Annotated in this window: 55 protein-coding genes and 1 tRNA gene (1 of these 56 cut by a window edge); 23 read left to right on the top strand and 33 right to left on the bottom strand. The window is 59.9% G+C overall.

Features of this window, described 5'->3' with window-relative positions; all coding sequences use genetic code 11:
• The 6 genes in view from QP908_RS01560 to QP908_RS01535 are tightly spaced (at most 54 nt apart) and all read right to left on the bottom strand, a layout consistent with a single transcriptional unit that may run on beyond the window.
• Positions 1-758, bottom strand: partial view of a pseudouridine synthase gene (locus tag QP908_RS01560; protein ID WP_239267986.1) — the 5' portion only. The gene continues 31 nt to the left of window position 1, outside the view; only the first 758 of its 789 coding nucleotides appear in the window; its start codon is at positions 756-758; its stop codon lies beyond the left edge, outside the window.
• A gap of 52 nt (positions 759-810) precedes the next feature.
• Positions 811-1,899, bottom strand: a complete 1,089-nt coding sequence (gene dapC, locus QP908_RS01555) for a succinyldiaminopimelate transaminase (RefSeq protein ID WP_239275754.1) — start codon at positions 1,897-1,899, stop codon at positions 811-813.
• Positions 1,900-1,902: 3 nt separating this feature from the next.
• Positions 1,903-2,226 (bottom strand): ferredoxin, encoded by a 324-nt coding sequence (gene fdxA / locus QP908_RS01550; protein WP_023017724.1) that lies wholly within the window; start codon positions 2,224-2,226, stop codon positions 1,903-1,905.
• Between the two features lie 54 nt (positions 2,227-2,280).
• Complete coding sequence (locus tag QP908_RS01545) at positions 2,281-2,658, bottom strand: hypothetical protein (RefSeq protein WP_239267902.1); 378 nt, start codon at positions 2,656-2,658, stop codon at positions 2,281-2,283.
• Entirely contained in the window at positions 2,658-3,527 is an 870-nt protein-coding gene (locus QP908_RS01540) for a PIG-L family deacetylase (RefSeq protein WP_239267904.1), read from the bottom strand. The genes QP908_RS01545 and QP908_RS01540 overlap by 1 nt, the downstream gene beginning before the upstream one ends.
• Positions 3,517-5,136 (bottom strand): ABC transporter family substrate-binding protein, encoded by a 1,620-nt coding sequence (locus QP908_RS01535; protein WP_239267906.1) that lies wholly within the window; start codon positions 5,134-5,136, stop codon positions 3,517-3,519. Before QP908_RS01535 ends, QP908_RS01540 begins: the two co-directional genes overlap by 11 nt.
• A gap of 89 nt (positions 5,137-5,225) precedes the next feature.
• Here QP908_RS01535 and QP908_RS01530 point away from each other — a divergent pair, with 89 nt between their 5' ends.
• Positions 5,226-5,882 carry a GPP34 family phosphoprotein gene (locus QP908_RS01530; protein WP_239267908.1) on the top strand — a complete coding sequence of 219 codons (657 nt, stop codon included), beginning with the start codon at positions 5,226-5,228 and terminating at the stop codon, positions 5,880-5,882.
• A gap of 12 nt (positions 5,883-5,894) precedes the next feature.
• On the opposite strand, the gene typA is transcribed toward QP908_RS01530, so the two are convergent.
• The gene (typA, locus tag QP908_RS01525) at positions 5,895-7,805 is read right to left on the bottom strand and encodes a translational GTPase TypA (protein WP_005280085.1); all 1,911 of its coding nucleotides are present in this window, start codon (positions 7,803-7,805) and stop codon (positions 5,895-5,897) included.
• Positions 7,806-8,028: 223 nt separating this feature from the next.
• On the opposite strand from typA, the gene QP908_RS01520 reads away from it, so the two are divergent.
• From QP908_RS01520 to QP908_RS01510, 3 genes are read left to right on the top strand one after another with little or no spacing between them, the layout of a single operon-like run.
• Positions 8,029-8,805: an Rv1157c family protein gene (locus QP908_RS01520; RefSeq protein ID WP_284624249.1), complete on the top strand. Its 777-nt coding sequence runs from the start codon at positions 8,029-8,031 to the stop codon at positions 8,803-8,805.
• Positions 8,805-9,341 (top strand): ribonuclease FAU-1 family protein, encoded by a 537-nt coding sequence (locus QP908_RS01515; protein WP_284637766.1) that lies wholly within the window; start codon positions 8,805-8,807, stop codon positions 9,339-9,341. Before QP908_RS01520 ends, QP908_RS01515 begins: the two co-directional genes overlap by 1 nt.
• A gap of 3 nt (positions 9,342-9,344) precedes the next feature.
• The gene (locus QP908_RS01510; protein WP_284771516.1) at positions 9,345-10,286 is read left to right on the top strand and encodes a DUF808 domain-containing protein; all 942 of its coding nucleotides are present in this window, start codon (positions 9,345-9,347) and stop codon (positions 10,284-10,286) included.
• Between the two features lie 3 nt (positions 10,287-10,289).
• Here QP908_RS01510 and zupT read toward each other — a convergent pair whose 3' ends face one another.
• Both zupT and QP908_RS01500 read right to left on the bottom strand, forming a co-directional pair.
• A complete protein-coding gene (zupT, locus tag QP908_RS01505; protein WP_284771515.1) occupies positions 10,290-11,087 on the bottom strand; it encodes a zinc transporter ZupT in 798 nt (265 codons plus the stop codon).
• A 35-nt stretch (positions 11,088-11,122) separates the two neighbouring features.
• The gene (locus QP908_RS01500; protein WP_502868857.1) at positions 11,123-13,039 is read right to left on the bottom strand and encodes a BCCT family transporter; all 1,917 of its coding nucleotides are present in this window, start codon (positions 13,037-13,039) and stop codon (positions 11,123-11,125) included.
• Between the two features lie 250 nt (positions 13,040-13,289).
• On the opposite strand from QP908_RS01500, the gene QP908_RS01495 reads away from it, so the two are divergent.
• Positions 13,290-14,396, top strand: a complete 1,107-nt coding sequence (locus QP908_RS01495; RefSeq protein WP_239267919.1) for a hypothetical protein — start codon at positions 13,290-13,292, stop codon at positions 14,394-14,396.
• Between the two features lie 15 nt (positions 14,397-14,411).
• Here the strand turns inward: QP908_RS01495 and selB are convergent, their stop codons facing one another.
• The 3 genes from selB to QP908_RS01480 all read right to left on the bottom strand — a co-directional run bounded on the left by selB (position 14,412) and on the right by QP908_RS01480 (position 17,643).
• Positions 14,412-16,196 carry a selenocysteine-specific translation elongation factor gene (gene selB, locus QP908_RS01490; protein WP_284771514.1) on the bottom strand — a complete coding sequence of 595 codons (1,785 nt, stop codon included), beginning with the start codon at positions 16,194-16,196 and terminating at the stop codon, positions 14,412-14,414.
• Positions 16,197-17,525, bottom strand: coding sequence for an L-seryl-tRNA(Sec) selenium transferase (gene selA, locus QP908_RS01485; RefSeq protein ID WP_284771513.1), 1,329 nt, complete (start codon positions 17,523-17,525; stop codon positions 16,197-16,199).
• 23 nt (positions 17,526-17,548) lie between these two features.
• Positions 17,549-17,643, bottom strand: a tRNA-Sec gene (locus QP908_RS01480).
• A gap of 76 nt (positions 17,644-17,719) precedes the next feature.
• On the opposite strand from QP908_RS01480, the gene selD reads away from it, so the two are divergent.
• Together selD and QP908_RS01470 are read left to right on the top strand one after the other, a co-directional pair.
• On the top strand, positions 17,720-18,709 hold the full coding sequence (gene selD / locus QP908_RS01475) for a selenide, water dikinase SelD (RefSeq protein ID WP_284771512.1): 990 nt from the start codon (positions 17,720-17,722) through the stop codon (positions 18,707-18,709).
• 1 nt (position 18,710) lies between these two features.
• The gene (locus QP908_RS01470; protein WP_284771511.1) at positions 18,711-19,292 is read left to right on the top strand and encodes a hypothetical protein; all 582 of its coding nucleotides are present in this window, start codon (positions 18,711-18,713) and stop codon (positions 19,290-19,292) included.
• Positions 19,293-19,308: 16 nt separating this feature from the next.
• On the opposite strand, the gene nrfD is transcribed toward QP908_RS01470, so the two are convergent.
• The 4 genes from nrfD to pcp are packed head-to-tail and all read right to left on the bottom strand — an operon-like array spanning position 19,309 to position 25,399.
• Complete coding sequence (gene nrfD / locus QP908_RS01465; protein WP_284771510.1) at positions 19,309-20,424, bottom strand: NrfD/PsrC family molybdoenzyme membrane anchor subunit; 1,116 nt, start codon at positions 20,422-20,424, stop codon at positions 19,309-19,311.
• Complete coding sequence (locus tag QP908_RS01460) at positions 20,421-21,479, bottom strand: 4Fe-4S dicluster domain-containing protein (protein ID WP_284771509.1); 1,059 nt, start codon at positions 21,477-21,479, stop codon at positions 20,421-20,423. Before QP908_RS01460 ends, nrfD begins: the two co-directional genes overlap by 4 nt.
• Entirely contained in the window at positions 21,480-24,755 is a 3,276-nt protein-coding gene (fdnG, locus tag QP908_RS01455) for a formate dehydrogenase-N subunit alpha (protein WP_284771508.1), read from the bottom strand. It lies immediately after the preceding gene.
• Between the two features lie 47 nt (positions 24,756-24,802).
• The gene (gene pcp, locus QP908_RS01450) at positions 24,803-25,399 is read right to left on the bottom strand and encodes a pyroglutamyl-peptidase I (protein WP_284771507.1); all 597 of its coding nucleotides are present in this window, start codon (positions 25,397-25,399) and stop codon (positions 24,803-24,805) included.
• Positions 25,400-25,904: 505 nt separating this feature from the next.
• Here pcp and QP908_RS01445 point away from each other — a divergent pair.
• Positions 25,905-27,266, top strand: a complete 1,362-nt coding sequence (locus QP908_RS01445) for a dicarboxylate/amino acid:cation symporter (protein WP_284771506.1) — start codon at positions 25,905-25,907, stop codon at positions 27,264-27,266.
• A 45-nt stretch (positions 27,267-27,311) separates the two neighbouring features.
• Here QP908_RS01445 and QP908_RS01440 read toward each other — a convergent pair whose 3' ends face one another.
• The 3 genes from QP908_RS01440 to ychF form a co-directional block, all read right to left on the bottom strand.
• Positions 27,312-28,226 (bottom strand): cation diffusion facilitator family transporter, encoded by a 915-nt coding sequence (locus QP908_RS01440; RefSeq protein ID WP_474897287.1) that lies wholly within the window; start codon positions 28,224-28,226, stop codon positions 27,312-27,314.
• Between the two features lie 310 nt (positions 28,227-28,536).
• Positions 28,537-29,070: a type 1 glutamine amidotransferase domain-containing protein gene (locus QP908_RS01435; RefSeq protein WP_005282146.1), complete on the bottom strand. Its 534-nt coding sequence runs from the start codon at positions 29,068-29,070 to the stop codon at positions 28,537-28,539.
• Positions 29,071-29,168: 98 nt separating this feature from the next.
• A complete protein-coding gene (gene ychF / locus QP908_RS01430) occupies positions 29,169-30,254 on the bottom strand; it encodes a redox-regulated ATPase YchF (RefSeq protein WP_284771505.1) in 1,086 nt (361 codons plus the stop codon).
• A gap of 29 nt (positions 30,255-30,283) precedes the next feature.
• Between ychF and QP908_RS01425 the strand changes: the two genes are divergently transcribed.
• The 3 genes from QP908_RS01425 to QP908_RS01415 all read left to right on the top strand — a co-directional run bounded on the left by QP908_RS01425 (position 30,284) and on the right by QP908_RS01415 (position 33,753).
• Positions 30,284-31,771 carry an AI-2E family transporter gene (locus QP908_RS01425; protein ID WP_284771504.1) on the top strand — a complete coding sequence of 496 codons (1,488 nt, stop codon included), beginning with the start codon at positions 30,284-30,286 and terminating at the stop codon, positions 31,769-31,771.
• Positions 31,772-31,807: 36 nt separating this feature from the next.
• Complete coding sequence (locus QP908_RS01420) at positions 31,808-32,878, top strand: DNA recombination protein RmuC (protein ID WP_284771503.1); 1,071 nt, start codon at positions 31,808-31,810, stop codon at positions 32,876-32,878.
• Positions 32,879-32,943: 65 nt separating this feature from the next.
• Complete coding sequence (locus tag QP908_RS01415) at positions 32,944-33,753, top strand: DUF6542 domain-containing protein (protein WP_239267939.1); 810 nt, start codon at positions 32,944-32,946, stop codon at positions 33,751-33,753.
• A gap of 74 nt (positions 33,754-33,827) precedes the next feature.
• On the opposite strand, the gene QP908_RS01410 is transcribed toward QP908_RS01415, so the two are convergent.
• Complete coding sequence (locus tag QP908_RS01410; protein WP_284771502.1) at positions 33,828-34,778, bottom strand: 4-hydroxy-3-methylbut-2-enyl diphosphate reductase; 951 nt, start codon at positions 34,776-34,778, stop codon at positions 33,828-33,830.
• Between the two features lie 153 nt (positions 34,779-34,931).
• Here QP908_RS01410 and xseA point away from each other — a divergent pair, with 153 nt between their 5' ends.
• Genes xseA through QP908_RS01395 form a run of 3 tightly spaced genes read left to right on the top strand, consistent with a single transcriptional unit; the run spans position 34,932 to position 36,855 of the window.
• Positions 34,932-36,173, top strand: a complete 1,242-nt coding sequence (gene xseA / locus QP908_RS01405) for an exodeoxyribonuclease VII large subunit (RefSeq protein ID WP_239267942.1) — start codon at positions 34,932-34,934, stop codon at positions 36,171-36,173.
• A 23-nt stretch (positions 36,174-36,196) separates the two neighbouring features.
• Entirely contained in the window at positions 36,197-36,475 is a 279-nt protein-coding gene (locus QP908_RS01400) for an exodeoxyribonuclease VII small subunit (RefSeq protein ID WP_023026190.1), read from the top strand.
• Positions 36,475-36,855: a hypothetical protein gene (locus QP908_RS01395; protein WP_239267944.1), complete on the top strand. Its 381-nt coding sequence runs from the start codon at positions 36,475-36,477 to the stop codon at positions 36,853-36,855. The genes QP908_RS01400 and QP908_RS01395 overlap by 1 nt, the downstream gene beginning before the upstream one ends.
• Here the strand turns inward: QP908_RS01395 and QP908_RS01390 are convergent.
• Entirely contained in the window at positions 36,839-37,408 is a 570-nt protein-coding gene (locus tag QP908_RS01390) for a DUF4245 domain-containing protein (protein ID WP_239267945.1), read from the bottom strand. The two genes, QP908_RS01395 and QP908_RS01390, sit on opposite strands and share 17 nt — an antisense overlap.
• A 217-nt stretch (positions 37,409-37,625) precedes the next feature.
• Here QP908_RS01390 and glpX point away from each other — a divergent pair, with 217 nt between their 5' ends.
• The 4 genes from glpX (at position 37,626) to QP908_RS01370 (ending at position 42,551) form a co-directional block, all read left to right on the top strand.
• On the top strand, positions 37,626-38,639 hold the full coding sequence (gene glpX, locus QP908_RS01385; protein ID WP_239267947.1) for a class II fructose-bisphosphatase: 1,014 nt from the start codon (positions 37,626-37,628) through the stop codon (positions 38,637-38,639).
• A gap of 108 nt (positions 38,640-38,747) precedes the next feature.
• Positions 38,748-40,148 (top strand): class II fumarate hydratase, encoded by a 1,401-nt coding sequence (locus QP908_RS01380; RefSeq protein ID WP_239267949.1) that lies wholly within the window; start codon positions 38,748-38,750, stop codon positions 40,146-40,148.
• 217 nt (positions 40,149-40,365) lie between these two features.
• The gene (locus tag QP908_RS01375) at positions 40,366-40,989 is read left to right on the top strand and encodes a TetR/AcrR family transcriptional regulator (RefSeq protein ID WP_239267951.1); all 624 of its coding nucleotides are present in this window, start codon (positions 40,366-40,368) and stop codon (positions 40,987-40,989) included.
• Complete coding sequence (locus tag QP908_RS01370; RefSeq protein ID WP_239267953.1) at positions 40,983-42,551, top strand: MDR family MFS transporter; 1,569 nt, start codon at positions 40,983-40,985, stop codon at positions 42,549-42,551. Before QP908_RS01375 ends, QP908_RS01370 begins: the two co-directional genes overlap by 7 nt.
• Here QP908_RS01370 and QP908_RS01365 read toward each other — a convergent pair.
• The 5 genes from QP908_RS01365 to QP908_RS01345 all read right to left on the bottom strand — a co-directional run bounded on the left by QP908_RS01365 (position 42,548) and on the right by QP908_RS01345 (position 46,413).
• A complete protein-coding gene (locus tag QP908_RS01365) occupies positions 42,548-42,691 on the bottom strand; it encodes a hypothetical protein (RefSeq protein WP_239267955.1) in 144 nt (47 codons plus the stop codon). The genes QP908_RS01370 and QP908_RS01365 overlap by 4 nt on opposite strands.
• Positions 42,692-42,726: 35 nt before the next feature.
• Positions 42,727-43,305, bottom strand: a complete 579-nt coding sequence (locus QP908_RS01360) for a GNAT family N-acetyltransferase (RefSeq protein WP_005280037.1) — start codon at positions 43,303-43,305, stop codon at positions 42,727-42,729.
• Positions 43,306-43,382: 77 nt separating this feature from the next.
• Complete coding sequence (gene phoH2, locus QP908_RS01355) at positions 43,383-44,747, bottom strand: RNA 5'-3' helicase PhoH2 (RefSeq protein WP_239267957.1); 1,365 nt, start codon at positions 44,745-44,747, stop codon at positions 43,383-43,385.
• A gap of 236 nt (positions 44,748-44,983) precedes the next feature.
• Entirely contained in the window at positions 44,984-45,592 is a 609-nt protein-coding gene (locus QP908_RS01350; RefSeq protein ID WP_239267958.1) for an LGFP repeat-containing protein, read from the bottom strand.
• Positions 45,593-45,738: 146 nt separating this feature from the next.
• Positions 45,739-46,413: a LysR family transcriptional regulator substrate-binding protein gene (locus QP908_RS01345; RefSeq protein ID WP_239275742.1), complete on the bottom strand. Its 675-nt coding sequence runs from the start codon at positions 46,411-46,413 to the stop codon at positions 45,739-45,741.
• Between the two features lie 35 nt (positions 46,414-46,448).
• Here QP908_RS01345 and QP908_RS01340 point away from each other — a divergent pair, with 35 nt between their 5' ends.
• Positions 46,449-46,853 carry a DUF5997 family protein gene (locus QP908_RS01340; RefSeq protein ID WP_438802133.1) on the top strand — a complete coding sequence of 135 codons (405 nt, stop codon included), beginning with the start codon at positions 46,449-46,451 and terminating at the stop codon, positions 46,851-46,853.
• Here QP908_RS01340 and glyA read toward each other — a convergent pair.
• Positions 46,850-48,133 carry a serine hydroxymethyltransferase gene (gene glyA, locus QP908_RS01335; RefSeq protein ID WP_005282107.1) on the bottom strand — a complete coding sequence of 428 codons (1,284 nt, stop codon included), beginning with the start codon at positions 48,131-48,133 and terminating at the stop codon, positions 46,850-46,852. The two genes, QP908_RS01340 and glyA, sit on opposite strands and share 4 nt — an antisense overlap.
• Positions 48,134-48,252: 119 nt before the next feature.
• Here glyA and coaA point away from each other — a divergent pair, with 119 nt between their 5' ends.
• The gene (gene coaA, locus QP908_RS01330; RefSeq protein ID WP_239267962.1) at positions 48,253-49,179 is read left to right on the top strand and encodes a type I pantothenate kinase; all 927 of its coding nucleotides are present in this window, start codon (positions 48,253-48,255) and stop codon (positions 49,177-49,179) included.
• A gap of 3 nt (positions 49,180-49,182) precedes the next feature.
• On the opposite strand, the gene QP908_RS01325 is transcribed toward coaA, so the two are convergent.
• From QP908_RS01325 to mca, 3 genes are read right to left on the bottom strand one after another with little or no spacing between them, the layout of a single operon-like run.
• The gene (locus QP908_RS01325; protein ID WP_284771501.1) at positions 49,183-49,953 is read right to left on the bottom strand and encodes an isoprenyl transferase; all 771 of its coding nucleotides are present in this window, start codon (positions 49,951-49,953) and stop codon (positions 49,183-49,185) included.
• 18 nt (positions 49,954-49,971) lie between these two features.
• Positions 49,972-50,283 (bottom strand): hypothetical protein, encoded by a 312-nt coding sequence (locus tag QP908_RS01320; RefSeq protein ID WP_239267964.1) that lies wholly within the window; start codon positions 50,281-50,283, stop codon positions 49,972-49,974.
• A 3-nt stretch (positions 50,284-50,286) separates the two neighbouring features.
• Positions 50,287-51,177 (bottom strand): mycothiol conjugate amidase Mca, encoded by an 891-nt coding sequence (gene mca / locus QP908_RS01315; RefSeq protein WP_239267966.1) that lies wholly within the window; start codon positions 51,175-51,177, stop codon positions 50,287-50,289.
• Between the two features lie 92 nt (positions 51,178-51,269).
• Here mca and QP908_RS01310 point away from each other — a divergent pair, with 92 nt between their 5' ends.
• The 3 genes from QP908_RS01310 to QP908_RS01300 all read left to right on the top strand — a co-directional run bounded on the left by QP908_RS01310 (position 51,270) and on the right by QP908_RS01300 (position 52,711).
• On the top strand, positions 51,270-51,740 hold the full coding sequence (locus QP908_RS01310; RefSeq protein ID WP_239267968.1) for a DUF4307 domain-containing protein: 471 nt from the start codon (positions 51,270-51,272) through the stop codon (positions 51,738-51,740).
• A 120-nt stretch (positions 51,741-51,860) separates the two neighbouring features.
• Entirely contained in the window at positions 51,861-52,382 is a 522-nt protein-coding gene (greA, locus tag QP908_RS01305) for a transcription elongation factor GreA (protein ID WP_005280026.1), read from the top strand.
• A gap of 56 nt (positions 52,383-52,438) precedes the next feature.
• Entirely contained in the window at positions 52,439-52,711 is a 273-nt protein-coding gene (locus QP908_RS01300) for a thiamine biosynthesis protein X (protein WP_239267970.1), read from the top strand.
• Positions 52,712-52,768: 57 nt separating this feature from the next.
• Here the strand turns inward: QP908_RS01300 and QP908_RS01295 are convergent, their stop codons facing one another.
• From QP908_RS01295 to QP908_RS01285, 3 genes are all read right to left on the bottom strand, one after another.
• Positions 52,769-54,433, bottom strand: a complete 1,665-nt coding sequence (locus QP908_RS01295) for a hypothetical protein (protein WP_239267972.1) — start codon at positions 54,431-54,433, stop codon at positions 52,769-52,771.
• Positions 54,434-54,739: 306 nt separating this feature from the next.
• On the bottom strand, positions 54,740-55,465 hold the full coding sequence (locus QP908_RS01290; RefSeq protein WP_284771500.1) for a DUF3558 family protein: 726 nt from the start codon (positions 55,463-55,465) through the stop codon (positions 54,740-54,742).
• 369 nt (positions 55,466-55,834) lie between these two features.
• Positions 55,835-56,581: a Bax inhibitor-1/YccA family protein gene (locus QP908_RS01285; protein ID WP_255716968.1), complete on the bottom strand. Its 747-nt coding sequence runs from the start codon at positions 56,579-56,581 to the stop codon at positions 55,835-55,837.
• Positions 56,582-56,809 lie beyond the last annotated feature (228 nt).

Raw genomic sequence — 56,809 nt, 5'->3', positions numbered from 1 at the left:
CTGAAAAACTGACGCTCCGAATGTGATAAAGGATCTCTAAAAGATATAGTTTCGTGCAGCAAGGAAAGCGGGCGCGAGAAATCGTAGAGGCTGAGCGGACGCGGCGTGGGATAGGTGTCATCGCCGATGAGCGGGCGCCCAAGATGGTTCAGTAGCACCCGCAGCTGGTGCGTATGCCCCGTCCGCGGCCACATGGTCACCTCCCGCCCCGCAGCGCGCACATACGTCGAGGTCGGCGTGCCATTATCAGCCACGAGCACCTGCCTGCTGCCCCGCGGCTTGTGCATAGGCAGCCTGATTTCCTCATCGCAGAAAAGCGGCTGCTTGACGATGCCCCTATACCTCTTCACCGCCCTCCCCTCCAGGAAGATGCGCTGGTAGGGCGCGCGGGTCGCGGGATTGCGCGAGCAGATGACAAGGCCTGCGGTGAGGCGGTCAAGGCGGTGGAGCGGCACGATTTCGTCTTCGCCGAAGTCCACGCGCAGGCGAGTTTGCAGGGTTTCGCGCTGCAAACGGCCATTCGTGGTGGTGGGAAGAAAGTGCGGTTTATCGGCAACAATGATGTTTTCATCCGCGTGGACGACGGTGTAGACATAGGGGATCGGTTCCTCCGGCGGGACGAAGGGGTGATACCACGCGGGAATGGGCCGCGAAAGTACCGTGTCCGCGGGAAGGAGGGTTCCCTCCGGAAAGGGTGAGTCCCCGGCACGGGCGGCCCAGTACTCGCCTTCTAAAGGAACGCGATCGCGCAAGACCACCTTGCGGGGAGAAATCCCCTCCCGCGCAGGCGGGCGAAACGCGCGAGGCGAGTTAGGCACTGGCGAGGCGTTCGACAGCGGCGCGCACCCGCTCGTCGGTACCGTTTAAGCCGATGCGCACGTGTTGCGCACCCGAGGGGCCGTAAAAGTCGCCAGGTGCAGCGAGGATGCCCAAGGAAGCCAACCAGTCGATGGTCTCGCGGCAGCCTTCGCCGCGGGTGGCCCAGAGATACAGGCCGGCATCCGAGTGGTCGATGGTAAAGCCCGCTTTGATAAGCGCCTGCATCAATTCGGCGCGGCGCGCGGCGTAGCGCTGGCGCTGGAGGGCTTCGGTGGGGTCATCGTCAAGCGCGGCAACCATGGCCGCCTGAATCGGGCCTGGCACGATGAGGCCGGCGTGCTTGCGCAGCTCCAAGAGCTCCGCGATGAGGTCGTTATCGCCGGCGAAGAATCCGGCGCGGTAGGAGGCCATATTCGCGGACTTGGACAGCGAATGCATGGAGATAAGGCCGGTGTTATCGCCGTCGGTCACGCGCGGATCCAAGATGGATACCGGCGGGTTGTCATCGTTCCAGCCCAAGCCCATGTAGCACTCGTCGGAGGCGATGATGGCGCCCGTCGAGCGGGCCCAAGCCACGATGCAGCGCAGCTCCTCTACCCCAGCGACGCGGCCGGTAGGATTGGACGGGGAGTTGATAAATACCAGGGAGGCGTCCTGGAAGTCGTCGTCGGCTCGCAGCGGAGTGGCCCCAGCGAGGAGGGCGCCGACCTCGTAGGTGGGATAGGCCACCGAGGGGAAGGCGACGGTCTCGCCGCGCATGCCCAACAGGGTGGGCAGCCACGCGATGGCCTCCTTCGTGCCCACCACGGGCAGGACGCGGTCCACGTCCATGTGATAGCGGCGGCGGAGAGCGGAGGCGATGGCTTCGCGCAGCTCGGGCGTGCCCTGCGTTTGCGGATAACCGGGGGTCTCGGCGGCAGAGGACAGCGCCAGCTGCACGCCAGGGGCGACCGGATCTACGGGGTTGCCTACCGAAAGGTCAACGATTCCATCTGGATGCGCCTGGGCCTTCTTCTTGGCGCCAGCCAGCGAGTCCCAGGGGAAATCTGGAAGCGATTGTCCTAGCGGTGTGCGGGCCATGAATTACTCCTGATTCTGTGGGGGCAGCGCGGCTACCATTGACGCATCGAAATCTTGCGGGCCGAGGGCTGCCGCTCCACCGGGTGAGCCCAAGTCATCGAAGAATGCTGCGTTGGCATCGTTGTAATCGATCCACTCATCGGGAACGTCGTCCTCGTAGAAGATGGCCTCTACCGGGCATGCGGGCTCGCAGGCGCCGCAGTCCACGCATTCATCTGGGTGGATGTAGAGCATGCGCTTGCCTTCGTAAATGCAATCGACGGGGCATTCCTCAACACAGCCGCGGTCCATTACATCAACGCAAGGTTGAGCGATTGTATAAGTCATGGAGAATCCTTGAATCTTCCTGATTTCATGGGTTTGGGGATGAAATATAGTATGTCACTTCTGCTTTAGGAAAGGCCAAACGCCGCCGCCGATTCCGGCCAAAAGCAGGAGCAAGCTGAGAATATTATTGCCGACGATGACATCACCGGTAATCGGAACCAGCAGCATAAGCGCGAAAAATCCCAGGCCCCACACTATGAGCGGGATGGCCACGATATAAGTTCGATCACTCCACAGCCGCGCCGTACGGGTTAGCACCACGTTAAAGGCGGCGGCGATGACGATGGTGATGGGAAACGCGATGCTCGCGCCATCAGCCAGGGGAATCCGGGCGGTAAGGTAAATGACCTCTAGGAACAGCGATAGCAGGGCGCCGAGGGAGAGCCAGATGAGGCCGGTGACCTGCTCACCGCGGCTAAAATCAGTGCGCATTACAGCTCCCCTAGGAGGTCGGTTGCGGGCTCGCCCCGGCCGAGTTGAAAGTATTCGGCGCGCAGCAACGGCATCAGTAATCTATTGGACAGGCAGTAGGCCCCTGGCACAGCGGCTGGGTCGTGCACGGCGGCCACGGCGGCCTCGGGGTTGGTGGCGGTGGTGGTGCCATCGGCCAGCCAGATTTGCGTGGCGTGGGCGCGCATGGCGGCGCGTTTGGCGTTTAGGGCAGCATCGTCAAGCGCGAAGGCCAGATCCGCGCCGGCGGTGGTGAAGTTATCCAGGTACGCGGCATCGGGCTTGCGCCAACCCGCGGGCGCGTCGAGCGTGTCCAGGCCGGCGTAATTGGCGGCGCGGTCAAAGATCGCCCACCAGATGCGCGTGCTTGCCGATGCCGCCTTCTCCACCACCCTATGCACCGCCACGTGGTCCGGGTGGTTATAGCCACCGTCTGGCCCATAGGTCAGGATGGCGTGCGGCTGGAGAACATCTAATTCCGCGCGGAGCAGGTCTACGGCCTCATCCAGGCGATTGACCAGCGCGCGGGGGTTGTCATGAGAAGGAGAACCCACCATGCCGGAATCGTGGAAGTGGCCGAATCCGCCCAGCTGTATGCCTTCTACTCCTAGAGCGGAGAGGGCACAGGCCAATTCGCGGGCACGGAAGCCACCGAGCTGGTGGTGCTCGGCCAGGCCTTGATAGGGCGCACCGATGACCTCGCCGTCCTCGCCAAGGGTAAGGGTGATGACCGTGACCTGCGCACCGCGCGCGGCCAGGGTGGCAAGGGTGCCGCCGGTAAAAAGCGTCTCATCATCAGGGTGCGCGTGCACCGCAACAACGCGGTAGCCCGCCAAGTCCTTAGTCCTCATCTTTCCTCCAAACCGGCGCTGTGACCAGCCCTTTATCCCAATCATCAATACTTTGGCCGGGGCCTACAATACCCTCCCCTAGCGCGTGCACACGCGTTTCATCTAAGAGCGGGACGTACAACACGTCCTGGGCATTGATCTCGCGGATTCGGCCCAGCGCGGTTGAGGGGCTGATTTTTCCGGAGAGAATGTCCATGCGCGTCTCGGCGGCGTTGTCGGGGCAGAATCCGGAGAGGTCCCCGGCGAGCGGCTGGTCTTCGGCGCAATTGAAGATACTCGCCGCAGAGAGCGAAGTTAGGGTGATATCCTCCCAGGTCACCACCGCATCCACCTTGCCTTCAGGAAGCAGCTTAGAGGTAATTGTGGTAAGCCTATCGGTGGTGACCTCAGCGGGGATGCCGTGGGCCTCGAGGACATCGTAAAGCGTATTTGCCGCAGCCAAAGCCGTGGGGCTGGTCGGATCGACGGCGAAGCGGATGGGCTTCTTGCTGGCGCGCTCGCGCAGCGCCGTCAGGTTTGCTTCCCCGGAGACCGGATTATGCCCGGCCTTCAGGTTAGAGGCGCGGCCGGTGGCCAGCCGGGCAACCTGCCCGGTATCGATAAGCGAGGCCAGACCGCGCCGCGCAGCCGCATCCTCTAACGCACCCTGCTCGGTGGACATGTGCAAGCGCAGCTGGCGCGGGCGGGTGACCGTCTTATCGCTTACGTGGCCCAGCAGTCCGAGCGCTTCCTGCGAGGTTTGGTCCGGGGTAAAGTCCGCGAACCCAATTTGACCGGAACGCAGCATATTCAGCGCCTGGGTGCTATCGCGTACCTCGCGCAGCTGGACGACATCGATGTGGGCGGGGTCAGCGCCCCAAAAGCGATCATTGCGGTTGAGCGTGATGACCCCGCGGCTGCGGTCCACGCTATCGACCGCGAAGCGGCCGGCGGAGGCAGGGATGTCATTGGCCAGCACCGAATCAAAATCGGCATTTTGCAGCAGGTGCGAGGGAAGGAGCTGGTTGAATAGCTGCTTCCAATCCTTAACCCGCTCGGCAAAATCCACCGTGACCACGCGGCCGCCATCGGATGTGGTCACCGCGGAAATGGCGCGGTAGCCCGCCGGGTCCTTGACGCCTGCGGTCGTGGTCATCTTCTTCCACAAGTAGTTGAAATCCGCACCGGAAATCGGGGTGCCGTCAGACCACTGCGCGGGAGAGGCAATAACGTAGCGCACCCGTTGGGCCACGCCCTCCGGCGCGGTGACCTCCGTGGCAGATTCCAGAACGTCTGTGTCCATGCGGCCCCAGTGGAATGTCGAGGGCAAGACCAGCTCCGCGATTTGATCCACGAGCTCGGAGTTATTGGCCACCAAGTGTGGGTTAAGGCCAGCGCGCAGTGGATCGACGCCGATGGAAATGGTGGGCCGCGAATCGTCTTCCTCCGCGCGCGGCGGACCATCGTCCGTCGCGGCCGTGGTTGATTCCGTTTCTTGGACGGTAGATTCCTGGTCGTCCGAATCTTCTACCACCGGCGGTGGGCCAGGATTGGCCGAACACCCGCTGACAAACGCGAGGCCGATGGCGGCAGTGGCAGCAAGTGCACGAGCCTTGAGACTATTTTTCATCGCGGACTACTTTAGTACCTACTTCCCGCCACACGAAGATTCTGCGCGCTAAACTCGGACAAAATCACTGTTGAAGGGATTACCCCACCATGCTTATCTGCCAAGAAATGTTCCTCCTGCTGACCAAGGACAACGGTAAAAAGGAGGCAGTGACCAACAACGAGACCGCCTTGAGCGCCGGCCTTTTTAGCGATTTACTCATGCATGACGCGGTTGGCATAAGTGCAAAGAATAAGGTGCACGCCACGGATAAAAAGCCAGAGCACCCAGTGCTTGCCTGGGCGTGGGATGGCCTGCACGAGCGCCGGACCAGCTCGGTCAAGACGCTACTGCAGGCGAGGTGGTTCTCCCCGCGCGAGAAGATTGCCCAGGATTTTAGGGACCACGGCCAATTGGAGATTGAGGATGCCGCGTGGTGGCAGCTGGGTGGCGACCGCTACATCATGACGGACACGGCGCTAGAAGATGAGGTGCGCGAGAGGCTCGCTGCGGTGCTTGATGGCACCCAAAACCCAAGCGTCAAAGACATGATTATCTTGGATATTCTCCGCGAGGTTAAAGGGGCCTATCCCCTGCTCAAGGAGGACGCGCCCGAAATGAAACGCCGAGAGATGCGCAACCGCATCAAAGAATTAAAACAACAGGTGGATTACGACGATGCCGCCGCCTCTGCGGTAAAAACCATACTGCAGGAGACGACGGCGATTATCACGGCGGTTGCGGCATCAACCGCAGCCACGACTTAGACCGAGGGCAGATTACTTCTTCATCTGCTTAGCGCGGGAGGCGGCGCGCTTGCGGTCGGTGGCGGAAAGCTCCAGCTTGCGCACGCGCAGCACGTCTGGGGCGACCTCGACGCACTCGTCGTTGCCACAGAATTCCAGCGCCTCTTCCAGCGAGAGCGTGTGGGCCTTGGCCAGGGTGACCGTGGCGTCTGCGGTGGCAGAGCGCATATTGGTCAGCTTCTTTTCCTTGGTGATGTTGATGTCAATATCCTCATCGCGGTTATTGGCACCTACCACCATGCCTTCGTAGGCCTCGGCGCCTGGCTCGACGAAGAAGTTGCCGCGGTCAGCCAGCTGCATCAGTGCGTACTGGGTGATCTGGCCGGTGCGGTCAGCCACGAGGGAGCCGGTGGCGCGGGACTTGATTTCGCCGGCCCACACATCGAGGCCATCGGAAATGGAGTTGGCGATGCCGGCACCGCGGGTCTCGGTCATGAACTGGGTGCGGAAACCGATGAGTCCGCGGGCGGGAACGCGGAAGATCATGCGCACCCAGTCACCCTCGCGCACGTCCATGGACTGCATCTGGCCCTTGCGGGAGGCCAGCAGCTGGGTGATCGCACCCTGGTGCTCCGACGGGGAATCGATGGTGAGGATCTCATAAGGCTCGTAGGTCTTGCCATCGATTTGCTGGGTCACAACCTGCGGCTTACCGATGGTCAGCTCGAAGCCCTCGCGACGCATGGACTCGATGAGCACGGACAGAGCCATCTCGCCGCGGCCCTGAACCTCCCAGGTATCGGGGCGCTCGGTGGGCAGCACGCGCAGGGAGACGTTACCGATAAGCTCCTGCTCCAAGCGGGCCTTGACCATGCGGGCGGTCAGCTTGGTGCCACCGCCGCGGCCTGCCATCGGCGAGGTGTTGACGCCGATGGTCATGGAGATGGCCGGCTCATCAACGGTGATGCGCGGCAGGGCCTCGGGGTTTTCTGGATCGGCGATGGTGTCACCAATCATGACATCGGAGATACCAGAGATGGCGACGATATCGCCGGCGATGGCCTCTTCGGCCGGCTGGCGCTCGAAGCCGACGGTGCGCAGCAGCTCGGCGACCTTGACGGTCTTGGTGTGCTGGTTGCCCTCATCGTCGTAGTGGATCCAAGCCACCTGCTGGCCCTTCTTGATGCGGCCGGCGTAGATACGCAGCAGCGCGATACGGCCGAGGAAGTCGGAGGCGTCCAGGTTGGTCACGTGCGCCTGCAGCGGGGCATCGACGGTAGCGGAAGGCTCGGGCAGGACGTTGTAGATGACATCGAAAAGCGCCTGCAGGTCCTCGCTATCGGGAACGTTGCCATCGCCCGGGTTCTCGGTGGAGGCAACGCCGGCGCGGCCAGAGGCGTACAGGACCGGGAGATCGAGCAGCTCTTCAGCGGCGGCTGCGGCTTCCTCATCCTCGAGGCCGGCGGCGATTTCCAGCAGCAGGTCCTGAGACTCGGTAACAACCTCGTCGATGCGGGCATCGGGGCGGTCGGTCTTGTTCACGCAGACGATAACCGGCAGCTTGGCCTCGAGCGCCTTGGTCAGGACGAAGCGGGTCTGTGGGAGGGGGCCCTCAGAGGCATCGACAAGCAGCACAACGCCGTCCACCATGGAAATGCCGCGCTCGACCTCGCCGCCGAAGTCGGCGTGGCCCGGGGTGTCGATGACGTTGATGATGAGGTCTGCGCCGTCCTTGCCCAGACCCTGGCGGCGGATGGCCGTGTTCTTGGCCAAAATGGTAATGCCGCGCTCGCGCTCCTGATCGTTGGAGTCCATGACGCGGTCCGTGTGCTCACCGTGTTCGCCAAAGGCACCGGACTGCTCCAGCATGCCGTTGACCAACGTGGTCTTGCCATGGTCAACGTGCGCGACAATGGCAACATTACGGAACTCGGTATTACTCACTAGTTGGGTTCTCCTTCGGAGGATCTACAAGCGCTGGTGCGCGAGAAATGTTCTTGAACGACGTCCTACGATACCCCCTAACAGGGCATAGTGCAGCATCGGGGAGCCAAGACGCGACCTATGCCACCCCGTAACGTCTCGCGCGCTCGAAACGACCTAGTACTTGACACTTCCCAGCGGATCACTATCGTTACTAGAGTTATTATTGTTACTGATGTGATTAATGGGGCCGTACTGCTTTCCCTCCGCGAGACAACAAGGACCTGATACCGTGAGCCACGCCCGAACCTCTTGGCGCCTAAGCGGGCGCACCGGCTATATCGCCGCTGCCACCGCCGCACTAATTGGCCTTGCCTCTCCCCTGGTTGCGCCCGCGCAGGCCTTCGCCCCGGACCTCTCCTCGCTGGCACAGCAGCACTTGCCCGCCAGCCCCTTAGATGAGCTCGGCCGCCCCACCCCGGAGACCCAGGACCGCGTGCGCGCCTTTGCCGCGCAGCCATGGATCCCTGAAGAGGCCCGCAATGCCATCCTGTCAGGCCTGGCCTTCTTTGCCGGCAACGGCGACGGCGATGGCGGCGTCGCCTTACCACAGGGCGATAACCCGCACTTCCGGCAGTTCTACTGGCCCACCGTCTCCGCGCACTGCATCGGCGGCACCAACGCCGCCACCGGCTCTGCCATCGCGGTCCCCGGCCCCACGGAGATTCCCGCCCCCGGTGCCGGCGAGGGCGAGACCGCCTTCCTCTTTACCGCCCTGGGCACCCCACCGGCAGCACCGGATCAAGGCGGCATGCACGTGCAGTGGTTCAATATCAATACCCTGCAAAGCGGTATTACCCCGCTGCACAATAACGGCATTAACCAGGATGGGCCCACGACGCTCTCCGGCACCGCGCACACGGGCAAGGGCCTGGTCATCGCGCTGCTTTCCGGTTCCGTTAATACCACCGAGGCGCGCTGCGATTTCGCCCCCACCGCCGCCTTCCTGGAGGTGAAGTAATGGCCGTTGATCTCCACCCAGTCAAGCGCGAGACCTTTAATACCGCGGGTTTTACCAATACCGATCCCAAGGGTTACCTCCGCCAAGTCGATACCTACACCGAAACCGAGTTCGGCCTGTACATGGCCCGCGGCGCCGATCACCCGCGCTTTGGCTACCTCGAATCCTGGCTGCTGCCAAGCCTCAACCTGCGCGCGAATATCTTCCACTTCCGCCCCGGCGTTGAGGTAGAGCAGGACTTTTATATCGACGTCGCCGAAATCCAGCGCCACGGCAACGAGTGGACCACCCGCGATCTCTACGTTGACCTGGTGACCACCACCGGCGAGCCCATCACCGTCCTCGACATCGACGAGCTCTCCGCGGCGACGTCTGCGGGCCTCATTTCCGCCGAGGACGCCGAGCTCGCCATCGATACCACCCTGAACGCGGTCGAAGGCATTACCCGCCACGGCGACGATGCTATGGCCTGGCTTGCCCACCACGGCATAAACTTGTCCTGGTCAGAAAACGTAACTTTAGCCCCCGAAGGATAAGCCATGGCCGGTGGCCTTTTCGCCCTGCTTGATGATGTCTCCTTAATCGCCCGCGCCGCCGCCTCCAGCGTCGACGATGTGGCCGCCCTAGGCGGCAAGACCTCCATGAAGGCCATCGGCGTCGTCGTCGATGATGCCGCGGTAACCCCGCAATACGTCGAGGGCATCAAACCGCAGCGTGAGCTGCCGATGATCTGGCGTATCACCAAGGGCTCGCTCATCAATAAGCTCGTCATCATCTTGCCGATTGCGATGATCCTGTCCTGGATCGCGCCGTGGGCGCTCACGCCCATCTTGATGTGCGGCGGTACCTATTTGTGTTTCGAAGGCGCGGAAAAGATCCTCTCCTTCTTCCACTCCAGCCCAAGCGATGCCACCGATACCGTCCAGCACAAGGGCCCCGAGGCCGAAGATAGCCTGGTGAAATCCGCCATCACCACCGATCTCATCCTGTCCGCTGAAATCATGGTAATTTCCTTAAATGAGGTCATCGATCAGCCCTTCTGGCTGCGCCTCGGCGCGCTCATTGCCGTCGGCATCATCTTGACCCTGGGCGTCTACGGCGCCGTGGGGCTGCTGGTCAAGATGGATGACATCGGACTTGCCTTAACCCAGCGCCGCGATGGCAACTCTCTTCTTGGCAATGCCCTGGTCAAGGGCATGCCCATCGTGCTCGATATCATCGGCATTATCGGTACCGCCGCCATGTTGTGGGTAGGCGGGCATATCGTCACCACGGGCCTGCATGAATTCGGGGTGGACCAGCCGCACGAGCTTATCGAGGCCGCCACTGAACATATCCACAACGGTGCGCTGAGCTGGCTGGCCGAAACCGGCCTGTCCATGGTGTGCGGGCTCATCCTCGGCCTTGTCATCGCCAGCATTGTCATAGCCGTCAAGGCCTCAACCGGCTCGCCGTCTGCCACCTCGGCAGCGCAACACTAAGAATTACATAAACAGCATGAGCGATACCGCCATAATGGCCATGCCGGCGATAAGGCCGTAGATGGCGTAGTGGTGCTCGCCAGTTTCTTCCGCGGTGGGAAGCAGCTCATCGAGGGAAATAAACACCATGATTCCTGCCACGGCGGCAAAGCTAATGCCCATGGTGGCAGGCCCCAATACCGGCATGAGCAGGCCAAAACCGATGAGCGCGCCGAGTGGTTCAGCCAGTCCGGAAAGCGTGGCCCACCAGAAGGCCTTCTTGCGCGAGCCGGTCGCCTCCCGCAGCGGCACCGCGACGGCGATGCCTTCCGGGATATTGTGAATGGCAATCGCCACGGCCACCGGCACCGCAATCTCCTTGGACTCCAGGCCCGATAAGAAGGTGGCAAAGCCCTCCGGGAAATTGTGTAAGCCCAGCGCTACTGCGGTAAATACGCCCGTCTTCATCAACCTGCCCCGGCGGGCGTCTTCTTCCGTCGTGCCCGGTTCGTGCGGGTTAATTTCTTCTGGCACCATCCGGTCAATAATCGCGATGACCGCAATACCGGCAAAGAAGGCCCCTACCGCGGCCCAGGTGCCGGGTTTTTCACCCCCGAGGGCATCGCTAAGCTGATCTATGCCTTCCGGCAGGATTTCCATGAAGGAAACGTAAAGCATCACACCCGCCGAAAGGCCCAGGGCCGCGGCCATAAACGCGGGCCCTGGCTGGCGCTTTCCCACCGCCAGCGCCCCGCCGATGGAGGTGGACAGGCCCGAGAGCAGGACCAATCCAAAGGCGAAGGCGAACGTGGACAAGGTCATGGTCTGTGACTGTACCTAACTAAAATTATCGAGCCTTAATGAGCGGGCGGAGTCTGTGCATCGTCATCGGTGGAGCCAGAGACGAACTCGCCATCGGCCACCGAAGGATCATCATCCACGTAGCGGCCAGCCTTGTAGTCGTAACCGATAGCATGGCCCTCCTCATCGGTGCGCGCGTACCACTCAGTGACCTCTGCGGCGGTGGAATCAAATTCGCCGCCGGTGGCGTAATCGGAGTCTCCCGCAGTGGGCTCGACCGACAGGGCAAAGTTATCGCCGTATTCGCGCACGCCGTGGATGACCGCATTGGACACGGCCTGGTGCTCGTAATAGTGGCGGATGGAGGCCGGATCGTGGCGCAGTTCCCTAATCAGGGCAATGCACATCAACACGATGATGACGGCAAAGGGAAGCGCCGTAATGGTGATGAGGTTTTGCAGGCCTTGCAGCGCGTTTTTGCCGCCGGAGATGAGAATAACCACGGCGATGCCCGCCATGCAAATCACCCAAAAGACAGTAACAGTGGCTTTCGGCTGTGGGTTGCCGCGCTGGGTGAGCTGGGAGTTGACCAGCGAGGCTGAGTCCGCAGTGGTGATGAAAAATACCACGAGCATGACAATGACCAGCGGGGCCATCCAATTGGATCCGGGGAAATGGTCCAAGACGTTAAAGAAGATGTCTTCGGCCGCCGGCATGGAATCGATTGTGCCATCGGGGGCGATATCGCCATCGCGGCGCTGCAGCCAAATGGTGGTGCCGCCCAAGATGGTAAAAGCGGCGATGATGATAGCGGAAGGAATAAACAGCACGCCAAGGACGAATTGGCGGATGGTGCGACCGCGGGAAATCTTGGCCACGAATACGCCGACGAACGGCGACCAGGATACCCACCACGCCCAGTAGAACGTGGTCCACGAGGATAGGAAGGAGACCATATCTTCGCCCTCGCCCATGTTGGCGGACAACATTTCGGGGGTGTTATCGAGGTACTCGATGATGACCGCGGGCATCATATTGGCCAGCAAGGCGGTTGGTCCGATGACGAAGAAGAAGATGGCGATGCCCAGCGCCAATGCCAGGTTGATATTGGATAGCCACCGCACGCCCTTAGCCACACCAGACACTGCGGAAAAGATGGTGCCGATGGACAGCACAATGATGATGACCAACGCCGCGGTATTGCCGGCGGTGGACCAGCCGCTGACGATTTCCACGCCGCGGCCGATCTGCAGCGCGCCAATTCCCAAAGTGGCCGCGGTGCCAAAGAGGGTGGCGATGATAGCCAGGCCATCGATAATGCGCGCCGGTGTGGAATCGGTGGAGCGGTTGCCAAAAAGCGGCATCAAGATAGAGCTCATCAGGGGTACGCGCCCGCGGCGGAAGGATACATAGGCCACGCACAGCCCGACGATGGCGTAGATGGCCCACGCATTAAGGCCCCAGTGCATGGCCGATTGGGCCAGCGCGCCAAGCACCGCTTCATCGCTGGCGGCCTCATAGGCACCTGGGCGCGGCGAGAGATAATGGGTAAGCGGTTCGTAGGGTCCGAAGAAGATAAGCCCGATGCCGATGCCCGCACCAAAGAGCATGGCGGCCCAGCTAATCGTGGAAAACTCCGGCTTTTCGCCATCCACGCCGAGTGGGATTTTCCCGTACTTGGAAAAGGCCAGAATCAGCAGCAGGAACATCAGGAAGGTGGCCAGCGCCGTAAAGATCCAGCCTAGGTTGCGCATAACCCAGTCCAGGGCCGTAGAGGAGGTATTAAAGACCTGTTCGGGGGCGAGCACTCCCCACACCACGAAGGCGATAACGAGCCCACCGACGACGCTCAGGATGGTCTTATCCACACCGTATTTAACCTTTTGGTCCTCGATGGATACGCCAGGGACCAAGGCGGGGTGGATATTGTGCGGGTAGATGATGTCGTGCAGGATGCGCTTGGCACCGCGCACGCGCTTTTGGCTTTCTTCCGTATTATTAACGTTTTCCAGCCCATTGGTGGTTCCGTTATCGGGCCGGGGCGATGAATTAGATGACAAAGCCCTACTCCTATTTCGTTATGCACTTTTCAACTTGAGGGAATCATTAATACGTTAACGAACATTGGCTAAAACCACCGACTAAGCGCTGTTTTACCCCCACATGCGTAAAATGAGATCCGTACGTTACGCCCCGCTTTAAAGCTTTGGAGTTACTTTTCCTATGGTGCCCTACCCGCTTGCGACCAGCTACTTCGGCGTCGAACACGTCGCCATCTTGGAACATGTCATCTCCGGCACGGTGCTGAGCATTCCTGGCGTGGGTAGTCAGCCTGCTCTTATCGATGTCTCTTTAGAGCCCGATACCTACTCCAACGGCTGGCGGGTGCGTTCGGAGTTTGGCTTCATCGGTTTTCTCGATGAGGTTGAGGCGGCCGAATACCCTGACCTGCACCGATTGAAGGCCTCACAGGCCACCCCGCAGACGGTGGCCACGGTCGGCATCGTTGACGGCGAACTCGAGGTCGCCGTCTCCCTCGGGCTGTGGCCGTGGCTGCTACCGGTCAATGACCAACCGGCCGAATCAGTACTTCTTGCCGGCGGCCATGGTGCAGTGATTGATACTGGGGCAGGCGATCTGACCGATGAGCAGCTATCTCACTTTGATACGCAGCAATTCTTTGTCACGCTCAAGGTCATCGATAACGCCGTCGTGGCCTCCTGTGGCGATACTGTGCTGGGACCGTGCGGGGCATTAAGCCAGCTGCCGGGCCTGCGCACCGCGTATGCGGCGGCGCAAGAGGCCGGTACTGTGTTGGCCGCCCGTGCCTATAGCGGCGGCGGGATGATCGCGATAGATATCCCGGTAGCGGATGCCACAGAAGCCGAATTATTCTCCCCTGCGGTACCGCCCCTGCGCGTGCCGTCCGGCCGCACCGTGCTGCCTAATGCCACCACTTCCCGTCCTACCACCCCAGCCCCGCCCGAGGAATGGGAGTTCGCGCTGGAGTCCGCCGACATTGCCGGCGATCTTCCCACCGGCTCCCGCCGCCCGGTCAGTCCCGATACCAATGTAGACACTGCGGTCACTGGTTCTGCCGAAGCCTCGCCCGCACCTCGTGCCCGCGACGAGGGCGAGGCTGCGGCACCGCCTGCTAGCAGCGGCTTGGCTGACTTGGTCTCGTCCATGCCGGGCTCACAGAACCTGAGCTGGCGCGCGCTTCCCGTAGCGGAGGAACCGGGCCGCTTTTCTTCCGAGTCCGCCCGCGTGCGCGCCCGGCGCGTGGCGCGCGAGCAGTCCCGCCCGCGCGGCGGAAACCACCGCAAATAGGTCGGCCGCCTCTGTTTAGCGCAGCGTGCGCTTGCCGCCCTCGCCGCGGCGGGTAATGCCGTGGGCATCGAGGTATTCCAGCAGAGGGATGGCCACCCGGCGGGTGGTCCCCAGCGCTTGCCGCGCGGCGGACAGGGTAAAGGGCTGCTCGAGTTCTTCTAGGAGCTCCCGTGCCTTGCCCGGTGCGTCCGGTAAGAGGATGATGCCGTCTTTGAGGCGTAGCAGGCGCCCGGCGCGCTCGGCGGCGGCCAGTTCTTTCTCGCTCAACCCCAGCTCTTTAAGTTCGTGCGCCTCTGGTGCCGCGAAGGGATCCTTATTTAACCTGCTCTCCAATTCGGCCACGGCGGTCTCGGCGGCGCCGAGATCCACGCTGTGGCCGGGCAGGCGGATAAGCCCTTCGGATTCCTCCGCGTGCGCGGCGGCTACCGCCAGGCGCAGGAGCGCGTTGTCCGTGAGCCCCAAGGCATCGAGTGCCGCCTTGCGGGGCATCCCGGGTGCGAGCGGGTTAGCCGCGGCGTGTTCCTGCAGCGCGGTAGTCAGCGCTTCTTTCCAGCGCGTTACCTGGCGGGCGGCAATCCACCACTGGTCGAAGTTAATGACGCCCTGCGGGGCGGCGTCGGTGTCATAACCATCGAATTCCAAGTCCACGCGCCGGGCATAGCCCACGCGCTGCAGGTAGGAGGAAGGATTGCGGAAGGAGCTTAACTCAGCCAGTGCGTTAGCCCGCTTGCGGGCGGCACCGCGGCGGTCTAACTCCGGCGGGCGCACGTCGATGACCTCCACGCCGGCGCTGACATGGCGGCCACCGGGGCTGCGGACAACCAAGCGATCCAGGAGGACTAGCGGCAGAGCGCGCGTTAGGCGCAGGCGGGCAAAATCCGCTGACAGCGGCCGCAGATGCGCTTCTATCCCGGCGGTGCCGCAGTGGACCACGAGGTTATCGGGCAGTTCATCAAGCGCGGTGCCAAAGGTGCGGTGGACGTCCACGGTATCGACGCCGCGCCACGCATCGGGGCTCAGCAGCAGGTCACCGCGGTGGATATCGGCGGCATCGACCCCGCGCAGGTTAACCGCGGCACGTGTTACGGGGCCCAAGGATTCCTGCGCGGTATTTTCGCTGTGCAGGCCGCGGATCTCCACGCGATTGGCGCCCTCTGCGGTGGAGAGCACCAGGGCATCGCCGGTGCGCAGCGTGCCAACGCTCAGCGTCCCGGTCACCACGGTTCCCGCGCCCTTGACGCTAAAAGCGCGGTCGATCCACAGGCGCACAGGGGCATCGGTGTCGGGTGCGGGCACGCGGGCGACCAAATCATCGAGCGCCGCGCCCAGTTCCGCCAGGCCCTCGCCGGTGTGGGAGGAAACGGGGATGATGGGGGCATCGGCAAGCGGCGTGGCAGAAAACTGCGTGCGCACTTGGGCGGTGACCTCCGCGCGGCGCTTTTCATCGGCGCGGTCGCTGCGGGTCAGGGCGATAATGCCGTGCTCGATACCCAGCGCGTGCAGCGCGTCGCGGTGGTCGGTGGATTGGGCCTGCCAGCCCTCGTCCGCGGCGACCACGAAGAGCACCACGGAGGCAGGCCCCACCCCGGCGAGCATATTGCCAAAGAACTTTTCGTGGCCGGGGACATCGACAAAGGCCACGTCCGCACCGGAAGGCAGCGACGTCCACACAAAGCCTAAGTCAATGGTCAGCCCGCGGCGCTTTTCCTCAGCCCACCTATCCGGATCCATGTCCGTTAAGGCGCGCACCAGGCTGGACTTGCCGTGATCGACGTGGCCGGCGGTCGCGATGACGTACACCTACATCACCGCCCGGATGGCCGCGATGAGCTCCTTGTCCTGGGCCTCGGGCACGCAGCGCACGTCAATGAGGCAGCGGCCTTGGTGCTGGCGCGCCACCACCGGTGGGGTGTGCTGTCGCAGTTTTGGCGCAAGTTCCTCCGGCAGCGCCACCGCAACGCCGGGCAGCGGGTACTCGGGGGCTCCTCCCCCGCCCACGCGGCCAGCGTGCTCAACAATCTCGCCGCCCACCGCCGCGGCGATGGCCTCGGTGCGCGCGCGGTGGCGCGCCGGGTCAAGGTGGAGGGCCTGCTGCACCGCATTGGCGGGCGTTGTGATTGCAGCCTCCAGGGCATTAAGCCGCAGCTTATCTATGCGCACCGCCCGCGCCAACGGGTGCTTTTTCACCGCCGCAATCGCGTCCTTGGTGCCCAATAAAATGCCGGCCTGCGGCCCGCCCAAAAGCTTATCGCCCGAGGCGATGACGATATCCGCCCCGGCCTTGAGCTGCGCATGAATATCGGGCTCGTCTGGCAGCACCGGATCGTGGGTGAGCAAGCCCGAGCCGAGATCCACAATGAGGTGTGTACCCTGCTTCTTCGCCAGGCGCGCCAGCTCGCCCACGCCCACCGAGGAGCTAAACCCCTCAATCCGAAAATTGGACGGGTGCACCTTCACAATCGCACCGGTCTCCTCCCCCAGCGCGCCTTCATAATCGTGGAGGTGCGTCCGGTTGGTCGCGCCCACCTCGCGCAGGCGCGTCGCGGTGGATTCAATAAGTTCCGGCAGGCGGAACCCCGCACCGATTTCAATGAGCTCGCCGCGCGAGATGATGACCTCCTTGCCCGGCGCCAGCGCGGCCGTGGCCAGCAATAAGGCCGCCGCACCGTTATTGACCACCAGCGCATCCTCCGCGCCGGGGCACGCCGCCAAAAGCGCCTGGGTGGCACCGGCACCGCGCCGGGACGAGCGCCGCCCGGTGTCTAGATCCATTTCCACGTCGGTATATCCGGCCGCTGCCTGCAGCGCGTCGATCGCGGCATCAGGCAGCGGTGCGCGTCCCAAGTTCGTATGGATGATCACGCCGGTGGCGTTGATGACCGGCTGCAAGGAATGGGTGCTGTGGTCTGCCAAGCGCCGCGCTATTTCTTCCTCCACGCCGGTAACGGGCACGTCCCCGCGGCGGGCGGCGGACAGCACGCCTTGAATCATGGCGCGGATGGCATGTTCGGCGATTATCTCCCGCGCGCTTTCTACCGCGGGGAGCCGCAAGAGCTCATCCATGCGGGGTAAATTCCGGCGGGGATCACGGGCATTATTCGCGGGGCGACCAGCGTTATGGCTCGGCACTCGTTTTCCTCCTTGCGCGCTTTTGGCGGAGACGGACAGGAATCGAACCTGCCAGACCGAGATGCTCGGCCTCACCGGTTTTGAAGACCGGGGCGCCCACCAGGACACGTACGCCTCCGCCTGGCTACTTTACAGATCCCGCGCGCGGCCCACCGCCGCCGCCCCACCACTTTCCGACGGGTAAAATGACCAGCATGACGGAGCAGATTAATTTAACCTCTTTCGCCGCCGGTGGCGGCTGCGCCTGCAAGATTCCCGCCGGGGAATTGGAATCGGCGGTAGAAGGGCTCATCGGCAAGGCCGATCCCAACGTCTTGGTCGGCCTCGACGATGGCGATGATGCCGCAGCGGTCAAGATCGACAACGGCCTCGCCGTGATTTCTACCGCAGACTTTTTCACCCCCATGGTCAATGATCCCTATACCTGGGGCCAGATCGCCGCGGCCAATGCGCTATCTGATGTCTACGCCATGGGTGGCACCCCCATTACCGCCATCAACCTCGTGGGCTGGCCCAATGAGAAGCTCGGCTTGGACGTCCTGCGCGAGGTGCTGCGCGGCGGCATGGATAAGGCCACCGAGGCGGGCATTTCCATCACCGGCGGCCACTCCATTACCGCCCCAGAGCCCTTGTACGGCATGGCGGCGACGGGCATCGTCGATCCCGATAATCTCATGCGCAACGATGCCGCTGAGGCCGGGCTGCCCATTACGCTGACCAAGCCCATCGGCGTGGGCATTTTGAATAATAAGCACAAGGCCACCGGCGAGGTATCCCAGGCCGCCATCGATTCCATGACCGCGCTCAACCGCCAGGCCGCCCAGGATGCGGTCGCCGCCGGTGCGCGCGCGGCCACCGATGTCACCGGATTCGGGCTGCTCGGCCACCTGTACAAGATGTGCCGCGCCTCCGGGGTGTCGGCCGAGCTGGACTTTTCCGCCGTGCCCACCGTAGACGGTGCCACCGACGCTCTCGCGGAAGGCTTTATCCCAGGCGGTTCGCGCCGCAACCTGGATTGGGTGCGCCCACACCTGCAGCCCTCTTCCCTCTCGGAGGAAGAGCTAGTGCTGCTTGCCGATGCCCAAACCTCCGGCGGCCTCCTCATCATCGGCGAGGTCCCTGGCTACCCGGTCATCGGTCGCACTACGCCGCTTTCTAACGATGCCTACATCACCATTTCCTAAGATGAAACACCGTATTTTTAGCCTGCCCCTTGCCACCCTCGCCCTCGGCGCGGGCCTTGTCGCCTGCGCCGACGAGACCACCAACCGCAGCTGCTCGCCCATCGAATTATCGGAACTGCGCACTTCCCTGCCAGACACCCTCATAGGCGCTAACCAGGATCCCGATTCCACCAGCGAGGAGGATGATTCCTTTTCCGTGCTCTACGGCGGCGATTCGCCGGAAAAGATTAGCGTGCTGGGCACGAAATACGAGTCCGATAATGAGGCCGTATGCCCCGATGACCCAGATGCGGCGGCGGAGCGCTACTTGGAACTGGTCAATGAGGACATCGATAAGCAAAATGCCGCCCAAGGCCGCGCGGGAAATGAGTACAAGCCATTCGATTTCACCGCCGCGGACCGGCATTTTTATTGCTCGGCCTGGGAGGTCGAGGATGCCATCTCGACCACCTGCGTGACCACGGTCCATGACGCGGCGGTGAACTACTACCTCCACCGCGATTCCGAGTCCTTAGAGGCCGAGCAATCGCGCATGCAGGAAATCGGCGAAGAACTCGCCGATTCCTTTGCCAACCTCGACTAAGCCTGGCTCGCCCTCGCTAGCCTGCGCTGAGCACGTCGGTGGCAAGCCCCTGCTCGCGCCGGCGCCGCTCCGCGCGGCGTTTTTGCGGGCCCATCGTGGTGGCCGGGTTCTTGACTGCTTCCAGGCCCGCGTTGAGCACGCCAAAGCGCGTGCACGCGGATCCGGCAAGCAAGGCTAGGCCCGAGGCCACAGACACGGCGCGGGACTTCGTCGCCGCCGCCACCGCGCTGCCCACGCCGCCAGCGGCGATCAGGTATTCCGAGGCGCGCATGAGCTTTCCCGGCGTGCCGTGATGCAATTCCTCGCGGGGCTCCGGCTCCATGTTGTTTTCTAGCACCTTCGTCGCCGCGATATCGCTGGCTGCGGCCGCCATGCCCAAGGCCCGGGCGGGACCGGCGTATTTCACCGGGGTGGTCACCATGGCCAGGCCGGACGCCGCTGCCGAGGCAGAGGATACAAAGACATAGGGCAAGTGCCGCTTCATGTCATTCCATACCGGGTTGGACGTATTAGACAACAATACCGCCGTATATCCGGCCAGCGGGCCACCGAGCACACCGGTGACCACTCCGGCCGGAGTCGCGGCCTTCCCTAGGCTCGCGCGCAGCCACTTCGGCAGCGGCAGCTTCCGCTTGGTCGCGTCATCCACCTCTACCACGGCAGGAATGGCCGCCGCGGTGGAAAAGCCCGCGAGCAGCCACGATCCGAGCGACATCGGCGAGGTCACCTTGAATACGCGGAACATATTTAACGCGCGCTCCGGTCGGCCCAGATCCAAAATCAAAAAGACCGATCCAGCGGCCGCCGCGCCAAAGGCCGCTACCCGCGTGGCCCGGCGCAAGGGCGCGTTGCCCGCGGCCTGTGCACCGGTAGCCAAAAGGCCCGAACCGCCGGCAATGCCGCCCAAGAAGAAATACCCACCGATGGGCCACTCCCACGGCGGGGCCTTGACTACCGGCCTGCCGTAATAGGAAGAAAACTCGAAGTCTTCTGCCATCCGCTCCTCTTTGGAGCCATCCTGCGCACCCGCCCCCGGGCGCTTGCGCTTCTTCTTGCGCTTCGGCCCGTCGAAGTTGCGGTAGCGATTCGGCCGCTCCGGCTGCGGTGGCCGGTACTCATCAAAACCGCTCATTTACGCCCTCCAATCAAAAAGGAACCCGCCACGGCCAGCGCCATCCCGCCGATGGCCTTCGCCGCGGTTTTATACATGCTCGGCAAATCCGCGGTGGGCACACGCGGATCCGGCGGCAAGCCATAGACCTCTGGCGAATCCAGCAATAAGAAGATAGAGCCGGTTCCGCCCACGCCATCGTTATCATTGGCGCCATAGAGCCGCGCCTCCGTCATGCCTTGTTCGTGCAGGACGCGCACGCGCTCCTTCGCCGCGGCCAGCATGTCCTCATAGGTACCGAATTGGATGGAATCGGTAGGACACGTCTTGGAGCACGCCGGCTGCTCGCCCTGTTTCAGGCGGTCATAGCACATGGTGCACTTCTGGGCGACGCCCACATTCTTAATCGGCATTGCCTCACCCGGCGTGTGGTCCGCGCCTTGGGGCTTGCGCTGCTTGAGCTTTTTCAGCACATTAATACCGGCGTGCGAATTATCCTGATAATCCACCGTCGCGGTCTTATCGTATTTCAGCGATACCCCGCCATCATCGCGGCGTTCGATGACGCCGAAGGGGCACCCCGCCACGCAGGTTCCGCAGCCATTGCACACGTCATCTTGGACGACCACAGTGCCAAACTCTGTGCGGAAGAGCGCGCCCGTGGGGCACACGTCCAAACACCCCGCATGCGTGCAGTGCTTGCAGACGTCCGAGGACATCAACCACCGGAACGTATCCGTATCCGGCGGAGTGGTATCGACTTCGTCCGGTGTGCCACCGATGGTAGGCATGCCAAGGGAAATAAGCTGTTTTCCCTCTTCGCGCGCCTTCTCAATGCGGTCATTGTTTTGCTCCACAAAGGCCACGTGCCGCCACGTATTAGCACCTAGCGCGCCGGTGTTGTCATAGGAATCACCGGTGACGTCATATCCTTCTACCGGGTTGCGGTTCCATTCCTTGCACGCGACCTCGCAGGCCTTGCAGCCGATGCACACAGACGTATCGGTGAAAAAGGCCATGCGGCGGTAGGAATCATAGCCGTGCCGGCCCGCGTCCTCGGTCAGTAGATTAGTCATTTACTTACCTTCTTCGCCATTACTCGCCGTATCGCCGTCACTACTTTCCGCCCCAGGCTGGCCATGCTTTTCGGGCTCCGGGTTATAGGTAAACGAGTCCGGAACCGACAACAAATCATTGCCAGAATCCACGCTTAACTGAGCCCGCTCCTGATACTGCTTGAGCAGCTTCAAGCGGCCTTCTCCCCTAGGTCGGCGGCCCGGCTGGATATCGCAGGCGCCGATCTTCGAGTTCTGAATAAACACATTCGGCTCGAGCGTAAGGCCCAAGAGATCGTTAACGCCGTCGCCTGCCACAGCGGTGGTCTCGGACTCGCCGTAGTGGAAGGGCAGGCCAATCTGGTGGAATTCTTCCCCATTGATCTTCAACATCTGCATGCGATCGGTGACCAAGACCTGCGCCTCAATCACACCGCGCGGCGAGATAATCGTCGCCCACTCGCCATTTTCCAGGCCGCGCTTTGCGGCCAAGTCCTTATCCACCTCGCAGAATAGGCCTGGCTGCAGCTCCGCCAAATAAGGCAGGCGGCGCGACATCGCACCCGAGGTATACATCTCTGTTAGGCGGTAAGTAGAAAATACGAACGGGAAAACCTCCGCACCAGGCATACCCGGTTCTGGGCGCTGCAGGTTATCCGGGCGCTTGATGGCCAAGCGCGTCGGCGATTGCTGCTGCTTATACAGCACGTTCGTAACCGGGGACTCCTGCGGCTCATAGTGGGTAGGCAAGGGGCCATCGGAAAGCCCGGAAGGCGCAAAGAGCCAACCGCGACCGTCCGCCTGCATGATGAAAGCGTCCGTGCCATCGAGGGCGTCTGGACCGACGGCATCGGCAGGTGCCTTGTACTCCGGCGACTTCGTCACAGGGAAGTCAGGGACGTCATCGCCTACCCACTTGCCCTGGGCCTCGTCCCACCACACGTACTTCTTGCGCTCGGACCACGGGGTGCCATCCGGCTTGGCCGAAGCGCGGTTATACAAAATGCGGCGGTTAGCAGGCCAAACCCAGCCCCACTCGGGCGCGACCTCGTTCTGCTCCGACCCCGGGACCTTGCGCGCGGACTGGTTAACGCCATCCTTGTACACGCCGGTGTAGATCCAGCAGCCGCCGGAAGTCGTGCCGTCATTCTTCATCTCCACGAAGGTGGGCAAAAGCTGGCCCTTCTTGGGACCATCCAAGTAGTAGCCGTTGATCTCTTTGAGGACGTCCTCAGAGTTCGGCTCGCCTTCCTCATTTTCCGCATAATCCCACGTCACCTTCTGGAGCGGGAGATCGCGCGGATCAGTGGAATCGCGCAGGCGTTCCTTGAGCTTCTTACCCAGCTGGTAGAAGAACCACAGCTCGCTCTTGGCATCGCCTGGCGGCGGTGCCGCTTGGAAACGCCACTGCAGCATGCGCTGCGTCTGGGTAAAGGTACCAGCCTTTTCCACGTGGGTGGCAGCGGGCATCAAGAAGACCTCGGTTTCGATGTCTTCCGTCTTCAGCTCGCCGTTTTTAATCTCCGGCGCGTCCTTCCAGAACGATGCGGTTTCGATTTCCTGGAAATCGCGCACGACCAGCCACTTCAGCGATGCCAAACCGCGGCGCTGCATGCCACCATTGGACTGCGCCACCGCCGGGTTCTGCCCGAAGACGAAGTAGCCATCTACCTGACCATTGAGCATGGCCTGCAGGGTTTCATAGGTAGAATGCGCGCCGAAAATGCGCGGCATGAGGTCATAGCCCCAGTTATTTTCCTTGGTCGCCGCATCTCCCCAGTAGGACTTCATCAAGGACACGGCGTAATTCTCGCCAATCTGCCAGAAGCCCTTTTGGGACTCATCCCGGATCTCATCCACAAATTCCGGCCACGTCTGCTTTTCCACGCTCGGCATGGGCAGGTAGCCAGGCAGGGAGTGGAAGAGCGTCGGAATATCGGTGGAGCCCTGAATGGAGGCGTGCCCGCGCAGGGCCATGATTCCCGAGCCCGGGCGACCCACATTGCCCATCAAAAGCTGCAGGATCGCAGCGGTGCGGATGAATTGCGCGCCCAAGGTGTGTTGGGTAAAGCCCAAGGCATAGGCGAAACACGTGGTGTGTTCCGGATCGGAATTCTGCGCAATGGAATCCGCCAGGTAGAAGAAGTCTTCCTGGGCGATGCCGCAGGTTTCTTCTACCAGCTCAGAGGTATAGCGCGCATAGTGGCGCTTGAGAATCTGGAAGACTGAATTCGGGTGCTCCAGAGTGTCATCGCGCTCGACATTCCAGGAGGAACCTTCCGGCTTTTGCACGTACTGCCACGAATCGGTCACGTACGTGCCGGTTTCTGGGTCATATCCAGAAAACAGTCCGTCCAGTTCCTCGGTGTCCTGGTAGTCCTCCGAGATAATCATCGGCGCATTGGTATATGCAACGACATAGTCGCGGAAGTACAGCTCATTTTGGAGCATATGGTTGATAACCGCGCCTAGCAGCACCACGTCGGTACCTCCGCGAATGCCAATGTGACGGTTGGAGAACGCAGAGGTACGCGTATAACGCGGGTCCACGTGAATAATGCGGGCACCACGCTTTTTGGCTTCTACGACCCACTGGAATCCCACTGGGTGGCACTCGGCCATATTCGAGCCCTCGATGACGATGCAATCAGCATTCGCCATATCCTGCAGCGGTTGGGTTGCGCCGCCGCGGCCAAACGAAGTTCCTAAACTAGGAACTGTGGCGGAGTGTCATATGCGCGCCTGGTTTTCGAGCTGCACCGCACCGGCAGCGGTAAAAAGCTTCTTAATGAGGTAGTTTTCCTCATTATCCAAGGTCGCGCCACCAAGTCCAGCGACACCCATCGTGCGGTTTAGAGTCCGCCCCGAGTCATCGGTGTCTTGCCAGCCCTTCCGGCGCGCCTCCAAGAAGCGATCCGCGATCATGTCCATCGCGGTGTCTTCATCCAGCTCCTGCCACTCGGTGGAGTGCGGTGCGCGGTACTTAATCTTGGTCAATCGCGTTGCGGAATTGACCAACTGCTCCGATGCCGAGCCCTTGGGGCACAAACGCCCGCGCGAAATCGGCGAATCCGGATCGCCCTCAATCTGGATGACTCGGTTATCTTTGACGTATACGCGCTGGGCGCAACCAACCGCGCAATATGGGCACACGGATTGCACCACGCGGTCAGCTTCTACCGTGCGCCCGTGCTTTTCCTTACTCTTGGTTGATTGCGTATTGATATCCCTGCCAAAGGGATCGCCGCTACGCAGCTGGCGCACAACCGGCCAGTTGAGAGGACTTAAGCGAGACATGACTTTAAATCTATATTTGGGCGGAAAATTTCTCTAGCAAGGTGACCCTAAGCGTTTTTCGCCACTGCGCCAATCGCGCGCTCCACGCCCTGAACGACCTCCGTAAGCTCCAGCATCGGGCTGTGTTCTTTAGCCTGTTCCTTAATAAACGGCACGTGGATAAAGCCTACCTTTACCTGCATATCTTTGAAATGGTGCAACAGGCCGTAGAGCAGATGGTTGCAGACGAATGTTCCCGCGGTAGTCGAGACCCGTGCCGGAATCTCCGCCTCCTGAATCGCTGTGACCATTGCCTTAACCGGCAGGGTAGAAAAGTACGCGGCAGGGCCACCTTCAACCACTGACTCATCGCTGGGCTGGTTACCAGCATTATCCGGAATGGAGGCATCCGCCAAGTTGATACCTACTCGTTCCGGAGTGATATGGCCGCGCCCAGCGGCTTGCCCCAGGCAGACCACCGCGTCCACGTCTTCTTCCTCGGCCACAGCAATCGCCTGCTTCAGTGCTTCACCGAACACTGTTGGCACAGGGTGCTTAATAATCTGCGCTCCGCCAATTTCGTCCGGCAGCTTATCCAGCGCGCGTTCCGTAGGGTTAATTTCTTCGCCACCAAAGGCATCAAAAGCAGTTACCAGAATCTTCATCGTTCCAGTATGGCAGCTGACGGTGCCCCGCTGCATTGATTCAGCGCTGTTCTCTTAGTTTCCTCGTGGTGCACCACCGACCTTCGCGCTCACGGGCGGCGGTCTTTAACGGGGCACCGTGCTCGCGGTGAGCGCGAAGGTGAAGTGAACGAATTCGAGCGGGCGAACAGTGTGTTCAATCGAAACCTTATGAATCGCCCCGCCGCCCTTCGCGCTCACGGGGAAGCGCTCAATCGGGCCATCCGACTTTCGCGGTGAGCGCGAAGGGCGGGTCTGCAGGATGAGGGAATAAAAGGCGGGGATGGAGGTCGCGGCTGAAGGCGAAAGCGAGAGTAGGTACTGAACTGCTTTGTCTGCAAAGCGGTCTTTGCGATTCCCCTGCTGCAAACGAGACCCTTTTTCTTTGCGGTTTGACGTGTGGAATAAAGTGAAACTAGTTGAAGTTGAACAGAACCGTACTCAACAAATAGTCAGACCTGTTCAGTTGATTTCTAAAGGACGTTCTATGACACAAAAAGTTTCCTCTCGCCCCAAGCTGCCTAGCTGGGCAACGGGGTTTGGCGCGCAAGTCATTGCGGGCCTTATCATCGGCCTTATCCTGGGACTGATTGCATCTGGAATGGATACCGATCCAGATAATCCAGGGTGGCTGACCAGCCTGCTCAGCGGAGTTGGTGGCGCCTATGTCCAACTATTGAAGGTCATGGTTCCGCCGCTCATCTTCGCCGCGGTAGTCACCTCGGTGGCCAACCTGCGCAAGGTTGCCAATGCAGCGTCACTGGCCATTTCTACGTTGGTGTGGTTCGCCATTACGGCGTTCTTCTCCGTCCTTGTGGGCATCGTCGTGGCATTAGTCTTGAAGCCCGGTGCTGGCACGAGCGTCGATGCATCCACTGCGGGGGATCCGTCTAGCGTTGGTTCGTGGACTGCCTTCTTCGAGCAGCTGCTCCCTCAAAACTTCATCGGGCTTACGGCCTCTGCTAGCGATGGCGAAGTTACCCTCAATTTCGGTGCGCTTCAGCTGCTGGTTATTTCCTTGGCCATTGGCATCGCCGCCGTACAGACCGGTAAGGCTGCCGATCCCTTCCTGCACTTTACGGAGTCCTTCCTCAAGGTCATCCAGAAGGTCCTGTGGTGGATTATCCGCCTGGCACCGATTGGTACCGCAGCGCTTATCGGTAAGGCCGTTGCTACCTACGGTTGGGACGCACTTGGCTCGCTGGGCAAGTTCGTCTTGGCAATGTATGTGGGTCTAGCCATCGTCTTCGCCGTGGTCTACCCTGCAGTGCTGAAGTTCAACAATATTCCGGTCAAGGGCTTCTACAAGCGCATCTGGCCGGTAACGTCCTTGGGCTTTGTCACCCGTTCTTCCATGGGTGTTATGCCCGCAACGCAACGCTTTAGCGAACGTGCCTTGGGCGTTCCCACCGAGTATGCGTCCTTTGCAGTGCCACTCGGCGCTACCACGAAGATGGATGGCTGCGCCTCCGTCTACCCCGCTGTTGCTGCGATCTTCGTCGCGCAATTCTACGGCGTAGACCTGGACTTCACGCAGTACCTACTCATCATCTTCGTCTCCGTCATTGGTTCCGCGGCTACCGCGGGTACCACTGGCGCGACGGTTATGCTCACGCTGACCCTGTCCACGCTGGGACTGCCGCTGGCTGGCGTCGGTTTGCTGCTGGCCGTTGAACCCATCATTGACATGGGCCGTACGGCGCTGAACGTCACGGGTCAGGCATTGTGCGCGACGGTCGTCGCCAAGCGCGCAGGCATCCAAAACCAAGAGGTGTGGGATGAAGCCGAAAACGGCGTCAAGCACATCATGGAGGAAGACTCCGACGAGGAAGTAAGCGTCAAGGCTTAATAAAACGCGAATAAAGGCCCCGGGCAGTACGCCTTGGACCTTTATTTATTGCCGGAATGGAAGTGGGCGGCGATGTGCAACGCCGGCCGGCTCCACGTGAATAAACACACTGCATCCGGGGAAAAGCTGGTCAAGGGCGACTTCGACGTCATCGGCAATCTCGTGCGAGTATAAAACGCTCCAGTTCGCCGGCACCTCCATGGTCAGGTAGACCATTCTTTGCCTGCCAGAGGCTACCGTGCGCCGGTCCGTGAAGGTCACGGACTTTTCTTTTTCCAGTTCAGCTAAAAGATCCCAAATTTGATCTTGCTCTTCTTGCGGAAGGGCCTCAGAAAGCAGGCTGCTGACAGAATCGCGCAAAATCTTAAATCCAGTCCACAAGATATTGATGCCAACGGCCAAGGCCACAAGCGCATCGAGCCACAACCAGCCCGTGAGATACACCGCAGCCATGCCCGCGAGGACGCCGGCGGAGGTCCACACATCCGTAATCAGGTGATGCCCATCCGCATTTAGCGTCGCAGACCGGTAGCGCTTACCCGCCTTGATCAAGGCTAGACCGACGCCCAGATTGAACAACGAGGACAAGAGCGACAGCGCTAAACCCCAACCGCCTTCTTCAACGGGCTGGGGAGTAAAAAGGCGTTGGACCGCGGTGTAGATGATGGCCCCTGCTGCGAGGAAGATCATCGCCCCTTCTACCAACGCGGAAATATACTCCGCCTTGCCGTGGCCAAAGTGGTGATTATCATCGGCAGGCTTAGCGGCAATGCGCAAAGCGCAATAGCCAGCGATGGCTGCCACGAGGTTCACGAGGGATTCGAGGGCATCAGAGAAGAAACCAACCGAGCCCGTCAGCCACGCCGCCAAGGATTTCAGGACAATTGTCGCCACCGCCGCGGCGATGGACAACATCATAAAGCGCTCTAAAATACGCTGCTCAGTACTTAAAGAAGACAAGGTCCACTACTCTCCCTTCGGCAACCAGAATCAGTCCGAAGGTCTCGTTCGCATCGATGCATCGATGCTGAGTGGCCGGGCTATTAAGCCAGTGTGTCGACCAGTCATCGCGGCGCGGGTGGGCACCGTAGGAACTACTCCCCTTCTGGGTTCATAGGTTAGCAGACGGCGAGAATCCTTAAACATTCAACCAAATCCTTGATCCGCCCTAGCGAGTTCAAAAATGCCGCTATAGACGAAAAATCTCCCTACGAACCAGGAGGTTTCTCACCATCTGGCGCGTAGGGAGTAATGAAGGCTCTAGCCTAATTTAGTGCTGGCCCTCGGCGAACTCTTCAACCAACTTCGCGTTGAATGCAGGCAGGTCATCCGGGGTACGGGAGGAGACCAAGCCCTGATCGCAGTGGACCTCTTCATCAACCCAGGTAGCACCTGCGTTGCGGAGATCGGTCTGCAGGGACGGGAAGGACGTCAAGGTGCGACCCTTGAGGGCCTCTGCATCGGCTAGAATCCAACCGCCGTGGCAGATGGCGCCCAAGGGGCGGTCCTCGCCCATGTGCTTGCGCACGATGCTAACGGCTGCCTCATCCAGGCGGATGAGGTCAGCGTTATTGGTGCCGCCAGGCAAGATGATGCCGTCGAAGGTCTCACCCTCGGAGTCCTTGGTCGTAGCATCAACGTTAATCTCGGTACCGTTCTTGCCCGTAATGGTGCCAGCCTTAGGCGCCAGAACCTTCACGGTAGCGCCGGCCTTCTGCACAGCCTCTAGCGGAGAGGTCAGCTCGGAGTCTTCAAAGTCATTCGTAGCAATGATTGCGATCGTCTTGTTTTCTAGCTCAGCCATTATTATGATCTCCTTATTGTTGTTGGGTACGCAAATAGGATAACTCTACATTCGCGCGCTCGCCACGTTTACTTTCGCAACCTGCAACAAGCTAGGATTTAGCCACCGATCTTGAAGTCACACACGTCGCCATCGTGCATGATGTAGTCCTTGCCTTCTTGACGGACCTTGCCGTTGGCGCGCGCCTCGGCCATGGAGCCGGCGGCAACGAGATCGTCGAAGGAGACGATTTCAGCCTTGATGAACTTCTTTTCAAAGTCGGTGTGGATAACTCCAGCGGCCTGGGGTGCGGCAGCGCCTTGCTTAATGGTCCACGCGCGGGCTTCCTTTTCACCAGCGGTGAGGTAGGTCTGCAGGCCCAAGGTGGAGAATCCGGCCTTGGCCAGGGTAGCCAAGCCGGGCTCTTCTTGGCCTACTGCCTCGAGCAACTCGCTTGCCTCGTCCTCATCCAGCTCCAAGAGCTCAGACTCGGTCTGTGCATCGAGGAAGACGCAATCTGCTGGGGCGACGAGCTGGCGCAGCTCTTCCTTCTTGGCGGCATCGGTAAGCACAGCCTCATCCGAGTTAAAGACATAGAGGAAGGGCTTAGCCGTCATCAGGTGCAGCTCGCGCACGAGGGAAAGATCAATCTCGCCGGTCTTGGCGGCGGCGAAGAGGGTGCGGTCATCCTCTAGGATTTCCTGCGCCTTCTTGGTGGCCTCCACCACAGGCGCCAAGTCCTTATTCTTCCGGGCATCCTTTTCTAGGCGCGGCAGGGCCTTCTCGATGGTCTGCAGATCCGCCAGAATCAGCTCTGTATTAATAACGGAAATGTCATTGCCGGGATCTACCTGGCCATCGACGTGGATGACATTGTCATCAGAAAAGGCGCGGACCACCTGGCAGATAGCGTCGGCCTCGCGGATATTGGCTAGGAAGGCGTTTCCCATACCCTCGCCCTGCGAGGCACCTGCGACGATGCCGGCAATATCCACGAAGGACACGGTTGCCGGCAAGATGCGCTCGGAGTTGAACATCTTAGCGAGGGTGTCCAAACGGGGATCCGGCAGCTCCACCAAGCCGACGTTGGGCTCGATGGTGGCGAATGGGTAATTAGCCGCCAAGATTTCGGAACGGGTCAGGGCATTAAACAAAGTGGACTTGCCCACATTGGGCAAGCCGACGATTCCTAGTGTAAGACTCACGGGGCTAATCCTAACGCACCTACCGCGTTATGAGGCAAGATGGTGGGGTGAGTTCTGATAAGCAACCAACACCCGAAAAGCCGCAGGCGAGCCCGGGCGATAAGATGGACGGTGACTTCGACACCAGCCAATTGGACGACGTATCGCCACATCCCCCGGGCAATCAGGTCGATCGCTCCGTCATTGCGGGCGAAATGGTGAAATCGACCTCCCTGTGGGCCGTGCGCCTGCTGATAATCGGCGTTTTCCTTTTTGCTGTATATCAGGTCCTGGGTAGCTTCTGGCAAGGCATCCTTCCAGTGCTCTTGGCTCTTATTATCTGTACAGTGCTTAACCCCATGGCGCGTTGGATGCGAACAAAGGGACTACCCGCGGGCCTGGCAGCGATTGTGACAATCCTGCTCTCTTCAGCCGCCGTCGGTGGGCTCATCGCCTCGGTGGCGCCGGACTTCATGCGGCAATCCCAGTCGCTCTACCTACAAACGGTCTCCGGCATCCAGCAGCTCCAGGTTTGGGCCCAGGGCCCACCCTTGAACCTCGATAGCGACGATATGAGCACCTATATCGACGAGGCCGCAGGCTGGTTGCAGGAGCGTGCGGGCGTTATCGCCGGGTCTGTATTTACGGGTATCGGCAATGCCACCTCATTTTTCGTCACGGTGTTCATTGTCTTGGTGCTCACCTTCTTCTTCCTCAAGGACGGCACCAAATTCCTGCCGTGGCTGCGCGATGCCACAGGCCGGCGCGCCGGCTGGCACCTCACGGAATTGCTCACGCGCGCCTGGAATACCCTGGGCGGATTCATTCGGGCGCAGGCGGTGGTCTCGCTTATCGATGCCATCTTTATCGGCCTCGGCCTCGTGCTTATCGGCGTGCCCTTGGCGATGGCCCTGGCGATCATTACCTTCATCGCCGGCTTCATCCCGTTCGTCGGCGCCATTGTCTCTGGCGCGCTCGCAGTGGTTATCGCCTTGGTATCTTTGGGCTTTACCCAAGCACTGTTGGTCTTGGGCCTCGTTATTTTGGTCCAGCAGCTTGAAGGCAATGTACTCTCGCCGTGGCTGCAGGCAAAGGCCATGAACCTGCACCCAGTTATTGTTTTGGTCTCCGTCATCGTCGGCTCCGCGCTCTTTGGACTCATCGGTGGATTCCTGGCCGTGCCGACCGCCGCCATGATCGCGGTTGCCTATCGCTACGTGCAGGACATGATGAAGCTGCAGTCCGGGGAAAAACACTCCTCCGAGCTCAATTACTCCACCGTCGCGGGCTATCTCATCGGCCGCTATACCGAAGAGCAGGCGCAATACAAGCGCGAGCAGTGGCGCAAGGTTCCAGAACACGCCAACCCCGATATCGCAGGCGCCGATGCCGCATCCGATGGCGCGTCTAACACCCTGGATGATTCCGTCGACGTCGATTCCACCCCGGACGACTATGACGATCCGAGCATGCGCTCCAACCTGCGCCGCGCGCGGGATGCCTTCGAAAATCTTTTGAACGGAGATTCGAATAAATAGTGTGCCATGTCGGCAGCACGTGTCATAGTGGATTCCATGACATCCACTTTGCCTGTGCTGCTGCTGTTCATCGGTCTCCTATTGGGCGCCGTGCTGGGTTGGTTGGCCCACTCCCATTCCGTGTCCCGCTCCGCGCCGAGCGAGGAGCACCGGGCGCTGCAGGAATCGCAGCGCCGCCAGGCCGAGCTGCAACCGCTAGAAAAGGCCATGGATAGGCTCGGATTCCAGCTACAAGAACTGGAAGAAGACCGCACCGCCCACTTAGCCTCCCTGTCCAGCCAAGTGCAGGCGGTGACCCGCACCTCGTCCCGGCTAACAGAGCGCACGGATCAGCTCGTTACGGCTCTCCGCTCGCCCAATGTGCGCGGGCGGTGGGGCGAGATCCAGCTAGAGCGCGTCGTCGAACTCGGCGGCATGAGACGGCACGTGGACTTCGATTCCCAAGTCTCTGCCCCCTTAAATGGCCGCATCGTGCGCCCAGATATGCTCATCAACTTGGCCGGTGGCAGGCATATCATCGTCGATGCCAAGGTTCCGTTCTCTTCATACCTCGATGCGCTAGAAACCGACGATCCAGAAGAACACGCCGGCTACCTGCGCCGCCACGCGCATCAGCTGCGCAGTCACATCCAGGCGCTATCCCACAAAGACTATATTGAGGCCTTCCAACCCACCCCGGAATTCGTGGTGCTCTTCGTACCCGCGGATCCTTTCCTCGATGCTGCGTTATCGGTCGATCCTGAGCTCATCGAGTTCGGTTTTGAACGCAACGTCGTCATCGCGACCCCGAGCTCACTCTTCGCGCTCTTGCGCACGGTAGCTATGGGGTGGCACCAGGAAGATATTTCCGCCAAGGCAAAAGAAGTCCAACGCTTGGGACGTGAGCTCTATTCGCGTCTCAATACCCTTTCGGAGCACTATGGCAAGGTGGGCCAAGGACTCGAAAAGGCAGTAGAAGCCTATAATTCCACGCTCTCCTCGCTTGATTCGCGCGTGGGCGTGACCGCCCGCAAGCTGCACGAAATGGAGATTCCCGGCCGTACGAACAGAGCGCCGCGCGAGCCCTCCCCCATTGATACGTGGCCGCGCGGGACAAATTCTTCTTAAAATCTAGGCAGTTTTACTGCGTGGATATAGCCATTGGCCCGCGCCAGACGGTAGGATTTTGCGACGTGTCACTAGCCAAACAACGAAAGCCTACCGCCGCGCAAAGCCTGAGCATGCCGAGCATCTCGCTGCTGAAGGGCCTTGGACTATTGGCGGCACTTTTGCTCACCGGCGCATTGATTTCCATTCTTGTCGGCTCCATAGGCTGGATGTACTTTGCCTTTCTCATCATCAGCTCCCTGCTCATAGCGCTCATCGTTGAGGAGCGAGGATTATTCCTGTCCATCGCGTCCATCCCCATTTTGTACGCGGTAACCGTGGTGACGGCGGGAATCTTCATCACCAAGTCCAATGCTCCGGAAGGCACCAGTTTTTCTAAAACGTCCCTGCTGACCTCCGTGTATCCGCTGGTCCAGAACTTCCTGTGGTTGCTTATCGCGGTTCTCGGCGCGACCGCAATCGGCGTCTTGCGCTGGATGCGCTTCCGCAAGGCCGCCCAACGCGCTGTGAATCAGCAAAAGGTCGCGCGGCGCGCGGACATGAAGCGGGATCGCCAGAACCGCGCTGAACGGCTTTCCGTGGCGGAACTCATGGCGCGCAATAGATCCGAAAACCCGCAGGCCCCCTCTCCACGCGCCTCCCGCCGCAGATCACACGCACAGGCGCAACCTCCGCGGAAGCCGCAGGACCGCATCCGTGGCCGCGACCGAGAAGAGCGCCGTCGCGAGCAACAGGCGGAACGCGAAAATCGCTTGCAACCGGATCCGCACCGGCGCGCAGGGGACGTGATACCACCGGCTCCCGAACCAGATCTCGCTTCCTCGACAAAAGACACTGCCAAGAAACAGCGTTGGGACGATAACCTCTACGAATAAACTAAACCGTGAGCCCCGGCACTCTTTAAGAGGCCACCAGGCTCACGGTTGTTGTCGTTTTAGGCGTTGCAGCGCTAGGTGCGGGCAGGACGCAGATCGCGCGGCAGCGCGAAAGTAATGGATTCGGTGGAGGTGGTCACTTGCTCCACGTCATTAAAGCCGCGCTCATCCAAGTATTCGAGCACCTCGCGCACAAGAAGTTCTGGCACGGAGGCGCCACAGGTCACGCCAACGGTCTCTACGCCGTCTAGCCACGATTCATCGATCTCGTCGGCAAAATCCACCAAGTGGGAGTCGCGTGAACCCGCCTCGAGCGCGACTTCTACGAGGCGCACGGAGTTGGACGAGTTCTTAGACCCCACCACGATCATAAGATCGCACTTCGGTGCAATGGCTTTGACGGACTCTTGCCGGTTTTGAGTGGCGTAGCAGATATCATCTGACGGCGGGTTTTCTAGGTGCGGAAAACGCTCGCGCAGCTTATTGACGATGACAACGGTCTCATCCACCGAGAGTGTGGTCTGCGAAAGCCAGATGAGTTTCTCATCCTGCAGGTAGTCTGGCAGCTTGTCCACGCCGTCGACGCCATCGACCAGATGCGTAACATCGGGGGCCTCGCCCGCGGTGCCTTCTACCTCCTCGTGGCCTTCGTGGCCCACGAGGAGGATGTGGTAACCATCGCTCTCGAAACGCTGGGCTTCCTTGTGCACCTTAGTCACCAAGGGGCAGGTAGCGTCCAAGGTCAATTGCTTGCGCTCCTGTGCCTGATTGCGCACCGCCGGGGAGATGCCGTGGGCGGAAAAGACGAGGTGAGCACCCTCCGGGGCCTCGGCGGCCTCTTCAACGAAGATGACTCCGCGCTTGGCCAAAGATTCAACGACATAACGGTTGTGGACGATTTGCTTGCGCACATAAATGGGTGCGCCGTATTTTTCTAGCGCCTTTTCTACGGTCTCGACGGCGCGGTCCACTCCAGCGCAGTAACCGCGCGGTGCCGCGAGGAGAACATTTTTACCATCAGTCATGCCTCCCAGAGTATCGAAAGGTAAAGCAAAACAATAGTAAGGGCTATCCAGCAGGGAAAGCGCCCATCTAGGCCACCCAAGCGGGGCGCCACGTGCCTTGAGCACCTACACTAAAGGGCACCGTATGGCGCTGTAGATGGAAAGGGTGGCTGCGTGAATCAACCGGCAAATACTCCAGAGACCCCGTGGCCCGTGGGCCAGGTCAATGACCAGGTGAAGGGATGGATCGAGCGCCTTGGATACCTGTGGGTGGAAGGCCAATTAACGCAGATCAATTACAAGCCCACCTGGAAGCTGTCCTACCTCACCCTGCGCGATGTGCAGCAGGAAAAGTCGGTGCAATTGACCTGCTCTTCCTCAATGCTGCACAACTTGCCCACGCCGCTAAAAGACGGCGACCGCGTCATCGTGCACGGCAAACCCGCCTTTTATGCCGGCCGCGGATCCTTTTCCCTGTGGACCACGGAGATTCGGCACGTGGGCATCGGCGATTTATTGGCGCGCATCGAAAAGCTGCGCGCGCAGCTTGCCGCAGAAGGCCTCTTTGATCCCGCGCGCAAGCGCCCGCTTCCCTACCTCCCGCAGAAAATCGGCCTGATTACCGGCCGCGGTTCTGCCGCCGAGCGCGATGTCGTGGCGGTAGCCCGCGACAGGTGGCCGGCCGTGCAATTCCGCGTCATTAATACCGCTGTTCAGGGGGCGAATACCGTCCCCGAGGTGATTTCCGCCTTGCAGGAGCTCGACGGCGATGCGGAGATCGATGTCATCATCATCGCCCGCGGTGGCGGTTCCGTCGAAGATCTCCTTCCCTTTTCTGAAGAAGCCCTGCAACGCGCCGTCGTGGCCGCCAGCACCCCGGTGGTCTCCGCGATTGGCCACGAGCCGGATAGTCCGGTGCTCGATAACGTCGCAGATCTGCGCGCGGCTACCCCGACGGACGCCGCCAAGCGCGTGGTCCCGTCGGTGGCAGAGGAACGCGCGGTCATCGCTGAGGCGCGATCCCGCATGGCGGCGGCCTTGCGCGGCTGGGTAGAACGCGAGCGCCGTGGATTGGATAATATCCGCTCGCGCCCAGTGCTGGCCGATCCGATGACGCCAATCCGCGCTCGGCGCGAAGAGGTCGAGCGCATGCGCACGAGCATGCGCCGCGAACTGCGGGTGCTCTTAGACCGTGAGACCCGGCACGTGGAGTCCCTTCGCGCGCGGGTTTCTGCTTTAGGTCCTTCGGCGACGCTTGCCCGTGGGTATTCTATTGTCCAGGTCTTGCCCAAAGATGGCAGCGATCCGGAGGTCGTTAGCTCTTATGAGCAATCACCGCCCGGCGCGCAATTGCGCATTCGCGTGGGCGATGGTTCCATCACCGCCGTGTCCATGGCCTCCCAGGCCGCCGATTAGCCAGAAATAGTAGGAGAATGCTGATGTCAGATGAAACCATTGGTTCCGGCCAGCCAGGCCAAGATGCCTTTACTCCCGTAGAGGAATTGAGCTACGAACAGGCGCGCGATGAGCTCATTGAAACTGTCAAGATTTTAGAGCTCGGCCAAATGGGCCTGGACGAGTCCCTGAAATACTGGGAGCGCGGCGAGGCGCTTGCTCGCACGTGCGAGTCCCACTTGGATGGCGCCTCCAAGCGGGTGGAGGATGCCCTTGAAAAGGCGGAACACAGCGAGCAGCAGGCTGAGGAGGGTGAAGAGTAATGCAGATTTATGGTTACCCGGGAAGGCGGATTGATTTCGTCTCCAAATCGGCATCGGCAGGCTCCATCATGGGCGGCGATTCCCGCGCGCTGGTAGAGGAATTTTTCGGGCCGGCGCATACCAGCACCCAGGTTTCGGCCACAGAAGAGGAATTGAGTTACTTTTCCCGGTCCATCGTGCTGCTGCTTGCCGATGCCAAAGTGGTCCAAGTCTCCATCTACCCGCGCCGTTCCCAGCGCGAGCGCGTGGACGTCTACCTAGAAAAGACGCGTTTGAGCGGGCTGGATGCCGCTGCCTTGGACGAAGCCACCGGTGACACTGAGGGAATCACAGTGGAAGCGGACGCCGAGGGGCTCAGCGAGGTTACTTTCCGCTTATAGGTTTGGCCTCGATAAAGGCCTCGGTGGCGGCGGCGAATTCTTCATCGGGGGCTGCACCGGAGATGATGAGGCGGGCATCGCCCAAGTCGGCGATCCACAAGCGGCGCACAGAATCGTCGTCACTTGCCAGCACGCGCACCTGATGGCCGGCTACCTCGCGCATTGAGTTCAGCCCGCGATAGTTAGCGTCGTATTTTTCGCCCGCCTCTTCTGCAGAAACCTGGGTTTGGGTGGATTCCACGTAGTTTCCATCCGCGGTAAGCCAGCTGACGACGGTGACTGTGTCGCCGCCTAGCTGCGAACGGCGGGCCGCATTGGCCTGCCAGCCTTCGGGCATCTGGGGATCTCGGATAGCACCAATACCGGCGCGAGCCTGCGTATCCAGGAAGGTCTCCTCGTCTACCTCTTGAACTGGGCCTTGCTCTGTTTCCGGATTCACCGAGCAAAGCCCCGTCGCGCCCACCACGAGCAACATCATGACCACCACTACGGAAAGGGACAAAATGATGTCGCGAGCGCCTTCGAAAATCTTCGGTCTTTGTTCTGCAGCCACGCGCCTTAGTATCGCATGAGCCACCGTGAAAGTGCCACATGCCTCCCGCGTGCGCACATTCGCGCCGATAATGCTGCCTAGAGAAAGGAAAAACCCCGCAAAAGGGGCCCCAAATCGGACCTATTGACGCCAAAAAGTGCCAGAATAGGACAAGTAGAACACTAATCGCGTGGGAATTACCCCCACGGTGAGAAAACATGGAAGGCAACCACTACACATGTCCGAAAATACTTCTTATTTGCCCGACCGTAACTTGGCCATGGAGCTGGTGCGCGTGACCGAAGCCGCCGCCTTGGCCTCTGGCCGCTGGGTTGGTCGTGGCATGAAGAATGAGGGCGATGGCGCGGCAGTCGATGCCATGCGCAAACTGATTAACTCCGTGGCGATGAAGGGCGTTGTCGTCATTGGTGAGGGCGAAAAGGATGAGGCCCCGATGCTCTTCAACGGTGAAGAGGTCGGCACGGGCGAAGGCGCGGCGATGGACATTGCTGTGGACCCGGTAGATGGCACGCGATTGATGGCCGAGGGCCGCCCCAATGCCATTTCCGTAATCGCCGCCGCAGAGCGCGGCACCATGTATGACCCATCTGCGGTCTTCTACATGGAAAAGATCGCCGTGGGCCCAGAAGCCGTCGGATCCATCGATATCAACCAGTCCGTGCAATGGAATATCGAGTCCGTGGCCAAGGCAAAGGGCCTGCGCACCGCCGATATCACCGTGGTGGTATTGGACCGCCCGCGCCACGAAAAGCTCATCCAGGAGATCCGCGAGGCAGGCGCAAAGGTGCGCCTCATTATGGATGGCGATGTGGCAGGTGCCATCGCCGCCTGCCAGGATTCCAACTCCATCGACATAATGATGGGCATTGGAGGTACCCCTGAGGGCATCATCACCGCCTGCGCCATGCGGTGCATGGGTGGCGAGATCCAGGGCAAGCTGTGGCCGAAGGATGAAGAAGAAGCAGAAAAGGCCCGCGCTGCCGGACACGACTTGGATAAGGTCTTGGGCACCAATGATTTGGTTTCGTCGAAGAACTGCTACTTCGCCGCTACCGGCGTGACCAATGGTGACATGCTGCGCGGTGTTTCCTACCGCAATAATGGTGCCTCCACCCGTTCGCTGGTCATGCGTTCCAAGTCCGGCACCATTCGCTACGTCGATTCCTTCCACAAGCTGGCTAAACTGCAGGAATACTCAGTGGTGGACTACTCGGACCCCACCAAGAACTAAACCTCACCCCCAAATGGCGGGGCAGGCTCGGGCTTTTCACCCACTGACTTTTAGCTTTTCGCCATACTGGGGGTAGGTGCACACAATCAATCAACCGAGGTGATTCTCATGACCGAATACCGTACCGAACATGACACTATGGGCGAGGTTAAAGTTCCCGCTGATGCCCTGTGGCGCGCACAGACCCAGCGCGCGGTAAACAATTTCCCTATTTCCGGCCGCGGCTTGGAAGATGCGCAGATTCGTGCGCTTGGCCTGCTCAAGGCTGCATGCGCACAGGTCAACAAGGACTCCGGCAGCCTGGATGCAGAAAAGGCAGACGCCATTATCGCCGCCGCACAGGAAATCGCGGATGGCAAGCACAACGATGCCTTCCCCATCGACGTATTCCAGACCGGCTCCGGCACCTCTTCCAATATGAACACCAACGAGGTCATCGCCTCCTTGGTGCATAAGCAGGGCGTAGAGGTTCACCCGAACGATGACGTCAACATGGGCCAGTCCTCCAATGACACCTTCCCCACCGCCACCCACGTGGCGGCTACGGAAGCGGCTGTCAATGACCTCATTCCGGGCCTAAAGGTCCTGCACGAGTCCTTGACTAAGAAGGCGAAGGAATTCGCGGACGTCGTCAAGGCCGGGCGCACCCACCTCATGGACGCCACCCCAATCACCTTGGGCCAGGAGTTCAGCGGCTACGCCCGCCAGGTGGAGCTCGGCATCGAGCGCATCGAGGCTACCCTCCCGCGCTTGGGAGAGCTCGCCATCGGTGGTACCGCCACCGGCACCGGCCTGAATACCTCCGCTGATTTCGGCGGCAAGGTGACCGAGGAGCTCAAGAAGCTCACCGGCGTTGAGAACCTGAAGGAAGCAGAAAACCACTTCGAGGCACAGGCTAACCGCGACGGCCTCGTAGAATTTTCCGGCGCCATGCGCTCGGTGGCCGTATCCTTCAACAAGATTGCCAATGACCTGCGTATGCTGGGCTCCGGCCCACTGACCGGCCTGGCAGAAATCCACCTGAAGGACCTGCAGCCTGGTTCCTCCATCATGCCGGGCAAGGTCAACCCGGTTATCCCTGAGGCGGTTACCATGGTGGCCGGCCAAGTTGTGGGCAATGACGCAGCCGTTGCCTTCGGCGGCGCGCAGGGACAGTTCGAGCTCAACGTCTTCATCCCGATGATGGCGCGCAACGTGCTCGAGTCCGCTCGCCTGCTGGCCAACTCCGCCCGCGTCTTTGCTGAGAAGTGCGTCGACCACATCGAGGCCAACGAGGAGCGAATGAAGCACTTCGCGGAGTCCTCCACCTCCATCGTGACCCCGCTGAACTCCGCCATCGGCTACGAGAATGCCGCCAAGGCCGCAAAACACGCCCTCAATGAGAAGATCACCGTCCGCCAGGCCGTAATCGACTTGGGCTTTGTTGACGGCGAGAACCTCACCGAGGAAGAGCTGGACAAGCGCTTGGACGTATTGAGCATGACCAACCGCGAGCGCGACAATATCTAACTTCAGCCGCCTTTAGCGCTGCAACCCCGCTCGGAAATCGCTTCTGAGCGGGGTTTTGCATGCCCGGGAACATGACCGGGTACGGGAAGTGCGCGCAAAGAAAAGGGGCATCGGCAAGCACATGCCGTGACTTGCGCCATAAATTCAGCGTACACATCTACAAAATCACTCATTTTGCACTTGGTGCAAGTTTGCACCGAGTGTAAAGTTGCATTCTGTGCAAGAAGAACTATCACTACGCGAGCAGAAACGCCTAGAAACACGGCTACGCATTGAGGATGCCGCCACCGAACTGGTGGATAAGCATTCCTTTGGCGAGGTCACTATTGAAGAGATCTGCGAACTAGCCGGTATTTCTCGGCGCACATTTTTTAATTATTTCGATTCGAAGGAATCCGCCGTGCTCGGGGCACCAAGCGCTGACTTCACCGCGGAAATGCGCGAGTATTTCCTCCACGAGCCCACCACCAACATCATGGAGCTCGTCCTTAACCTGGTGGAGCAGCACATGGAGGGCCATCACGTTAATCCCACGATTCGGGAGCGACGCAAGCGCATTGCTAATGACCCGGAGGCGGCCGCCGCCTCCATTAGTCGCAAGCGGGCGAAATCCATCGAGCTTATTGGACTCATTGAGGAGCGCCTTGACCGGGAACCGGAACTGCGCATCCTGGAGGGTCATTCCACGGCAACGGAGGCCATGGTCATCGCCGGTGTGGTCCGCGAGGCCCTGTGGCTTTCCATCGCCGCCCCCGATAGCGATTGCAGCGACGCCCTGAGTTCGCGTCTGAATGATTCACTGACTTTGATTAATGATGTTATGAAAGGAATCCGATGGTAGATACAGTCGAAAAGGCTCCTGCGCAGGGCCAGTCGCGGGCGGATAACCTGGGGCTCATCTTCTCTGCGCTGGTGCTCACCATGTTGATGAGCTCGCTGGGCCAGATGATTTTCTCTTCCGCTTTGCCAACGATTGTTGGTGAGCTTGGCGGCGTTGACCACATGAGCTGGGTCATCTCCGCATTCCTGGTCACCATGACCATCGCCATGCCGATTTCCGGCAAGCTGGGTGACATGCTGGGCCGCAAGTGGCTCTACATTGGCGGCATCGCCGTCTTCGTCGTGGGCTCCGCCATCGGCGGTTTCGCCGATTCCATGACGGTGCTCATCATCGCCCGCGCCGTGCAAGGCTTCGGCGCCGGGTTCATGATGATCTCCTCGCAGTCCATCATCGCCGAGGTCACCTCCTCCCGCGAGCGTGGCAAGTTCATGGGCATTATGGGCGGTGTCTTCGGCCTGTCCTCCGTCCTTGGCCCCGTCTTGGGCGGCTGGTTTACTGATGGCCCCGGCTGGCGCTGGGGCATGTGGATGAATATCCCGCTCGGCCTGCTGGCCATGGTGGTCTGCATCCTGGTGCTCAACCTGCGCGTGGGCCAGGCCGATATGAAGCGCTTTGACTGGCTCGGCGCCACCTTCATCGCCATTACCACCGCTTCCCTAATCCTCATGACCACCTGGGGCGGCACCGAGTACGACTGGGATTCCTCCATGATCCTCACCCTCGGCGCCATCACCCTCGTCGGCGCGATCATTACCACCATCGTGGAATTGCGCGCTGCCGAGCCGCTCATCCCGGTTCGCCTCTTCAAGAACCGCAACATGGCCCTAACCACCCTGTCCGGCGTCATCTTGGGTCTGGCCATGTTCGGCGTGCTGGGCTATATGCCCACCTACCTGCAGATGGTCCACACCCTATCGCCCACCAACGCTGGCCTGATGATGATTCCAATGATGGTTGGCCTTATCGGCACCTCCACCGGAGTTGGCTTCATCATCGCCCGCACCGGCCGCTACAAGATCTACCCCCTCATCGGCCTAGCCATTACCGCAGGCGCCCTGTTCTGGATGTCCCGCCTCTCGGTAGACACCTCGCTCACACAGCTCGGCTTCGAGTTCCTCGCCTTCGGCATCGGCCTGGGCATGGTCATGCAGGTGCTCGTGCTCATCGTCCAGAACTCTTTCCCACTGTCTCAGGTGGGCACGGCCACCGCGGCGAATAACTTCTTCCGCCAGATCGGTTCTGCCCTGGGCGCTTCCCTGGTCGGTTCCATGTTCATCAACAACATGCAGGATGAGATGGCCAACCGCCTGCCGCGGGCCATCCAGCAGCTGGGCCCCGAGGGCGCGGCCTATGCTGAAAAGTTTAATAACGCCAATGGCAATGCCAATAGCCTCACCCCGGATATGGTTTCTTCCCTGCCAGAGCCCCTCGAGCAGGCGATCCTCAATTCCTATAACGATGGCCTCACCCCGGTCATCGCGCTGATGGTCCCGCTCGTCATCATCGCCCTGATCGTCCTGCTTCCCCTGCGCGAAGAGCGCCTGAAGGAGACGATCGATTAGGGGAGCTGCATGCGCTGCGCGATAGCCTGCTGCTTGCCGATGCCCCCATCGAGTCCGCCCTCGGCTACCCACCCGGCGGCCTCGCGAAGTAGAAAACGACTAAAGGCCGTAGCGGCCGAGATTATTAATTCCCTCGGCATCGCTACGGCCTTCGTGGTTACTAGGCACAGTGTATTTAGCGGTTCTTTTCCTCCGGCTTGGGGAGCAGGAGCTCGTAGACATCGGTATCGCGCCACTGACCGGCCAACTCGCCATAGGTCATCTTGGCCATGTGGGAGTAGGTGCCGACCTTTTCAAAGCCGCGGGACTTGTGCAGGCCCGCAGAGCCTTCATTTTCCGGGAAAATCCAGGAGTGGATGGCCCACTTGTGCAGATCCTTGCACACCTCAATGAGGCAATCGAGCAAGGCCCCGGCGATGCCACGGCCTTGGGCATCAGATCCCAAGTAGATGGAATCCTCCACCACGCCGTGGAAGACGGTGCGCGATGAAATCGGGGCGGCCGAAACCCACCCCAATACCTTGGAATCATCGTCCGCCTCAACGGCTACGTGCACCGAAGCCATGATTTTGGAGTTCGTAAACTCCTCATAGGTCAAGGAACGGGTCTCATAGGTGGCATGGCCGGTTTGCAGGCCCTGCTCGTAGATCTCCCGCATCTGCGGGTAATCGGCCGACGTGAAAGGCCGGATACGGAAATCCTTTTTCTTTTCGTCCGCAGACGTCTGCTTGGCGTTCTCGCTCATAGGCACCATTATTACTGGTCTTAGGTGATTTTTGCCATATAAATTTGATTAAATTCGCTGTCTGCGAACACGCTTTCATCTCTCCCTTAATCATTGCCCTCCAATAGATCCGTTACTAGCTCCGCAATGGCAGAGCGCTCCGATCGCTGAAGGGTAATGTGCGAGAAAAGCTCATGGCCCTTGAGCTTTTCGATGACCGCCTGTACCCCATCGTGGCGGCCCACCCGCAGGTTATCGCGCTGGGCAACGTCATGGGTGAGCACTACTCGCGAGCCTTCCCCCAAGCGCGAGAGCACGGTAAGCAAAACATTGCGCTCCAGCGACTGCGCCTCGTCCACGATAACGAAGGCATCGTGCAAAGAACGGCCGCGAATATGGGTTAGGGGCAGGACCTCGATGAGCCCGCGTTCGTGGATCTCCTCCAGCACGTTGTCAGAGACTAAGCCTTCCAAGGTGTCATAGACCGCTTGGGCCCACGGGTTCATCTTCTCTGACTCAGAGCCCGGCAGGTAACCCAGCGACTGCCCGCCGACGGCGTACATCGGCCGAAAGACCACGATGCGGCGATGTTCACCGCGCTCTAAGACCGCCTCCAAGCCGGCGCATAAGGCCAGCGCGGATTTGCCGGTGCCTGCCCTACCACCGATGGACACGATGCCGACTTCCGGATCCAACAGGAGATCGAGGGCGATGCGCTGTTCCGCCGAACGCCCCTGCAGGCCAAAGGCATTTCGATCGCCGCGCACCAGGCGCACCGCCCCGTCCGGCAGAATGCGGCCCAGGGCAGATTGCGCGCCGCCGACCAAGGTGATGCCGCAGTGCACCGGCAAGTCTTCCACTGGGGTGTCATCGTCCGTGACGACCCCATCGAGCAGCACTTCCCCATCGCTGTAGAGGGCATCGATGACATCCGTGGTGGTATAGGCGGTGGCCATACCGGAGTACCCGGTCAAAATGACGTCCTGAGCGTGATATTCATCGGCCTGCACGCCCACGGCGCCAGCCTTAACGCGCAGCGGCACGTCCTTGGTAACAAGAACCGTGTCCTTGCCTTCGTGTGCCAGGTTCAAGGCGCAGGCCAAGATGCGGTGGTCTCCTTCCGGCCCGCGGAATGCGGCCGGCAAGAGCGATTGGTCTTGGTGGTTGAGCTCTACCCGCAAGGTACCGCCGTCCACGTTGACCGGAACGGGCTGGTCGAGCGCCTCATAGGTAGCGCGCAGCTCTTCCAAAAAGCGAAGAGCTTGGCGGGCGAACCAGCCAAGCTCTGGGTGATGACGTTTTCCTTCCAATTCAGAGATAACCACGACGGGAAGGACGACCTCGTGTTCGGCAAATTTTCGCAGCGCCCACGGGTCAGATAATAAAACCGAGGTATCAAGCACGTAGGTCTTGGTAGCGACGTCATTTTCCGTGGTGCCTAGTGCAGTAGAAAGTACAGAGGGGCGAGTCATGATGGCAGGAATCTTCCTTTGTAAAGCGGTAGAAAGCTGTTCTTCCTTGTCTGCCCCCTAGAGCCGCTAGTGCTGCGAACTCTTAGGGGCTGCCACCCAACCTAAGCACCCAAGGTTGAAATCACATGGGTGGAAGATGAACTTTAAGAAAACGACAGATCCCTGCGGGAAAGCCGCAGGGATCGTGGCGAGAGGTAATCGACGCGCCGCGTGGGCAGGGCGCCGACTTTTAGCTTTTAGGCGTTGATATCGGCCGCGAAGGTGCCGTCTTCACCCTCAGTCCAGGAGATGGTGCCGTTGCTAAACTCCTGGGTCCAGCCGTTCGCCTCGACTGCGTCAGCCTCTGGCTTGGTAGGCAGGCCAACGGAGGAAGCGAGTCCGCCCTCGTTTACCCAGGTTTCAGCAATCTTGCCGATGACCGGCTGCGCACCAGTCTCCTCAGAGTATGCCAAGTACTTGCCACCCTCGAAGGTAGCCAGGGTGCCTTCATCGGAGGACTCTATGCTCTGCACGTCGCCCCACTCGGCCTGCTTTTCCTCGATGGCAGCTGCAAGATCAGCGGGAACTTCTTCTTCGCCATGTGCAGTGGTGATGGTCTGGGTTTCGCCCTTGGCGCCCTCTGCATCACCGTCCTTGGAGCCGGTTGCCTCTTCGGCGGCGGAACCAGCGGCGTCGGTGGCATCGGATGCGGCAGAGCCGGCAGCATCCGAGGCGTCTGCGGCTACGGAGCCAGCGCTATCCTTAGCGTCATCGGCGGCGTCCTCTGCGTCCGAGCATGCAACGAGAGCAACGGAAAGGGTTGCGGCCGCGAAGCCACCTGCAATACGACGAGTCATCTTGCGCATTTCTGGATCTACCTTTCGATTTTCAGCTGAAAAATTAGTTCGTTGTAGGTTTAAGCCGCCATTGTGGCGAGCGCAGCCAACGGTATACCCCAAATGCACTTCCTTGCCACCGTGTGCAACGGGGTTAGCGCGGATCAACCCTCATATCATCGTCGTTTGCGCTGCTTAGGGCACTTCTTTTGTTTCTGTAACGGATTGTTAACAATCCTTCGAGACTGTTTGGCTTTAGCTTTTTCACGGGCGGTGCGCTTCGGCTTTTCCTGCCTGGAGGAGCGAGCGGTGCGGCCCTTAGCGATGCCCACAAAGTCCTGGATGGCCTCGCCATCCTCCGCCTTCCGCCAAACCAAGGCAATTTCCGTCACCGGCACGCCGCTATCCTTGAGCGCGAGCGGAACCACCTGTTTCTTGCTGAGGATTTTTAATAGCGGCAGCGGTGCGATGGCGATGCCCACATTGGCCGCGACCACCTGCAGGGCCTCTCGTACGGCGGCGATATCGACCTCGCCGGCATCGGTGAGGCGGTAGTTGAGGTGCTCATCGGAGACATCGGCAAGCGCAAGCGCCTCACCCACCTCCGCATAGACCGAGTCTTTTGGAACCGCAAGGCCGGGGGCCTCCTCATAAAGGCGCACCACGTGGAAAGAGTCATCCACCCGCGGATCCGGCAGGCGCGTTAGCGCCAGATCCACGTGACCTGCGAGCAATTCTGCCATGCTGTCATCCGCATCGACGGTGGATAAACCGCCGTGGGCAGTATTGTCCTGAAATCTCTGAAACCATTTTCCAGGTTCCGTACCGGTCACAAAGGCTAAGCGCAGCATGGAGCACAGTCTACTGAAAGTGCTACGGTTAAACCGTGAGTGAACAACATAACCAACAGCAACCGTCCGGTACCGCGATGCGCGCGCAGACCGCCGCTAAGAAGCTGAATATCTATCTGCCCGCCGCGCCTGAAGAATTTCAAAATAGCGCGGTCAGCCACGAGGAACTGCGTGAGCTGCAGCACAATCCCCCGCAGTGGCTGCAAACGCTGCGCCGCGAAGGCCCCCACCCCCGGCAAGAAGTTGCCCACAAACTGGGCATTTCCGTTACCGCGCTAAAGAAGAACGACATGGATAAGCCGCTGACCACCGCGGAAATCAGCGAGCTTTTGGAAAAGCAGCCGGAGTGGCTGCAGCAAGCCCGCGCCACGCTGGCGCAGGCTCGCGGCCACGACGTTCACAAGGACGCCGCAGAGGATGCTTTAGAAGATAAGGACTAAACCAGCTTCCAGTCCTCGAGGCCCTCATACAGCGGGTAGTCCTCCGCGATCTTGTCGACGCGCCGGCGAAGTGCCTCGACATCGGCGTTATTGCCCTGCGCCAAGGCGGTACCGATGACATCGGCAACCTCGGTGAAGGCTTCCGCATCGAGGCCACGGGTGGCCAGGGCGGAGGTGCCGATGCGCAGGCCCGAGGTGACCATCGGCGGACGAGGATCGTTCGGGACCGCATTGCGGTTGACGGTGATTCCTACCTGGTGCAGGAGGTCTTCTGCCTGCTGACCATCGAGCTGCGAGTTGCGCAGATCGACCAAGACGAGGTGGACATCGGTGCCGCCGGACACAACGTCCACGCCAGCTGCCTGAGTGTCTTCTGCCAAGAGGCGATCGGCCAGAATGCGGGCGCCCTCAAGGGTGCGCTCCTGCCGCTCCTTGAATTCCTCGCTGGCCGCAATCTTCATGGAAATGGCCTTTGCCGCCACCGCGTGCATCAGCGGTCCACCCTGCTGACCCGGGAAGACGTTGGAGTTCAGCTTCTTTGCGTACTCCTGCTTGGCCAAGATCATGCCGGAGCGCGGACCGCCCAAGGTCTTGTGCACGGTGGTGGAGACGATATCGGCGTGCTCGACAGGGTTCGGGTGCAGGCCCGCGGCAACCAAGCCCGCGAAGTGGGCCATATCAACCCACAGGTAAGCGCCCACCTCATCGGCGATTTCGCGGAAGGCCGCGAAATCCAGGGTGCGCGGGTAAGCGGACCAACCGCCGATGATAACCTTTGGCTTCTCCTTAAGTGCCTGCTCGCGCAGCTTATCCATGTCCACGCGCATGGTCTCTGGGTCCACGCCATAAGCTGCGACATCGTAAAGCTTGCCGGAGAAGTTCAGCTTCATGCCGTGGGTCAGGTGTCCACCGTGGGCCAAGGACAGGCCGAGGATCTTATCGCCCGGTTCCGCGATGCTGGACAGGACTGCGGCATTAGCCTGCGCGCCGGAGTGCGGCTGCACGTTGGCAAATTCCGCGTTGAAGAGCGCCTTCGCGCGGTCGCGGGCAAGATCCTCAACGACGTCGACGTGCTCGCAGCCGCCATAGTAACGACGCCCTGGGTAGCCCTCGGCGTACTTATTGGTCAGGACAGAGCCCTGTGCCTGCAAGACGGCGCGCGGCACGAAGTTTTCAGACGCGATCATTTCCAGGGTTTCGCGCTGGCGGGAAATTTCTCCCTGGATAGCACCGAAAACATCTGGGTCAAGATCGCGCAGGTCAGTATTAAAAGAAGCCATAAAAGACTAGTCCTCTTCTCGGTAGGAAGCAGTATGAACTATTACATATCATAACCTTTCGGCTACCTTACAGGGGGCAAATTTTTCATTCCCTTATCGCCGCGTGCGACAATTAAGTTATGGCGCGCAACCTGGATTCAAGCCCCTACCTCGACTTTGACCGTGAAACCTGGCGTGAACTCCGCAAATCCATGCCGCAGGTGCTGACAGAAAACGAGCTAGAAGAGCTACGCGGCATCGGCGACCGCATTGATTTGGACGAGGTGGCAGACGTCTACCTCCCCCTCTCCCGCCTTATCCACATGCAGGTCACCGCCCGGCAGCAGCTCACCGCCGCCACCGAGGCCTTCTTGGGCAACCCACCCACGCACGTGCCCTTCGTCATCGGCGTGGGCGGTTCCGTGGCCGTGGGTAAATCCACCACCGCCCGCCTCCTCCAAGTGCTCCTACAGCGATGGGACTCTCACCCGAAGGTGGACCTAGTGACCACGGACGGGTTTCTCTTTCCCACCCAAACGCTTAAAGACCGCGGACTGATGAAGCGCAAGGGTTTCCCCGAATCCTATGACCGCCGTGCACTTATGCGCTTTGTTACCGACGTCAAATCCGGAAAACCCGTGGTCAAAGCGCCGCTGTATTCGCATATTACCTATGACATCGTCAAAGATCGCTATCAAGAGGTCAATCAGCCGGATATCTTGATTTTGGAAGGCCTCAACGTCCTCCAGACCAGCCCCACCTTAACCATCGCGGATCTATTTGATTTCTCCGTCTACGTCGACGCCCGCACGGACGATATTGAACAGTGGTACATCGACCGCTTCCTCACGCTGCGCCACACCGAATTCCGCCGGCCCAATGCCCACTTCGCTGCTTATGCCGATATGAACGACGAGCAGGCGCGCGCCCAGGCCCGCGAGATTTGGCAATCCATTAACCTGCCAAACTTGGTGGAAAATATCCTACCCACCCGCGTGCGCGCATCGCTGGTATTGAAGAAGGGATCGCATCACCTGGTTGAACAGGTCCGCATGCGAAAAATCTAGCCGCTACTTACCAAAGCGGCGCGAACGCTGCGAATAATCACGCAGCGCGCGCAGGAAATCTACCTTCCGGAACGCCGGCCAATAGGTATCGGTGAACCAGATTTCTGAATAGGCCGCTTGCCACAGCAGGAATCCGGAAAGACGCTGCTCGCCGGAGGTGCGGATCACCAAGTCTGGGTCCGGCAGGCCCTTGGTATATAGGTGTTCCGTGATCGAGTCTGCGGTGACTCGGTCCGCCATCTCGGCAGCGCTGGTGCCCTTTTCAGCCTCGCTGCGCACCAGCTTCTGAACGGCATCAACGATTTCTTGGCGCCCACCGTAGCCCACAGCCACATTGACGATGACCCCTTGGTTATCCTTGGTTTCCTCGGCGGCATCGACCATGCGCTGTGTTACCGGCGCGGGCAACAACCCTAAGTTACCCACAAGACGAACCTGGCAATCCAGATCTCCCTGGGACAGATGCGTGACCACATCAGAGATGATGTCAAAAAGTAGCTGCACTTCCTGCTGGCTGCGCTTCAAGTTCTCCGTGGATAAGAGGTAGATGGTGACTACCTCAATATCGGTATCGCGGCACCACGCGATCATCTCTCCAATTTTCTTCGCCCCTTGGCGGTGGCCGTGGCTAATATCTGTAAACCCGGCTTCCCGCGCCCAGCGGCGGTTGCCGTCAGCCATGATCGCCACGTGCTTCGGCTGCGGTCTGCCCTTGATAAGCCGCACGAGGCGTGCTTCATACAAGGGGTACATCAGCCGCTTGAGAAATGTCACGTTGATTACTCCAGCCGCTTAGAAAATCGACTTCTTGCGGTTATCGTAAAGGCCAGCTTCCTTGAGCGCCGCATCCACTGCTTCTTCGTCGAATGGATCGATTCCGTGGTCTTCAGCGAACATGGTGCGCCGACGGAAGCGCGAATAGCGGCGGTGGAAGTTCCAGCCCGCTACCAGCACGGCAACGCCCAAGATGGCCAAGATGAGCAGTCCGATGGGCGAGGCTTTGCCAAACTCGGGCCCCATTGGCCCACCCTCAGCACCTTCTGTGCCTTGCGCAAGGACAGTGACATCGTGCGCAGCCAAGAAAAGGGAGTCATAGACGCTCATGCTTTAAGTCTCCTCGTTCTTTTCAATGCCCGCAAATAAATCATTTTCCGGCAGCGACGTCGATACTCGGGTCTTAGCTAATTCAAACTCTTCTGTAGGCCACAGACGCTGTTGAACCTCCACGGAGGTGGCCAAGAATGCGCCCGCAGGATCGATCTGCGTCGCGTGCGCCCGCAGCGCATCGTCGCGGTTTTGGAAGTAATCGGCGCACTCCACCTGCGTGGTAACGCGAGCCATGATATCGCCAAAAGCCGTATCCCAGCGCGCCAGCATAGGACCATACGGGCTGGGTTTGCCCTCCTCAAGGAGGAGATCGTGGAACATCTTCATGCGCTGGTACACAAAGCCATGCGAGTAGTACAGCTTCAGCGGCTCCCAGGGCTCGCCCAATTCTGGGTGGTAGTCAGGGTCACCGGCTTTTTCCCACGCAATCATAGATGCTCGGTGGACCATGAGGTGGTCTGGGTGCGGGTAGCCGCCATTTTCGTCATAGGTAATGATGACCTGCGGGCGGAACGAGCGAATAACGCGCACCATTTCCTGGGCCGCCGCATCATCACCCATCAGGGCAAAGCAGCCTTCCGGCAAAAGGTCTTCCATGCTCTTGCCTTCCTCAGGATCCGGCAGGCCGGAATCAACGTGGCCTAACCACTGGTGTTGGACCCCAAGCGCGCGGGCTGCCTTAGCCATTTCCTCGCGGCGTACCTCAGCCATGTTTTCCTTAACGCCAGGACGGTCCATAGCCGGGTTAATAATGTCACCGCGTTCACCACCGGTGCAGGTCAGCACCATTACATCCGCACCTTCTGCAGCGTAACGGGCCGTAGTCGCAGCACCCTTAGAGGATTCATCGTCCGGGTGTGCGTGGATTGCTAGGAGGCGAAAGTCGCTCACTGAAAATCCATCCCCTTTAAAACTAGCTTTTAGAACAGATCACTATCTTAGTAGATAATGGGAAAATGGTACTCCTCGGTTAAAGTAGGGCTATGACTTCCGCCGGAAATTCTCGCTCCGCCGCGCGCTACGGCTCGCGCGATAAATCACAAAAGAACTCTGGTAGCTGGACCAATAAGGCGCTGGTGTTGATTTTCGCCGCCATGCTCGTCACCCTTCTTTATTACGGTTTCCAGTATTTTCGGGAAAAAGAATCCGTCAATGCTCAGATCTCTATGGTCACCCAGGAGGTTCTCAGTGATGACACCACGCGCGTCTGGGTCGATGTGACCCGCAATCACACCGATGAAGACGCCTATTGCATCGTGCAGGCCTACGATTACTCCAAATCCGAGGTAGGCCGCCGCGAATTTGCCGTTCCCGCCGGCGGAAAAGAAACGCATCGCATTGCCGTCGATGTCCCCACCAATGCCCGCGCCGTCGCCGGTGGCGCCTATGGCTGCTCCGGCAATATCCCGGATTACCTGGATATGGACAACCCCGACTACGCGGAAAGTCGCTAGCTCCATGTGCTAGGATTTGTACAGCCTAGAACTGGGCATTTGCCTGGTTGCATACTTAACTTCGGTCCCGCCACCATCGCGGGGCTTTGACCACTATTCCACAGCACGGAAGGTTTTAGAATGGCTGAGCAGCAAAAGCAGTACATCACCCCAGAAACCAAGGCAAAGCTCGAGACCGAGCTGCAGGAGCTTATCGATCACCGCCCTGAGGTTGCAGCGGAAATCAATGAGCGCCGCGAAGAGGGCGACCTGAAAGAAAACGCCGGCTACGATGCCGCCCGCGAGATGCAGGACCAGGAAGAGGCCCGCATCAAGCAGATTTCTGAGCTGCTGGCTAACTCCACCACCGAGCGTGGCACCATGCAGGAGGGCGTTGCCTACACCGGCAGCGTCGTTCACGTGTACTACAACGGCAACAAGGACGATAAGGAAACCTTCCTCATCGGCACCCGCGCTGCTGCGACCGATAACAAGGACTTGGAGACCTACTCCGAGCAGTCCCCGCTGGGCGCCGCCATCATCGGCGCACAGGAGGGTGAAACCCGCGAGTACTCCGCACCAAATGGTAAGACCATCTCAGTAACCATCGAGTCGGCCGCCCCGTACGATTCCGCCAAGGCTGCCACCCCGCGCGAGTCCTAATTCCCTCCATCTACCCCACTACCGCCTTCACTACTCTGGAGAAAGAGCACATCCCCATGAAGAAATTCTCCCGTTTCGCTACCGCTGGATTAGTATTTGCCGCCGGCCTTTCCTTGGCCGCATGCCACCCGCCGAATCAGCAAGATTCTGAATCCGGCAAGATCGACAATGCATCGACCTTTACCGGCGAAGCACCGGCGCAGAAGGATGCCGAGACGTCCTCGTCTGCTGCCACCACCGAGACCGAAGTGGATCCGGAGGGCCTGCAAAACGGGGTCGAGGAACCTGAGCAGCAGCCAAAGGCCACCGCGACGCAACTGCCGCAATAAAAGAAGTGGGCTGAAGGATTATTTCCTTCAGCCCTTTTTCTTTCCACAATTCACTGGCTAGGATTCTCGCGCCCAATTGCCGATGACCCCAGGCACGACCGCCGGCGGCTCGCCCAACAGATCCCGCTTATTCGGATCGCGCTCCACCTGCGTGGTTACCGCCTTCACCCGGTTCTTGTCATTTCCCTGACCCCGCGTTCCCATCATCGGCGCAAGGGCGCGCATGCCAGCGGCCGGTCTCCCGGCACCGGTTTTAGCACCGGTACTATTGGCGGCGCCTCCCCCGCGCACCACAGCTTCACGCGCAGCGCCCCTTTCTAGGTGTCCGCGGCTACCGTTACCGCCGCTGCTATTGCCAGCAGCTTCACCTGCGGCCCGAGGAAGCGCGCCTCCCACGCCGCGGGCGCCGACACCCTCACCGGCACCGCCGCGCATTCCTACTCCGCCGCGCGCAGCAGTTCCGCCAGCTCCCAAACCTGGGGCGGAATTTACGAGTGCACCCATATTTCCACCTGCCCCAGAACCAGGCCTTCCGCCCGTACCGATGGCCCCGCTGCCGAGCCCGGCCAGCGAATTGAATCCGCCACCACGAAGCGCACCAGTGTTTCCACGTCCAGTTCGCCCGCCGACGCCAGGACCACCTGCTGCACCGGCAATACCGGTTCCTGTGCCGACCCCGGATCCGGCTCCGTTACCAGAACCAGTTCCACGTCCAACACCAAGCGGTGCTCCCATCCCGGTAGAACCGAGTCCGCCGCTACCGCTGCCAGCTCCAGCACCAATACCCGAGGTACCGGGAGCGGCACCTGCCGTTGGCATAGATCCTAAGTGGCCATGCGATGCCGTCGCCCCAGGAAGTGAGGCCCCACTGGTTGCGATATCGCGACCGCTGATATCTATACCGTCGCCCACGCCTAGCTCAGAAAGCGCCCTTCTGCCATCTGCATGCAATTGCTCCTGGAACGCGGCAGTTTCCTCAGGAGTCATGCCGACGGATTCCAAATCGTGGACCGTACCATTAGCCACGTCGAAGTTTCCCGGGCCCACATCGCCGCGAGCAATAGCTTCCTGAATTGCACGCGGCCAGACGACGTTGTCGGTGTTATATTTCTGGCCATCGCCCTCCACACCTGACAAGCCAGCATCTACGCCGCCGCCTCCGGATGCCGGCGACTGTTCCATCAGCGGATGTTGATTAGGCATGGCGTCGATGGCAAACCTCTGGAGATCCGGCTGCAGCTTTGCCAACGCCGCCTTCTCTGCAATTTTTCGCTTCGCTGGATCAGGGATTTTCATAATATCCATCGCCATGGCCATCGCCGAAGGCTGAATCATCATCAACCGCGAGTGGAACCCAGTAAGCTTTTCTCCCATTGCTGCGGCATTGGCCACAAAGTGTTTCCCGGAGGCTGCCACTTCCCTAATCTTCGCCGCCGCCCGCGACGTGGTTTCGCTGTCATTCTCACTTTCCAAGGAGCCTGCGGCTTCTTCAAGACCGCTCACGATCTCCCGAACCTCAGAACCTAACGACGCCCAACGCGCATTAGCTTCAGACACACTCCAAATCTGCGTTGACATCAAGTCCGTTGCCAACTTGGTAATCGACGTGCCGACGTTAACTACCGGAGGAGTAAAGGCGAAGGGGCTATACCCCGGCTCCGGCTGATCCATAATCGGCATTGATTCAACGCCAATCTCACCACCCGCATCAGCGATATCCATCGCCCTACTATTTGCAGTTTCTTGGGCTTCAAAGCCTCGAGCTTCTCGGGCAAGAGCCTGCGACAACCATTCGACTTGCGAGGCATAGTCCAGGAGCGTCCCTTTAGCCGACCCCGGGTCGGTGGTAAGTGTCCTTTCGTGCACACCCCCTACGTGATCAATTCCCGACACATTCGAAAAGCCCGAATTAAGAGGGCTATTTACTCGGTCCTTTAGTGACTGAGCTCGACGGTATAGATCAGATATTATGCTGGTATTTCGTTGTAGATTTTTGACACTAACAAGCATGTTTCCCCCAAAACACGACTATTGTTTGAGATTAGTAATGAGTTCAGCAGCCAATTGACATCTCTTCATTGCACTTGACTGTGGTGTGACATCATTTATGCCGACGGTAATCGTTCCTCGGCTGGTAGAAAGATATCCATTACACTGGGAATCTTTAAAAAGCTCAGAGTTAAATAGGTGAATACCTTCGATATCTGCTGTTTCATCTTTTTGTCGAAGATCTTCATTTAACTCTAGCCCATCAATAGCAGTTGAATCGCTAGCTGCAGAGACTAGAATGCTTTCAGAAAAATTCCTCCCATTCGATGCAAAATTGCAAAAATAGTGCCCCGGCTCTTTTCGATAATCGAGTATTCGTGGTTCTAAACCAATTTCCTCCAGCCTGTCCGGCGGAATTTCCGTACATGGATCGAATAGCTCGAAATCTGGATCAGCAGGATCAAATTCTCCCGGTGGCGGTAGTGCCCCGGAATCCTCATCTCCCGTGGCGCCGGTCTCCCCCCGAAGACCGGCGCCGGCCCTCGAATGCTCGCCTTCGGGGTGTTCCGAATCCCCCGGATTGTCTTCCACATCATCCCCCTGGCTCCCGTTGGCATTACCCGCGCCATCGACCGAACTAGTGCCATCAGTTTCTGCCGTCATCGCGGCATCTTCTGATGCGCTCTTCGAGCCGACTTCCGCAGCGCAGCCACTCAGCGTGACCGAGCTGACTACCAGCGCTGCTACGGTTGCCTGACGTTTCACAACAATCCTTCGGTTACTCCTTTTAGACGAGCTGGAACGAGAAGAAAATAGAGGAGAGAACTCTCTACCTTCCGGTTTCCCGTTCCCGCCACATAGCATGCATGAATCGTGCAAGAATTTCTCGTTGAGAGCGCAAATTAGTCAATATTTAACTATCTCATTATCCTCATTCGCCACATTTAAATCTTTTCAAATGGTGAAATTAACTGCTCATTGACTGTCTTTGACCTGAAAGCCCGCTCCTACCCGCTTAAAACCTAAAGAACGGCTTAATACCCCCTGAATTACCCCAATAATTACACGCCCGTAAGCCAAAGGAAAACACAAAAATGGCCCGCACCGAAGTGCGGGCCGAAAGCGTAGAGAGGCTTAGTTGCGCTGAACGTAGCTCAACAGGCGAAGGATTTCGGTGTAGAGCCAGACCAAGGTCACGGCCAAGCCAAGGGCTACGCCCCATGCCTGCTTGGCAGGAGCGCCGGCACGGATAAGGCGGTCTGCTTGGTCAAAGTCGGTCAGGAAGGACAGAGCAGCCAAGACAATGCAGACCAAGGAGAAGATGATGGCGAGGGGGCCACCATCGCGCAGCGGGTTGAAGTCGAAGAAGATGGCGCCCAAGAAGTTAGCGAGAGCCATTACCGCGACACCTGCAATGAGGCCGACCAAAATCTTAGTGAACTTTGGAGTGACCTTTACTGCACCGGTCTTGTAGACAATGAGCATGCCGATGAACACGCCGATGGTGCCAACGATTGCCTGGCCGATCAGCGCCATGCCATTAGAACCACCGATGGTGCTGTTAGCGAAGACGAAGGAGAATCCACCAACGAAAAGGCCTTCGAATACCGCATAGATGAGGGTCGCAGCCGGGGAACCCCACTTACGACCAAAGGAGGCCACCAGTACGGTGATGAATCCGCCGATGCCGCCGACCAGCATAAGCATCATCGCGGTGCCTGGGTTCATGGTGCCTAGGTAGAAGTTGATAGCAGCGGCCACGATAATAACGCCGAGGGTGATGCCCGTCTTGGTGACGACGTCATCCACGGTCATGGGGCGAGGGGCTTCGCTCGCGTAGCCGGGGTTCTGCTGCTGGTTAGTTTCAGTCAGCGAGGTCATAACCGGATTGCTTGAACGCACGGTTGTCCTTTCTCAGTGATGTACGAATCATCTTTCTCATGGAGATCAACGTCATCACGCCCCACAAAGTTCCTCATTTAGAATAATTTGTTCAAGATTCCAAGAAATTTATTACTGAACAGGTCTCTCCTGACGCGCGACGCTATTTAGTACCGGTAGGGCGGTATCGAGTACCGACCGGTGCGGATATCGGGTACCGGGGGTAGT

Origin of the sequence: Corynebacterium sp. MSK204 (genome assembly GCF_030229885.1) — a bacterium.
Classification (GTDB): domain Bacteria; phylum Actinomycetota; class Actinomycetes; order Mycobacteriales; family Mycobacteriaceae; genus Corynebacterium.
Note: the sequence above shows the minus strand (reverse complement) of the source record. Positions and strands in the feature narration are given on the sequence as shown.

What these genes read in the sequence shown, in the direction of transcription:
- nrfD (WP_284771510.1), bottom strand. Translation starts at nt 20,424, where the DNA reads ATGAGCGGTTTTGATGAGTACCGGCCACCGCAGCCGGAGCGGCCGAAT.
- phoH2 (WP_239267957.1), bottom strand. Translation starts at nt 44,747, where the DNA reads ATGACTCGCCCCTCTGTACTTTCTACTGCACTAGGCACCACGGAAAAT.
- QP908_RS01495 (WP_239267919.1), top strand. Translation starts at nt 13,290, where the DNA reads ATGGTGCCCTACCCGCTTGCGACCAGCTACTTCGGCGTCGAACACGTC.
- QP908_RS01510 (WP_284771516.1), top strand. Translation starts at nt 9,345, where the DNA reads ATGGCCGGTGGCCTTTTCGCCCTGCTTGATGATGTCTCCTTAATCGCC.
- QP908_RS01435 (WP_005282146.1), bottom strand. Translation starts at nt 29,070, where the DNA reads ATGGCTGAGCTAGAAAACAAGACGATCGCAATCATTGCTACGAATGAC.
- QP908_RS01410 (WP_284771502.1), bottom strand. Translation starts at nt 34,778, where the DNA reads ATGACTGATGGTAAAAATGTTCTCCTCGCGGCACCGCGCGGTTACTGC.
- QP908_RS01365 (WP_239267955.1), bottom strand. Translation starts at nt 42,691, where the DNA reads ATGCCGAGGGAATTAATAATCTCGGCCGCTACGGCCTTTAGTCGTTTT.
- QP908_RS01345 (WP_239275742.1), bottom strand. Translation starts at nt 46,413, where the DNA reads ATGCTGCGCTTAGCCTTTGTGACCGGTACGGAACCTGGAAAATGGTTT.
- selD (WP_284771512.1), top strand. Translation starts at nt 17,720, where the DNA reads ATGACGGAGCAGATTAATTTAACCTCTTTCGCCGCCGGTGGCGGCTGC.
- QP908_RS01420 (WP_284771503.1), top strand. Translation starts at nt 31,808, where the DNA reads ATGACATCCACTTTGCCTGTGCTGCTGCTGTTCATCGGTCTCCTATTG.
- QP908_RS01530 (WP_239267908.1), top strand. Translation starts at nt 5,226, where the DNA reads ATGCTTATCTGCCAAGAAATGTTCCTCCTGCTGACCAAGGACAACGGT.
- fdxA (WP_023017724.1), bottom strand. Translation starts at nt 2,226, where the DNA reads ATGACTTATACAATCGCTCAACCTTGCGTTGATGTAATGGACCGCGGC.
- zupT (WP_284771515.1), bottom strand. Translation starts at nt 11,087, where the DNA reads ATGACCTTGTCCACGTTCGCCTTCGCCTTTGGATTGGTCCTGCTCTCG.
- QP908_RS01460 (WP_284771509.1), bottom strand. Translation starts at nt 21,479, where the DNA reads ATGACTAATCTACTGACCGAGGACGCGGGCCGGCACGGCTATGATTCC.
- QP908_RS01545 (WP_239267902.1), bottom strand. Translation starts at nt 2,658, where the DNA reads ATGCGCACTGATTTTAGCCGCGGTGAGCAGGTCACCGGCCTCATCTGG.
- QP908_RS01395 (WP_239267944.1), top strand. Translation starts at nt 36,475, where the DNA reads ATGCAGATTTATGGTTACCCGGGAAGGCGGATTGATTTCGTCTCCAAA.
- QP908_RS01540 (WP_239267904.1), bottom strand. Translation starts at nt 3,527, where the DNA reads ATGAGGACTAAGGACTTGGCGGGCTACCGCGTTGTTGCGGTGCACGCG.
- QP908_RS01310 (WP_239267968.1), top strand. Translation starts at nt 51,270, where the DNA reads ATGACTTCCGCCGGAAATTCTCGCTCCGCCGCGCGCTACGGCTCGCGC.
- pcp (WP_284771507.1), bottom strand. Translation starts at nt 25,399, where the DNA reads ATGAAGATTCTGGTAACTGCTTTTGATGCCTTTGGTGGCGAAGAAATT.
- glpX (WP_239267947.1), top strand. Translation starts at nt 37,626, where the DNA reads ATGTCCGAAAATACTTCTTATTTGCCCGACCGTAACTTGGCCATGGAG.
- QP908_RS01470 (WP_284771511.1), top strand. Translation starts at nt 18,711, where the DNA reads ATGAAACACCGTATTTTTAGCCTGCCCCTTGCCACCCTCGCCCTCGGC.
- coaA (WP_239267962.1), top strand. Translation starts at nt 48,253, where the DNA reads ATGGCGCGCAACCTGGATTCAAGCCCCTACCTCGACTTTGACCGTGAA.
- QP908_RS01535 (WP_239267906.1), bottom strand. Translation starts at nt 5,136, where the DNA reads ATGAAAAATAGTCTCAAGGCTCGTGCACTTGCTGCCACTGCCGCCATC.
- QP908_RS01350 (WP_239267958.1), bottom strand. Translation starts at nt 45,592, where the DNA reads ATGCGCAAGATGACTCGTCGTATTGCAGGTGGCTTCGCGGCCGCAACC.
- glyA (WP_005282107.1), bottom strand. Translation starts at nt 48,133, where the DNA reads ATGGCTTCTTTTAATACTGACCTGCGCGATCTTGACCCAGATGTTTTC.
- QP908_RS01295 (WP_239267972.1), bottom strand. Translation starts at nt 54,433, where the DNA reads ATGGATATCGCTGATGCGGGTGGTGAGATTGGCGTTGAATCAATGCCG.
- QP908_RS01300 (WP_239267970.1), top strand. Translation starts at nt 52,439, where the DNA reads ATGAAGAAATTCTCCCGTTTCGCTACCGCTGGATTAGTATTTGCCGCC.
- QP908_RS01360 (WP_005280037.1), bottom strand. Translation starts at nt 43,305, where the DNA reads ATGGTGCCTATGAGCGAGAACGCCAAGCAGACGTCTGCGGACGAAAAG.
- QP908_RS01285 (WP_255716968.1), bottom strand. Translation starts at nt 56,581, where the DNA reads ATGACCTCGCTGACTGAAACTAACCAGCAGCAGAACCCCGGCTACGCG.
- QP908_RS01445 (WP_284771506.1), top strand. Translation starts at nt 25,905, where the DNA reads ATGACACAAAAAGTTTCCTCTCGCCCCAAGCTGCCTAGCTGGGCAACG.
- QP908_RS01370 (WP_239267953.1), top strand. Translation starts at nt 40,983, where the DNA reads ATGGTAGATACAGTCGAAAAGGCTCCTGCGCAGGGCCAGTCGCGGGCG.
- QP908_RS01380 (WP_239267949.1), top strand. Translation starts at nt 38,748, where the DNA reads ATGACCGAATACCGTACCGAACATGACACTATGGGCGAGGTTAAAGTT.
- QP908_RS01520 (WP_284624249.1), top strand. Translation starts at nt 8,029, where the DNA reads ATGGGGCCGTACTGCTTTCCCTCCGCGAGACAACAAGGACCTGATACC.
- greA (WP_005280026.1), top strand. Translation starts at nt 51,861, where the DNA reads ATGGCTGAGCAGCAAAAGCAGTACATCACCCCAGAAACCAAGGCAAAG.
- QP908_RS01515 (WP_284637766.1), top strand. Translation starts at nt 8,805, where the DNA reads ATGGCCGTTGATCTCCACCCAGTCAAGCGCGAGACCTTTAATACCGCG.
- QP908_RS01320 (WP_239267964.1), bottom strand. Translation starts at nt 50,283, where the DNA reads ATGAGCGTCTATGACTCCCTTTTCTTGGCTGCGCACGATGTCACTGTC.
- QP908_RS01400 (WP_023026190.1), top strand. Translation starts at nt 36,197, where the DNA reads ATGTCAGATGAAACCATTGGTTCCGGCCAGCCAGGCCAAGATGCCTTT.
- dapC (WP_239275754.1), bottom strand. Translation starts at nt 1,899, where the DNA reads ATGGCCCGCACACCGCTAGGACAATCGCTTCCAGATTTCCCCTGGGAC.
- QP908_RS01425 (WP_284771504.1), top strand. Translation starts at nt 30,284, where the DNA reads ATGAGGCAAGATGGTGGGGTGAGTTCTGATAAGCAACCAACACCCGAA.